General features: G+C 44.5%; 58 protein-coding genes and 1 riboswitch (2 of these 59 cut by a window edge). Of the genes, 20 read left to right on the top strand and 38 right to left on the bottom strand.

The genetic code is table 11. The features are described 5' to 3' along the window. From KS2013_RS00595 to uvrD, 3 genes are all read right to left on the bottom strand, one after another. Window positions 1-1168, bottom strand: the 5' portion of a protein-coding gene (locus tag KS2013_RS00595; protein WP_068988387.1) for a S8 family serine peptidase. The gene continues 644 nt to the left of window position 1, outside the view; only the first 1168 of its 1812 coding nucleotides appear in the window; the start codon lies at window positions 1166-1168; its stop codon lies beyond the left edge, outside the window. 363 nt (window positions 1169-1531) lie between these two features. After that, window positions 1532-3835 (bottom strand): S8 family serine peptidase, encoded by a 2304-nt coding sequence (locus KS2013_RS00590; protein WP_068988384.1) that lies wholly within the window; start codon window positions 3833-3835, stop codon window positions 1532-1534. A 217-nt stretch (window positions 3836-4052) separates the two neighbouring features. Next, the gene (gene uvrD / locus KS2013_RS00585) at window positions 4053-6227 is read right to left on the bottom strand and encodes a DNA helicase II (protein ID WP_068988382.1); all 2175 of its coding nucleotides are present in this window, start codon (window positions 6225-6227) and stop codon (window positions 4053-4055) included. 41 nt (window positions 6228-6268) lie between these two features. On the opposite strand from uvrD, the gene KS2013_RS00580 reads away from it, so the two are divergent. From KS2013_RS00580 to KS2013_RS00570, 3 genes are all read left to right on the top strand, one after another. Then, on the top strand, window positions 6269-7072 hold the full coding sequence (locus KS2013_RS00580; protein WP_068988381.1) for a 2-keto-4-pentenoate hydratase: 804 nt from the start codon (window positions 6269-6271) through the stop codon (window positions 7070-7072). A gap of 24 nt (window positions 7073-7096) precedes the next feature. Then, window positions 7097-8050: a D-2-hydroxyacid dehydrogenase gene (locus KS2013_RS00575; protein WP_068988379.1), complete on the top strand. Its 954-nt coding sequence runs from the start codon at window positions 7097-7099 to the stop codon at window positions 8048-8050. A 62-nt stretch (window positions 8051-8112) separates the two neighbouring features. Beyond that, window positions 8113-8646, top strand: coding sequence for a hypothetical protein (locus KS2013_RS00570; RefSeq protein ID WP_068988378.1), 534 nt, complete (start codon window positions 8113-8115; stop codon window positions 8644-8646). 8 nt (window positions 8647-8654) lie between these two features. Here the strand turns inward: KS2013_RS00570 and KS2013_RS00565 are convergent, their stop codons facing one another. Genes KS2013_RS00565 through lptM form a run of 6 tightly spaced genes read right to left on the bottom strand, consistent with a single transcriptional unit; the run spans window position 8655 to window position 12447 of the window. Then, a complete protein-coding gene (locus KS2013_RS00565; protein WP_156768941.1) occupies window positions 8655-9188 on the bottom strand; it encodes a hypothetical protein in 534 nt (177 codons plus the stop codon). Further along, on the bottom strand, window positions 9185-9847 hold the full coding sequence (locus KS2013_RS00560) for an HAD-IA family hydrolase (protein ID WP_228703686.1): 663 nt from the start codon (window positions 9845-9847) through the stop codon (window positions 9185-9187). The genes KS2013_RS00565 and KS2013_RS00560 overlap by 4 nt, the downstream gene beginning before the upstream one ends. Window positions 9848-9851: 4 nt before the next feature. Then, window positions 9852-10748, bottom strand: a complete 897-nt coding sequence (xerC, locus tag KS2013_RS00555) for a tyrosine recombinase XerC (RefSeq protein WP_068988372.1) — start codon at window positions 10746-10748, stop codon at window positions 9852-9854. Window positions 10749-10757: 9 nt separating this feature from the next. Further along, on the bottom strand, window positions 10758-11423 hold the full coding sequence (locus KS2013_RS00550) for a DUF484 family protein (protein WP_068988370.1): 666 nt from the start codon (window positions 11421-11423) through the stop codon (window positions 10758-10760). A gap of 38 nt (window positions 11424-11461) precedes the next feature. Then, window positions 11462-12292 (bottom strand): diaminopimelate epimerase, encoded by an 831-nt coding sequence (gene dapF / locus KS2013_RS00545; protein WP_068988368.1) that lies wholly within the window; start codon window positions 12290-12292, stop codon window positions 11462-11464. Then, window positions 12289-12447: an LPS translocon maturation chaperone LptM gene (lptM, locus tag KS2013_RS11895; protein ID WP_211267774.1), complete on the bottom strand. Its 159-nt coding sequence runs from the start codon at window positions 12445-12447 to the stop codon at window positions 12289-12291. The genes dapF and lptM overlap by 4 nt, the downstream gene beginning before the upstream one ends. Window positions 12448-12590: 143 nt before the next feature. Between lptM and cyaY the strand changes: the two genes are divergently transcribed. Then, window positions 12591-12917 (top strand): iron donor protein CyaY, encoded by a 327-nt coding sequence (gene cyaY, locus KS2013_RS00535; RefSeq protein ID WP_068994243.1) that lies wholly within the window; start codon window positions 12591-12593, stop codon window positions 12915-12917. A gap of 24 nt (window positions 12918-12941) precedes the next feature. Beyond that, window positions 12942-13619, top strand: coding sequence for an alpha/beta hydrolase (locus KS2013_RS00530; RefSeq protein WP_068988363.1), 678 nt, complete (start codon window positions 12942-12944; stop codon window positions 13617-13619). A gap of 13 nt (window positions 13620-13632) precedes the next feature. Here KS2013_RS00530 and KS2013_RS00525 read toward each other — a convergent pair whose 3' ends face one another. Further along, window positions 13633-15297, bottom strand: a complete 1665-nt coding sequence (locus KS2013_RS00525; protein ID WP_068988360.1) for a putative bifunctional diguanylate cyclase/phosphodiesterase — start codon at window positions 15295-15297, stop codon at window positions 13633-13635. Between the two features lie 204 nt (window positions 15298-15501). On the opposite strand from KS2013_RS00525, the gene KS2013_RS00520 reads away from it, so the two are divergent. From KS2013_RS00520 to KS2013_RS00495, 6 genes are all read left to right on the top strand, one after another. Continuing rightward, complete coding sequence (locus KS2013_RS00520; RefSeq protein ID WP_068988358.1) at window positions 15502-16554, top strand: sensor histidine kinase; 1053 nt, start codon at window positions 15502-15504, stop codon at window positions 16552-16554. A gap of 19 nt (window positions 16555-16573) precedes the next feature. Beyond that, window positions 16574-17269, top strand: a complete 696-nt coding sequence (locus KS2013_RS00515; protein ID WP_068988357.1) for a LytR/AlgR family response regulator transcription factor — start codon at window positions 16574-16576, stop codon at window positions 17267-17269. 94 nt (window positions 17270-17363) lie between these two features. Next, window positions 17364-18296: a hydroxymethylbilane synthase gene (gene hemC / locus KS2013_RS00510; protein ID WP_068988355.1), complete on the top strand. Its 933-nt coding sequence runs from the start codon at window positions 17364-17366 to the stop codon at window positions 18294-18296. Window positions 18297-18299: 3 nt separating this feature from the next. Then, window positions 18300-19043, top strand: a complete 744-nt coding sequence (locus KS2013_RS00505; protein ID WP_068988353.1) for a uroporphyrinogen-III synthase — start codon at window positions 18300-18302, stop codon at window positions 19041-19043. A gap of 43 nt (window positions 19044-19086) precedes the next feature. Next, window positions 19087-20364 carry a uroporphyrinogen-III C-methyltransferase gene (locus KS2013_RS00500; protein ID WP_068988352.1) on the top strand — a complete coding sequence of 426 codons (1278 nt, stop codon included), beginning with the start codon at window positions 19087-19089 and terminating at the stop codon, window positions 20362-20364. Beyond that, window positions 20361-21590, top strand: a complete 1230-nt coding sequence (locus KS2013_RS00495; RefSeq protein ID WP_068988350.1) for a heme biosynthesis protein HemY — start codon at window positions 20361-20363, stop codon at window positions 21588-21590. Before KS2013_RS00500 ends, KS2013_RS00495 begins: the two co-directional genes overlap by 4 nt. Here the strand turns inward: KS2013_RS00495 and KS2013_RS00490 are convergent. Beyond that, window positions 21587-21805 carry a YheV family putative zinc ribbon protein gene (locus tag KS2013_RS00490; protein ID WP_068994240.1) on the bottom strand — a complete coding sequence of 73 codons (219 nt, stop codon included), beginning with the start codon at window positions 21803-21805 and terminating at the stop codon, window positions 21587-21589. The two genes, KS2013_RS00495 and KS2013_RS00490, sit on opposite strands and share 4 nt — an antisense overlap. Window positions 21806-21908: 103 nt before the next feature. Between KS2013_RS00490 and KS2013_RS00485 the strand changes: the two genes are divergently transcribed. Genes KS2013_RS00485 through KS2013_RS00475 form a run of 3 tightly spaced genes read left to right on the top strand, consistent with a single transcriptional unit; the run spans window position 21909 to window position 24504 of the window. Next, on the top strand, window positions 21909-23264 hold the full coding sequence (locus KS2013_RS00485) for a Na+/H+ antiporter NhaC family protein (RefSeq protein ID WP_068988349.1): 1356 nt from the start codon (window positions 21909-21911) through the stop codon (window positions 23262-23264). A gap of 17 nt (window positions 23265-23281) precedes the next feature. After that, window positions 23282-24076 (top strand): shikimate dehydrogenase, encoded by a 795-nt coding sequence (gene aroE / locus KS2013_RS00480; RefSeq protein ID WP_068988347.1) that lies wholly within the window; start codon window positions 23282-23284, stop codon window positions 24074-24076. An 8-nt stretch (window positions 24077-24084) separates the two neighbouring features. Continuing rightward, window positions 24085-24504 carry a DUF6869 domain-containing protein gene (locus KS2013_RS00475; protein ID WP_068988345.1) on the top strand — a complete coding sequence of 140 codons (420 nt, stop codon included), beginning with the start codon at window positions 24085-24087 and terminating at the stop codon, window positions 24502-24504. A gap of 292 nt (window positions 24505-24796) precedes the next feature. Here KS2013_RS00475 and KS2013_RS00470 read toward each other — a convergent pair whose 3' ends face one another. Next, a complete protein-coding gene (locus KS2013_RS00470) occupies window positions 24797-25210 on the bottom strand; it encodes a VOC family protein (protein WP_068988344.1) in 414 nt (137 codons plus the stop codon). Between the two features lie 12 nt (window positions 25211-25222). Beyond that, complete coding sequence (locus KS2013_RS00465; RefSeq protein WP_068988342.1) at window positions 25223-25621, bottom strand: OsmC family protein; 399 nt, start codon at window positions 25619-25621, stop codon at window positions 25223-25225. A 127-nt stretch (window positions 25622-25748) separates the two neighbouring features. Here KS2013_RS00465 and crp point away from each other — a divergent pair, with 127 nt between their 5' ends. Further along, a complete protein-coding gene (gene crp / locus KS2013_RS00460; RefSeq protein ID WP_068988340.1) occupies window positions 25749-26384 on the top strand; it encodes a cAMP-activated global transcriptional regulator CRP in 636 nt (211 codons plus the stop codon). A gap of 60 nt (window positions 26385-26444) precedes the next feature. Here the strand turns inward: crp and KS2013_RS00455 are convergent, their stop codons facing one another. The 4 genes from KS2013_RS00455 to KS2013_RS00440 all read right to left on the bottom strand — a co-directional run bounded on the left by KS2013_RS00455 (window position 26445) and on the right by KS2013_RS00440 (window position 29524). Beyond that, window positions 26445-27026, bottom strand: a complete 582-nt coding sequence (locus KS2013_RS00455; RefSeq protein ID WP_068994238.1) for an anthranilate synthase component II — start codon at window positions 27024-27026, stop codon at window positions 26445-26447. Between the two features lie 262 nt (window positions 27027-27288). Continuing rightward, window positions 27289-27978: a phosphoglycolate phosphatase gene (gene gph, locus KS2013_RS00450; RefSeq protein WP_068988339.1), complete on the bottom strand. Its 690-nt coding sequence runs from the start codon at window positions 27976-27978 to the stop codon at window positions 27289-27291. After that, window positions 27979-28656 (bottom strand): ribulose-phosphate 3-epimerase, encoded by a 678-nt coding sequence (rpe, locus tag KS2013_RS00445; RefSeq protein ID WP_068988337.1) that lies wholly within the window; start codon window positions 28654-28656, stop codon window positions 27979-27981. It lies immediately after the preceding gene. A gap of 127 nt (window positions 28657-28783) precedes the next feature. Further along, entirely contained in the window at window positions 28784-29524 is a 741-nt protein-coding gene (locus KS2013_RS00440; protein ID WP_068988335.1) for a DUF3050 domain-containing protein, read from the bottom strand. Window positions 29525-29877: 353 nt separating this feature from the next. On the opposite strand from KS2013_RS00440, the gene KS2013_RS00435 reads away from it, so the two are divergent. Next, entirely contained in the window at window positions 29878-30405 is a 528-nt protein-coding gene (locus tag KS2013_RS00435; RefSeq protein ID WP_068988334.1) for a hemerythrin domain-containing protein, read from the top strand. A 34-nt stretch (window positions 30406-30439) separates the two neighbouring features. On the opposite strand, the gene KS2013_RS00430 is transcribed toward KS2013_RS00435, so the two are convergent. Next, a complete protein-coding gene (locus tag KS2013_RS00430) occupies window positions 30440-31573 on the bottom strand; it encodes a VanZ family protein (RefSeq protein WP_068988332.1) in 1134 nt (377 codons plus the stop codon). A 127-nt stretch (window positions 31574-31700) separates the two neighbouring features. On the opposite strand from KS2013_RS00430, the gene KS2013_RS00425 reads away from it, so the two are divergent. The 3 genes from KS2013_RS00425 (at window position 31701) to plsB (ending at window position 37099) form a co-directional block, all read left to right on the top strand. Further along, window positions 31701-33281, top strand: a complete 1581-nt coding sequence (locus KS2013_RS00425; protein ID WP_068988330.1) for an acyl-CoA ligase (AMP-forming), exosortase A system-associated — start codon at window positions 31701-31703, stop codon at window positions 33279-33281. 64 nt (window positions 33282-33345) lie between these two features. Further along, window positions 33346-34548 carry a pyridoxal-dependent decarboxylase, exosortase A system-associated gene (locus tag KS2013_RS00420; protein ID WP_068988328.1) on the top strand — a complete coding sequence of 401 codons (1203 nt, stop codon included), beginning with the start codon at window positions 33346-33348 and terminating at the stop codon, window positions 34546-34548. 16 nt (window positions 34549-34564) lie between these two features. Next, entirely contained in the window at window positions 34565-37099 is a 2535-nt protein-coding gene (gene plsB / locus KS2013_RS00415) for a glycerol-3-phosphate 1-O-acyltransferase PlsB (RefSeq protein ID WP_068988325.1), read from the top strand. Here plsB and ubiA read toward each other — a convergent pair. Both ubiA and KS2013_RS00405 read right to left on the bottom strand, forming a co-directional pair. Next, on the bottom strand, window positions 37052-37927 hold the full coding sequence (gene ubiA, locus KS2013_RS00410) for a 4-hydroxybenzoate octaprenyltransferase (protein ID WP_407656665.1): 876 nt from the start codon (window positions 37925-37927) through the stop codon (window positions 37052-37054). The genes plsB and ubiA overlap by 48 nt on opposite strands. 16 nt (window positions 37928-37943) lie before the next feature. Continuing rightward, the gene (locus tag KS2013_RS00405) at window positions 37944-38504 is read right to left on the bottom strand and encodes a chorismate--pyruvate lyase family protein (protein WP_068988319.1); all 561 of its coding nucleotides are present in this window, start codon (window positions 38502-38504) and stop codon (window positions 37944-37946) included. Window positions 38505-38622: 118 nt separating this feature from the next. On the opposite strand from KS2013_RS00405, the gene KS2013_RS00400 reads away from it, so the two are divergent. After that, a complete protein-coding gene (locus tag KS2013_RS00400) occupies window positions 38623-38856 on the top strand; it encodes a putative signal transducing protein (RefSeq protein WP_068988317.1) in 234 nt (77 codons plus the stop codon). A gap of 16 nt (window positions 38857-38872) precedes the next feature. Here the strand turns inward: KS2013_RS00400 and glpE are convergent, their stop codons facing one another. From glpE to KS2013_RS00310, 18 genes are all read right to left on the bottom strand, one after another. Continuing rightward, window positions 38873-39187 (bottom strand): thiosulfate sulfurtransferase GlpE, encoded by a 315-nt coding sequence (glpE, locus tag KS2013_RS00395; RefSeq protein WP_211267772.1) that lies wholly within the window; start codon window positions 39185-39187, stop codon window positions 38873-38875. Window positions 39188-39197: 10 nt separating this feature from the next. Then, a complete protein-coding gene (locus KS2013_RS00390) occupies window positions 39198-39812 on the bottom strand; it encodes a rhomboid family intramembrane serine protease (protein ID WP_068988315.1) in 615 nt (204 codons plus the stop codon). 2 nt (window positions 39813-39814) lie between these two features. Then, window positions 39815-40267: a GNAT family N-acetyltransferase gene (locus tag KS2013_RS00385; protein WP_068988313.1), complete on the bottom strand. Its 453-nt coding sequence runs from the start codon at window positions 40265-40267 to the stop codon at window positions 39815-39817. Between the two features lie 3 nt (window positions 40268-40270). Next, window positions 40271-41296 carry an L-threonine 3-dehydrogenase gene (gene tdh / locus KS2013_RS00380; RefSeq protein WP_068988310.1) on the bottom strand — a complete coding sequence of 342 codons (1026 nt, stop codon included), beginning with the start codon at window positions 41294-41296 and terminating at the stop codon, window positions 40271-40273. A 14-nt stretch (window positions 41297-41310) separates the two neighbouring features. Next, entirely contained in the window at window positions 41311-42507 is a 1197-nt protein-coding gene (locus tag KS2013_RS00375) for a glycine C-acetyltransferase (RefSeq protein ID WP_068988308.1), read from the bottom strand. A 101-nt stretch (window positions 42508-42608) separates the two neighbouring features. Next, window positions 42609-44111, bottom strand: a complete 1503-nt coding sequence (locus KS2013_RS00370; RefSeq protein ID WP_068988306.1) for a PH domain-containing protein — start codon at window positions 44109-44111, stop codon at window positions 42609-42611. After that, the gene (locus KS2013_RS00365) at window positions 44101-44595 is read right to left on the bottom strand and encodes a PH domain-containing protein (RefSeq protein ID WP_068988304.1); all 495 of its coding nucleotides are present in this window, start codon (window positions 44593-44595) and stop codon (window positions 44101-44103) included. The genes KS2013_RS00370 and KS2013_RS00365 overlap by 11 nt, the downstream gene beginning before the upstream one ends. A gap of 80 nt (window positions 44596-44675) precedes the next feature. After that, entirely contained in the window at window positions 44676-45020 is a 345-nt protein-coding gene (locus tag KS2013_RS00360; protein ID WP_068988302.1) for a rhodanese-like domain-containing protein, read from the bottom strand. Next, a complete protein-coding gene (gene thiE, locus KS2013_RS00355) occupies window positions 45017-46513 on the bottom strand; it encodes a thiamine phosphate synthase (protein ID WP_068988301.1) in 1497 nt (498 codons plus the stop codon). Before thiE ends, KS2013_RS00360 begins: the two co-directional genes overlap by 4 nt. 2 nt (window positions 46514-46515) lie before the next feature. Beyond that, complete coding sequence (locus KS2013_RS00350; RefSeq protein ID WP_068988299.1) at window positions 46516-47295, bottom strand: thiazole synthase; 780 nt, start codon at window positions 47293-47295, stop codon at window positions 46516-46518. 107 nt (window positions 47296-47402) lie between these two features. After that, the gene (thiS, locus tag KS2013_RS00345; protein WP_068988297.1) at window positions 47403-47600 is read right to left on the bottom strand and encodes a sulfur carrier protein ThiS; all 198 of its coding nucleotides are present in this window, start codon (window positions 47598-47600) and stop codon (window positions 47403-47405) included. Beyond that, a complete protein-coding gene (thiO, locus tag KS2013_RS00340) occupies window positions 47584-48642 on the bottom strand; it encodes a glycine oxidase ThiO (protein WP_068988295.1) in 1059 nt (352 codons plus the stop codon). Before thiO ends, thiS begins: the two co-directional genes overlap by 17 nt. Before the next feature lie 9 nt (window positions 48643-48651). After that, a complete protein-coding gene (gene thiC / locus KS2013_RS00335) occupies window positions 48652-50502 on the bottom strand; it encodes a phosphomethylpyrimidine synthase ThiC (RefSeq protein ID WP_068988293.1) in 1851 nt (616 codons plus the stop codon). A gap of 76 nt (window positions 50503-50578) precedes the next feature. Then, a riboswitch (TPP riboswitch) is annotated at window positions 50579-50719 on the bottom strand. Window positions 50720-50748: 29 nt separating this feature from the next. After that, complete coding sequence (locus KS2013_RS00330) at window positions 50749-51345, bottom strand: hypothetical protein (protein WP_068988291.1); 597 nt, start codon at window positions 51343-51345, stop codon at window positions 50749-50751. A gap of 98 nt (window positions 51346-51443) precedes the next feature. Beyond that, the gene (locus tag KS2013_RS11890; protein ID WP_083217743.1) at window positions 51444-51944 is read right to left on the bottom strand and encodes a DUF4870 domain-containing protein; all 501 of its coding nucleotides are present in this window, start codon (window positions 51942-51944) and stop codon (window positions 51444-51446) included. Window positions 51945-52332: 388 nt separating this feature from the next. Then, a complete protein-coding gene (locus KS2013_RS00320) occupies window positions 52333-54363 on the bottom strand; it encodes a tetratricopeptide repeat-containing diguanylate cyclase (protein WP_068988290.1) in 2031 nt (676 codons plus the stop codon). A 118-nt stretch (window positions 54364-54481) separates the two neighbouring features. Continuing rightward, window positions 54482-55675, bottom strand: coding sequence for a hemolysin family protein (locus tag KS2013_RS00315; RefSeq protein ID WP_083217742.1), 1194 nt, complete (start codon window positions 55673-55675; stop codon window positions 54482-54484). Between the two features lie 113 nt (window positions 55676-55788). Then, window positions 55789-57671, bottom strand: partial view of a S9 family peptidase gene (locus tag KS2013_RS00310; RefSeq protein WP_083217741.1) — the 3' portion only. Its footprint extends 88 nt past the window's final position; only the last 1883 of its 1971 coding nucleotides appear in the window; its start codon lies off the right edge, out of view; the stop codon is at window positions 55789-55791.

Below are 57671 nucleotides of genomic sequence, written 5' to 3'. Positions count from 1 at the left end.
TAACGATGGCACCAATACCGCCTGAATCGCCACAGTTGTTTAGTTTGTCAGCGAAAGAGATGTTACCACGGTCGATAACACAAACTTTACCGTTTGCGCCAGCGTCTACAGCTTCACCTGTACCCATGAAGTAAGTATCGCCTGTAACATTACCAGTATTCGCAGTTTCAGCCGCAGCAATACCTGCACCATCAACTGTTAAGCTAGCGATTGTTGCCATACCTGCTGGGTAAGTAGATAGTGTATTAACACCACCAGCCGTTACCTCTACACCGTAACCGTCATCAGTTTCAGTAGTAGCATTTTTACCACGACCTGAAGTTTTGGTGTTTGATGGGAACTGCGAGAAGCTAGCGATATTGTTGTCGCCGTCGTTCGCACCGATCATCATTACAGATTTGTAGCCTGCTGGGTAAGAACGAACGTTGTTACCGTCGTTACCGGCTGCTGCCAGTACAAGACCACCGTTGTTAGTGAACGTGTTGAAAGCGTTCTCTTCTGTGCTGTTAGCACCACCGCCGCCTAGTGACATCGTGATGATGTTAGCACCAGCTTGTGTACATTTATCAGCAGCATATGCTAAGTCAGAAGAATAACCCCAGCCTGACTCATTGAATACTTTAATAATGTGCATTGGTACGCCAGGAGCCATACCAACAACACCGATACCGTTGTCAGCTGCACCAACTGTACCCGCTACGTGTGTACCGTGTGGGCCACCGTGCTCGAACCAGTTACCTGTACCTGAGTCGTTATCACCAGTGATGTTACCCCAGTTGAAGTCAGGGTTAGACTGATCAAGACCTGAATCGATAACACAAACCTTTTGACCAGGCTGAAGTGTTAGTTGATCTGCTTGAGATTGGTATACTGCGTAAGGCGTTAACTGCATAGCGTTAGGATCGCCAGCGTCATCGTTATAAATAGCCATTGGGAAACGCTTCACGTCTTTTTCCATCTTCTTGAAGCCTTTCATCCCACGGATCGAGCTTTTCCCCTTCTCATCAAGTTCTACTGCGAACCAGCCGTTGCCTTCAACTTTTACGTTGTGGCCTTTTTTTAGACCCTGACCATTTGAGTCATAAGTCACAATCATGCGCTCTGCGTGAGCTGCTGTACCTAGCGCTAGCAAGGTAGCAGCGCAAGCCATTTTCATTTTAAGTTTCATATTACCCCTCTTGATACTTATTTTTGCTATAAGCAATAAAAAAGCCCCACTGCTATGGTTTTTATCTCAATAACTATCCGTAGCATCTGAGGCAGAAATGCATTAAACCAGTTTATGTAAAGATATGTCAACTAGAAAATTTACTAATCCGATTAGATGCAAATGATTTTACATTTTAGAATTGTATATATATTGATACATTACAACCCCCTGAATTCCTTATCAGATTTCAAGAAATCGTAATCCATTACACGGAAATGCAAAATAAAACATACAAACCTTTATAACATTTTGTTCTAAAGGTTTATGGCTAAGGAGATCGGCTGGCGACCTCCTTAACTCAGCTCTATAACTAATAGAATATTAGTTAGAACTTCCTTCCAGGCTAACCCCGGAATAACTTGAATAACCACGAATCATGATGTGGTAAGTACCTTCCTGTGCGTTCAAGGTACAAGTTTCGTTATTACCATATTTATATGGACGGCAATCGTAGCTTGATGTTGTTGGCTGCGAACCAAACTTCACATAAAGGTCTGCGTCACCCGAACCGCCAGACATCACGATATCGACAGTTGAACGACCCGCTGGCACTTCTAGAGTGAAGAACTGAGTGCTGCTTTTAGCACCTGACAGGTTTGACTCGCTTAGCGTATCGTTGATTGGCGTTGAACCACCGTCAGTGTAATCTGCCACCAGGTCTAGACCTGAGTATGCTTGATAACCACGGATCATTACGTGCCATGTGCCCGCCTGTGGTGAAGCAAAATTACAGTTCTCTGTGTTACCACCAACATATGGTCGGCAGTCGTAACTAGAAGTTGTAGGCTGTGAACCATATTGAACATAAAGGTCTGCATCACCAGAACCACCTGAGATATCGAAGTTCAGGTCCGTTGCGCCTGCTGGTACTTCAAATGTATAGAACACCTCAGAACCTTGCGCACCGCTTAAGTTTGTTTCTGCAACACCTTTAGTCAGCTCATTGTCACCGCTTGGTGGAGGGTTTGAACCGCCCGCACAGCCGTTTGCGTCTAGCGAGTTGATTGCAGCCTGAGTCTTAACCAGACCAAAGCCTGTTCTGTCATCACGACCAGCAACATCAAGATCCTGCGCAGTATCTTTCAATACCTGACGGATTTCAGCTGCTGTACATGATGGGTGATAACTCCATACCAATGCTGCTACCGCACTGACGTGAGGTGTAGCCATCGATGTACCGTTATAGTATTCCCAATCTTGACCACCTTGCTTAGCCATAGTCACGCTTTGACCTGCTTTATTTGCAAGCTCAAGACCAGTCGCACGGTCCACCGAAACTACTGGTGTGCTACCAATTTTACTATCGAAGTCAATCAGGAATGGGTGCTGCAAGCCAGGACGAGCTGCGTTACTGTATACCACAACACCTTCAGCACCAGCGTCCATACATGCATTGACCGCTCGGTATTCAGGGTAATTGTTTTCCGTAGAACTCGTATCGTCTGCCTGGTTTTCGCCACGCTCAACCAAACAAACTTTACCCGTCATGCTTGGACAACTATAGGTTGTTCCGGAAGTCGTACATACGCCTAACGTACCGGAAGCACTACCTGTGTTGGCTGCATTATCGAAACTAAGGCTGCTATTGTAGAAATTCTGTGGCACAACACCGTTATCAAAGTAGTCTACACCGCCCACTTCAAGCTGACCCAAGTAACCGTCACCGATACCAACGCTCGAAAGGATTGCCTCACCCGGACCAACTAGCTCGACCTGATCCGTATACTGTGAAAAGTTTGCGTGCTGGTTGCCAGAGTCTACGGCACCAACTGAAACAACGTTATCGTACGATGCCGGGTATGAGTAAGAACTGTTACCATCATTACCTGATGCTGCAATGCTCAATACACCATTATCGTAGTGGTTAGAGAAGGCGTTACCTTCTGTTGTAGAAGAACCACTACCACCCAAACTCATGCTTACGACGTTTGCACCATTAGCAACACAGTCGTCAACCGCGTTAATCAAGTCTGAAGAGTAACCCCAGCCTGACTCGTTGAAGACTTTAATGATATGAAGGTTAATATTGCCGTTTGGCATAACACCTACTACACCTGAACCGTTGGTTACTGCTGCAACCGTACCAGCAACATGAGTACCATGCGAACCGCCTGGTTCATACCAGTTACCAGTACCCGAGTCGTTAGTACCCGTTACGTTGTTGCTTGCAAGGTCTGAGTTGTTGATATCGTAACCTGAGTCGATGATACATACAGTTCGGTTACCTGCGTTGGCGTCAGAAACAATATCTGCCTCTACGCGCGAGATACCCCATGGTTCAACTTCAGTTGTGTCTAGATTTGTAGAAAGCAGTTCACGCTTTAAATCAGGCTCTACGTAGAGAACGTTTGGATTGTTGCGCAGACCTTGAAGTGCATTTTCAGATACCTCAACAGCAAATGCGTTGTGCTGCTTCAAGTCTACCTTTAAAGTACCACCAGCTTTCATCGCCATAGACTTGGCTGACTTGCCATGACCCGGCTTAAATTTAACGATAACGCGTTGTTTGCCGTTATCTGCGGCTGGTGTTGTTATAGTTGTCTTTCCTAGCTCACCCGCTGCATGTGCAGAAACGCCCATGGCTAATAAAGTAGCGGTGCAAGCCATCTTCAGCTTAAATGACATTAACCTACCCCCTAGGTTTATTATTTTCAAAAAAAAACCCTAACCCGAAGAGTAACTCAAAGTTCCATCTTCTGAGGTTAGGGCAGAACAGATTAAAACAGTTAATGAAAGATCAGATCAAGGATTAATTAAGGTATTGTACAAAGTCACTACGAACCGATACAAAGCGTTACAAAGTAAATAAATTTGAGATTCCATCCCCCTTTTAATCAGCCAGTCATGATGCCGGCTCCAATTTAGCGTAGGCCAACATAAGCTTTTTTAACCCTTCTTTTTCAAAATTGACCTGTACCGAAGCCTGTGGACCGTCACCCTCATAGTTAATAATAATCCCTTTGCCAAACTTGGGATGGCTGACCAGCTGCCCCAGATGGAAACCATCAGGGCCTTTTTTTCTTATTGGTGACTCTTTCTGGAATACCGGACGCTGAACCTGTGTATTCAGGCGGACTTCGGTCATCAGTTCCGAAGGAATTTCGTTTATGAACCGTGACACGGTCGGATATGTCTCACGCCCCCACATACGGCGCTTCTCGGCGTAAGTGAGATACAACTGCTTCATGGCCCTTGTAATTCCGACATAGGCCAGGCGACGCTCTTCTTCAAGTCCACCCGGTTCGTCCAGCGACATCTGGTGCGGGAAAAGCTTCTCTTCCATACCAGCAATAAAGACCAGTGGGAACTCCAAACCCTTAGCCGAATGCAGCGTCATCATTTGTACCGCATCCTGATATTCCTCGGCCTGCGTGTCTCCTGCTTCCAGAGAGGCATGAGCAATGAATGCTGTTAATGGCGTCATATCGGGAGTCTCTTCCGGAATCACTTCATCCGGATCAAACTCACGGGTAGCATTAACCAGCTCCTGCAAGTTTTCTTTACGGGCCTGAGCTTTCTCCCCTTTCTCCTTACTTACTTTATCCATTAGGCCAGAGTGCTCGATCACAACCTCTGTCTGCTCCCACAAATCCAGCTCTGCTGTGCTTGAGTCCAACTCATTAATGAGATGTAAGAACGTTGCCATGGCAGTACGTGCCCTCGGCGGCAATAACTGCTCCACTACCATCTTATTGGCTGCCTTCCATAATGAAGTCTCATCGCTGCGAGCCTGTGCTCTAACCAGATCGACCGACTTTTCGCCTAAGCCACGGGCTGGTGTATTCACTACTCGTTCAAATGAAGCGTCATCGTCACGATTTGTCATTAGCCTTAAATAGGCCAGTGTATCCTTAATCTCGGCTCGCTCGAAGAATCGCAGTCCACCATAAATACGGTACGGAATGTTCCTGTTGAGCATGGCGTCCTCGAGAATCCGCGACTGAGCATTGCTACGATAAAGGACCGCAATTTCGCTGTGATTATTTCCCTGCTGTACCCAGTCCTCTATTCTAGCGGCAATAAAGCGCGCTTCTTCCTGCTCGTTGAAGGCAGCGTAGATTGTAATAGGCTCCCCTTCATTTCCATCCGTCCACAAGCTTTTGCCCATGCGCTCACTATTATATGCAATGACCGCATTGGCTGCTTTTAGAATGGTCGCTGTCGAGCGATAGTTTTGTTCCAGCCTGGATATTTTGCAATCGGGGAAGTCATTTTCAAATTGCTGTATATTTTCAATCTTGGCACCACGCCAGCCGTAAATCGACTGGTCGTCATCACCCACGATGGTGATCCGGTTCTTGTCGTTACATAATAATCTGATCCAGGCATATTGGATGGCGTTAGTATCCTGAAACTCATCCACCAGAATATGCTGAAATCTTTCCTGATAGTGTTTCAATATATGTGGATTCTTGGCCCAAAGCTCGTAAGCTCTGAGCAGCAGCTCATTAAAGTCTACAAGGCCGGCAGTTTTACAAGCTTCTTCGTAGGCATAGTAAACCTTTAACATGGTACTGACGAAGAAGTCACCATGATGATGAATGTCGCCGGGGCGAAGTCCATCGTCTTTTTTTGCATTGATAAACCACTGGGCCTGCTTTGGCGGCCACTCGTTATCATCTAGATTTAATTCTTTCATTACCCGCTTGATAACGCGTAGCTGGTCCTGCGCATCCAGAATCTGAAAACCTTCCGGTAAACCAGCGTCCCTGTAATGAGCACGAAGTAACCTGTGCGCGATACTATGGAAGGTACCTATCCACATTCCACGCGCGGGCATAGCCAGCATATCTTCTACCCGTCCCAGCATTTCTTTCGCCGCTTTATTAGTAAAAGTCACGGCTAAGATCGAGTGAGGTGAAACTTGCTCCACCTTTACTAACCAGGCGATGCGATGGACCAGTACTCGAGTCTTGCCCGAACCGGCACCGGCCAGCACTAGGAGCGCCTTATTTGGCGCAGTTACCGCTTCTTTCTGTGCATCGTTTAATGATTCGATTATGCTTGTGGCATCCATTAGGCTATGCTTAGTTGTAAATCTAATTGATGGGCTATTGTATGAAAAATACGAAGCTTTTATTACCCTTTTTATCGTTATTAATCACATTATCTGCCTGTAGCTATAACTCAGGCCAACCTACCGACAAAGAGAAAAGCTTCGCTGAGGCCTACGCACTCCAAAGAATCAGTGTGTTACAGCATTCGATGAAAGATCCAGTGGTTGGATTTAAAGCCGGTCTCACCAGTGAAAAATCCCAGGATGCCTTTAATACCGAGCAGCCTCTTGTGGGCGCTTTGTTTTACAGTGGTCTCAGCAGAGATCGTGCTGCTTATGCCCTGCATAATTACAAAGACTTACGACTAGAGGTCGAATTAGGATTTGTTTTACGCCACGCCATTACACAACCCATCACTACAGATCAGCTGCCGCAGTACATTAAAGCCATGCTGCCAGTCGTCGAATTACCTAATCTTCGGTTTACCAGCAAGGAAGATATGACGGCGCTGACACTAGTAACTAATAATGTAGCTTCTAACCAGTTCATTATTGGCCGGGCATTTCCCTTCGAGCCGGCCCGGATAAATTCTCTAGAGGCCAATCTTTTTCGCAACGGCGTAGAAGTTAATCACGGGCTAGCCACTGACGCTATGGACGATCAGCGGGAGGCTTTAGTATGGATGATAAATAAGCTTCTTGCTGTCGGTTATAAGTTGGAAGCGAATCACTTGCTGATTACGGGTGCGCTTGGCACAATGTTGCCTGCACAGCGAGGACAGTATGAAGCACGCTTTACTCTCGATGCTGAGAAACACAACAGCGAAAAAGAAGCTGATGCAGTCATCGCCTTTTCTATCCGTTAAACCATATTCCTGTAAGGAGTTATTGTGCACGCTGTTTTTTTAGATGCCGACACGCTGGGTAACTGGAAGGGTCAATCCGGCCAGCCTGCGGTCGACCTTTCACCACTGGCTAATTGTTTCACTGAGTTTGATGCCTACGGCCTAACAGATCCTGAGCAAGTGATCGAACGCAGTCAGAATGCTGATGTCATTATTACTAATAAAGTCGTTCTAAATCGTGAGGCTTTAGAGCAACTACCGAATTTGAAAGCGATTCAATTAGCCGCTACTGGCATGAACAATATCGATCTGGATGCGGCCAAAGAGCTAAACATCCAGTGCTTTAATGTTGCCGACTATTCTACTTTTGCTGTCGCTCAACTAACGATTCAGTTTATGTTGAACTTCGCCACCCGAGCCTGCGAACATTATCAGTTAACCGCTAAAGGCGCCTGGCAGAAGAGTCGCATGTTCACCCTGACAGACTTCCCTATTATGGAGCTCGAAGGTAAAACTCTGGTTTTGGTTGGTTATGGAAATATTGGCCAAAAAGTCGAGCAGCTCGCACAAGCTTTTGGCATGAAGGTACTGGTCGCTAATATCCCAGGCCGGCCCATGCGTGACAATCAGGTTGCTCTGGGTGAAGCACTCCCCGAAGCCGACTTTGTATCATTGCATTGCCCACTAACTGACGTTACGCAGGGACTGGTCGATGAAAGTTTCTTACAGCAGATGAAGTCCACAGCTTATATTATTAATACCGCCCGTGGGCCTGTCATTAACGAAGCGGATTTAGCTGATGGCCTTAAGAATAAAGTCATTGCCGGTGCCGGTTTAGATGTCTTATCGGTTGAGCCTCCAAGCCCCGATAACCCCTTATTGGCAAACGATATCCCTAACCTTGCCATTACGCCACATATAGCCTGGGCCAGCCATGAAGCAAAACAGCGACTGATTCAGGGCATGGCCGATAACATGAACAAACTAAATAACTCATAATTTACCTGGGCAGACATCGCATGTCAGGTGTCTGTCCAGTTTCTGCAAGGATGAATTTGAGCATGAGAACAATCGTAAAAAAATTACTGTTTATCTTTTTATGGTTTAGCGTATCTAGCACGAGTTCCGCCACAGAGTCATCAGCCTCGTCTGAACAGTCTCCCGAACAAGTCGCTGCTATTTTGTGGCAATCATTGTCTCGTGAACCTAACTCAAAACCTGACGTTACCACCCTAAGACAAATCTTACACCCAGAAGCTAAGATTTTTGGTAGTTTCTACAACGGAGACGAGCCGCAACTGCACATCATCACCACCGCTGCTTTTATCCAAAGCTTAAATAAAACATTTGATACAGGTTTTTACGAATGCGAAATTAAGCGACAGGTACAAAAGCATGATCGGTTTGCACAGGTTTACAGTGTGGTGGAATCACGTAGTCAAAAGGATTCCAAAAAGCCTGACTTTATTGGCATTAACAGCATCCAGCTGTATAAAAATGGAGAACAGTGGCAGATCGTCTCCCTGTATTACCACATTGATCAAGACAGTACAGAAACTTTGTACAATGAGGAAATATCAGGACATTGTTTATAGTTTAACTTTTACGGATTAGACTTTGGTACTGGTAGATATCTATACTCTATAAACCATTTATCAGTTAGTGGGATCAAGCAGCTGCCTTTTTCTTCACGCTGTTTGACACCATAATCTGGACATTCTTTCATATCACTGCCGACCTGAGGTGTGTAATAGTAGCTAAATACGTTGATGTAACCATCGGTACGGTTTTGATAACTGGATAATATGACCTTGTTATCCCAAATTATCGTATTATAGGTTTTGGTAACCGCGTGCAGATCGCAAATGGGCTTTATTTTTAAATATTCTTTATTATCTATATTTTCTAGAAGTCTTTCTTTAGTGTCAGTCTCTTGATAGGGGCACAATAGCTCCTCTTCCAAGCTTAGGCTGCCATTTTCTTTATAGAAGTTAACTATCTTTGAGAAATTAGTTTGGTTTCTTTCAAAGTTCTCTGATAAAACGCTTATAACTTCCTCGAATGAACTCTCCTTGTCTAACGTTGGCTCACAACCTATTAGCGTTAACAGACCTAGAAGTACCATTATTTTTTTCAAAGCAAACATCCTATTTCCGTATAATCTATGTGTAGGTGCTGACAGTCTGCGGCCAAACTGCTTTTAATATCAGTTTCATGACTGTCACCAACGTGTAGCAACTCTTGTGGTTCTATATTTTTCAAAGCGCACACTTTATGCAGCATATCAGCCGACGGTTTGGCACGACCATGAACCCCGGCGATAAAGTGCTTTTCAAAATACTGCATCAGTCCCAGCCAGTGTAGATTTGAGTTGCCATTACTGACCGCGAATAAAGTGTAGTTCTGCTGTAAATGCTTTAGAACCTGAAGAGACACTTGTGGAATCGAGACCTGATTTCGCCAATAATAAAACACGGCGAAGGCCTGATTGACTAAATTCAAATCCCCCGCTGTTTCAAGCAGCATGTGCTCAATCACAGCCTTGCGCAGTGTTGTCATGTTCTCATAATGAGGAATATCCTGCGCGATAAACTGCTCTGACACCCTGTGCATGGTTTCTCTGGAATAATGCTCGGCAAACGGTGGGTGCTTTTTACATAGAAAATTATATAACTCCTGCTCGCACTGTTCTATCACACCAGAGTTATCCCATAGCGTATCGTCCAGGTCAAAGCTAATGACCTTAACTTTAGTCCAGTCTATTGCCTTCAGTTTTTTCTCTATGGTTTGCGTCATTTTCCTAGTCTTTTTTCTTTCTGGCGCGAGGGTGTGCAGCATCATAGGTTTTGGCTAAGTGCTGGAAATCCAGATGCGTATAAATCTGAGTAGTGGCAATACTGGCATGACCTAATAATTCTTGCACAGCCCGCAAGTCACTGGAAGACTCGAGAACATGAGTCGCGCAGGAATGCCTCAATTTATGAGGGTGAAGAACATCCGTTAACCCCTGCTTTCTGCCCCAATAATTTAAACGTTGTTGAATCGCACGATTGCCCAGCCTCTGCCCGCGACTACTTAAAAATAGCGCTTGTTCAGAGTTATCCTTCACAAATACCACTCGATTTTTTAGCCACTTTTTTAATAGCTTATTCGCGGCCTGACCGAATGGCACTTCTCGTATTTTATTACCTTTACCCAAAACTCTTAAGGTTTGATCGCTGAAACTGACTGAGTTTATGTCCATTGAAGAAAGCTCTGACAATCGAATGCCCGCTGAATACAGCAGTTCAATCATCGCCTTATCACGAACTTCTATGGGTTCATCTTCGGGTAAGTTGTCGATAAAATTATTTAAGGTATCAACATCAATATTTTTCGGCAGCCGTTTGGCTTTCTTGGGCCCACGAAGCCCTGTCGCTGGATTGGTTTTAATCACTTTTTTCGCTACTAGATAATCTAAAAAGCCGCGTAGCGATGAAAGCTTTAGTCCTATTGTCGCAGCTGAAGCACCCTGCCGATGATGTCGCGCCATCCACAATCGAATATCCTGACTGGTGACTTGCTTCCACTGTTGATATTGATTATCTAAGAAGATCAGGAAGTCATCTATCTGTCGTCTATAATTATTTACCGTATGCTCGGAATACTGCTTCTCATGCAGCAGTCGGTCACAATACTGTTGGACGACTTTTTCCATGGGATTTAGTTATTTCTTAGCCAGGCAGGCTTCACAAATATCTCCGATGAAGCGCAAGAATAGAGTCCCCATATCGGCCGTGAATAATTCCACATTGGAACTACCCAAAGCTATCAAACCATCTTCTGCTCCATCCCCCAGTGGAATTAAAGCGTAAGACTGTAATTTTTTATCAGATTTGAATAACTGAGAAATACTTTCTGTGATGCGGCCACAAACTGGATCTTTGTGTATGAACTGCTGATCTGTCAGTTTATAAAGTGTGTCACTGTCCGAGTAATTGACTCTTTGTAAATCTTCATCATTATCACAAAGCCACAACTGACAGTCATCAATATCAAAATGTCGCCGCAATTCTTCCAGCACTGTATCGGCAACCTGCTGCCGACTTTCTGCCCTTATCACACCAACGGCTAACTGCGAACATTTCATCAGTAGATCGCTGTTAACCTGAGCGTTGTCGAGCATGTCAGTTAAACGCTCCTGAAGGTCGTGCGAGCGATTACGCAGGTTCAATATCTGTCTTTCAACCAGTGATACAGAGCCATAAATTTTATGATCGATTTTTAAGTTCTCGAGCAACTCAGGATGGCGCTCGAAAAACTCTGGGTTTTTCGCTAGATAAGAAGCGATCTTTCCCTCCATTCTTTCTAATTCTTCTGCTTTCTTACTCATTTCTTAATCTCAAGATTTGGTGATAGAAACACGATCCTTTAAATGTCTATCTGCCCTTCAAATACAACTTTTGCTGGCCCCGTCATATACACCTGATGGCCTTTTCCTTCCCATCGAATCCATAAGCTACCGCCCGGCAATCCAACCTTAACTTTTTCCTTAAGAAGGTTTTGTAAGCGCCCCACTACCACTGCTGCACAGGCACCTGTACCACAGGCCAGAGTCTCACCAACCCCACGCTCAAAAACCCTAAGTTTTATTTCTTCCGGATTTACTATCTGCATAAAACCAACGTTTGCCTGCGCCGGGAAGTAACTGTGCTGGCTCAGCTTTGGCCCCAGCTCCTGTACAGGTGCAGTTGCTATATTATCAACCGTCAATACACAGTGTGGGTTACCCATTGAAACAGCACCAACTTTATGACGAATACCATCCACCTCTATAGCGTACGCATCCGATGCTTCTGCGAACCGTAAAGGTATTTTTTCCGGTTCCAGTCGCGGCTTACCCATATTAATGGTAATCAACCCATTGTCTTCAAGTACCGTATTCATGGTCGCAGTATTGGTCGACAGTCGCAACTCACGCTTCCACGTAAGCCCCTTTTGTCTCACATATTTAGCAACGGCCCTGGCTCCGTTACCACAATGTCCTGCTTCACTACCATCTGCATTAAATATTCTAAAATGGAAGTCAGCCTCCGGATGCTGTGGCGCCTCTATCAATAACAGCTGATCAAATCCGATACCAAAGTTACGGTGTGCTAGCTGACTAATCTGGCCCTGATTCAAATATAGAGCCTGAGAAATTGCGTCGACCACCACAAAGTCATTCCCAATGCCCTGCATTTTGGTGAACGGAACAATCATGCCACTACCTCTATCGAGCAAAGAGGCTCATCAGGTAGCTGTAAAGCCTGTTGTTGTGGCTCTTCATCGGGCATATGTAAAGGGCCCTTTTGGCCACATGCGCTTAAAAACAACACAGCAAAGCCTGCCAATCCAAGCAGTCGTAAGCGTCTCATTGTCATCTTTTATCGTTTTTCATGGAAATAAGTCTTATCTTGCAATAGCTTGGTATGGACTGCAAGCAACATTGCAATCAACAGCACTTCTGGCACAATATTCACCCTATATTTGAGTAATTGGCGCAAAACTAATGAGCAAGCTGAACGAATCAGAATTTAATGAACTAATGGACGATACCATCATCGCCATTGAAGAGGCTCTGGATGAGCTGGACGAGCTCGACATGGACTATGAAACCAGTGGTGGCATCTTAACCATCACTCTGGAAAATGGCTCAAAAATTATCATTAATCGCCAAACCCCTCTGAAACAATTATGGCTGGCCGCAAAAGACGGTGGCTATCATCTGGACTGGAATGGCGATAGCTGGCTAACCGATAAAAATCAGGAGCCACTCGAGACATTGCTAAATCGCGTAATGAGCCAGCAGTCCGGTCAAACTATTTCTCTTAGTATCGAACTATAATCAATTCACCACCGGAAAATTTATATGACTGAAACCACTTCGGAATTACTCCCCTGCGTCACCGTAAACCCCATTTCGCAGCACAAAGCAACTGTCATCTGGCTGCACGGACTAGGCGCCGATGGACACGATTTTGAACCGATTGTTCCGGAACTCAAACTGCCGAGCGAACTTGGTGTAAAATTTATTTTCCCACATGCCCCCGTTATGCCAGTCACCATTAATGGTGGTTATGAAATGCGCGCATGGTACGATATACGCGATGCCGATCTGGCGAATCGAGAGGACAGGGATGGAGTTCGTCAGTCAGCAGCTCTTGTCGAGAAGCTGATCCGGGCCGAGATAAACTCTGGAATTCCCAGTGACAAGATCGTTTTAGCCGGCTTTTCTCAGGGTGGAGCCATAGCCCTTCATCTGGCGACGCGCATCCAACATAAACTGGCTGGCGTTGTTGCTTTATCTACTTATCTGACCATGCCTGAATCACTGGCCTCAGAAAAGTCCGCAACAAATATCGATACGCCTATCTTTATGGCCCACGGGTCTCAGGATCCAGTAGTTCCAATGCAGCGTGGCCAGTATAGCGCTGAGGTATTGGAAGAAAACGGATTCAAAGTATCATGGCAAGATTATCCTATGGCCCATGCCGTTTGCCTCGAAGAAATTCAGGCCTTAGGTCAGTTTTTTAATCAAATTTTATAAATTCCAGAGGTATTTATGCAGTCGATGCATAAATACCGTTCCTCTCTAAATACCAGCGACTGAACTCTTTATCGGTCATTGCACCTGCTATATAGTGTCCTTGTGCCATATCGCAATTCAAACGTTTCAGATAGTTGTAAACTTCCTTACTCTCTACCCCTTCTGCAATCGTTTTAATATCCATTTTCTTAGCTAACATCACTGCTGCATCAACAATATAAGCAGCACCTTTATCGTTCGGTAGCCGTTTTACAAATGACTGATCTATTTTAATTAGTGAGGCTGGAAGCCGGTGAAGATACTGCAAGGAAGAATAGCCCGTTCCAAAATCATCAATCGAAATTGAGAATTTTGCTCCTGCCAGACGGATCAACTCATCAATAGTGTGCTCCATATCTATCATTAAAGCGCCCTCCGTAACTTCTAACTCTATCCAGTCACCATCGATGTTATACTCATCAAGTAATTTTATGACATTATCGGTGAAGTCTGGGTGCAGCAGGTTACGTGTCGAGATATTTACAGCAATTGGAATTCTTATCCCTTGTTTGTCCCACTCCAGATGTTGCAATATTGCTTCTTTGAGCGCAAATTGTGTTACCGTCTGGATAAGAGTGCTTTGCTCAGCTCTTGGAATAAATGACGCGGGAGCAATCATGCCTCTCACTGGGTGGTTCCATCGCAGAAGAGCCTCCGCACTACATATTTTCCCCGTTTTAAAATCAATCTTTGGCTGGTAATGCAGTGATAATTGACCGGATTCAATTCCTGTTTGAAGTTCTCCCAGGATGGAAAGGTTTTCTTCTGTCTTGGTTACGATTTCCGGACTATAGGCCGTCATATCCTGAGCCCTTTCCTGAACCAGAGCCAGTGCCGCTTCAGCACGGTGCAAATAAACCTCAGGCTCTTTGTCAATTGCATCAAAAGCAACGTATCCCGTTCGGGCTTCAATATGAACAGAAATATCGTTATAAGACACAGGTTCCTGTAACAAAACGCCCAGCTTCTTTAGGAATCTGCCGTTTTCTTTATCTCCTTTGTTCAGTATCAAGGTCACCTGTGCCGAATCTGTATGGAAAATGTCATCTCCACCATTTAGCGCTAACCTTCTTGCCAACTGTTTGGTCACATGTTCAATTACTCCAAAACCAAACGCTGACTTTAATTCCAGAGTGTTATCGATAGCTATAACTGCTAAAACCGCAGAATCCTTAGGTTCACCTATCTGACTCATGTCGAGTAAGGTGTCTAATAAAGCTCTTCTATTTGGCAATCTTGTCGAGCGTCTATGCCTGGACAGCCATCTGAGATGCGACAAATAATTAGCAACAAGATCACAGACCGCTCCACTTATGGCGCCAATTGCAGTAAAAAAGAAAGCTCGGTACAACCAGTTTGCGGTTTCCTGCATTTCACCGGTTACTACATTCATGGGCATAAATGGTCCAAGTACGATACCGGCAATGAGTCCAATTGCTATGCCACCTTTAATACCAAAAACAAGACCTGCCAGAAGTATAGGGATGTACATTGAGTGAGAGTAGACATATTTTATCCCTCCGGTTACATACACCAGAAGATATACCATACCCACTAGAAATAGCAGGGTTGGGATCATATAACGCTGGATTGTCGCTTTGTGCCGCTCAATCCAACCGAATATCTTTGGGGCCTCCATGAAAACTCCTTGATTTATAAGCAGTTAACTCCAGCACGTGCCCACTGCTAGTTATATCATACTAGAGATAAAGGCGGAGCATAGCAAGCTAGCCCCTGCTGACAGCATGATGAAGATCAAAACTTTCCATTTATCAAAGGGTTATTTCTTTTAAATTACTCTTAGCTGTAGATTTTTGCGGATTTTTAAGCGACTATTAGCTTTATGCCTAAAGGGGATTCCACAATTTCAAGCAGCGAACAGTTACCAGACTTTTGTCAGGCGGCTACCTTGCACCTGACCGTCATTGCCAGTGTACTATTAGCGTTAATCCTTAGTTTTTTATCTCCACAGTGGCATATTAACTTTTGGCAACACCTCAGCCTGCACGCGCTATTTACGCTATGGACATCACTTACCAGCTTGGCCTTACTCTGTTTGTTGCGTCGATACGTCATTAAAAACTATATGCGTACAGTATCGCTTCAGCGATTTTCCGCAATGGCGATTGGCATCATTGTTCTGGTCACACTGTGCTACAGTCTTGTCATCAGCTTTTATCTTAGCGAGAAACCTTCGGTCTGGTTCCTTCTACGAAACCTTTTTATTGCATTTATCGTCAGCGGAGTGTTTTTTCGATACTACTACCTCAGAGCAGAAAGTTTACGCCGCATACGCTCAGAAGCTGAAGCGCGAGTACAAGCCCTGCAATCTAGAATTCGGCCGCACTTTCTTTTTAACAGCTTAAATACACTGGCCAATCTGGCCGTCGTTGATCCTGAAAAAACTGAACATATGATCCTCGATATGGCCGATATTTTCAGAGCCAGCATGAAACGCTCTGACGTTCTCATTCCTTTTAAAGAAGAACGGCAACTATGCCTGCAGTATCTTGGTCTCGAAAAACAACGACTTGGCGATCGGTTGCGAGTCGAATGGCAGGTAAACAATATCGCAGATAACCTGATGGTGCCTCCTCTAATTTTGCAACCATTGCTCGAAAATGCGGTATACCACGGTGTTCAAAAGCATCCAGATGGTGGCACTATATGTATTAAGGGTGTCAGTTATCGTGAACATATACAGCTGGAAATAACAAACCCTCTAGCGCCAGAGGACAGCGACCACCATAAAGGGAATTCAATGGCATTGAACAATATTCAACAGAGACTTGACGTACTTTATGGAAACAAAGGCCAGTTAACTTATCATCAATCTCAGGGACAATTTTATTGTGTCCTTAAAATTCCTAAGCAGGTGCATCAGCCCTCAAGTTAAAACTGTATGAAGAGAGAGTATGAAAACCATAATCGTCGATGATGAAAAGCCCGCCCGTGAGCGTATTCGTCGTCTACTGGCAGATTACCCCAATGTGGACGTTGTTGCAGAGGCCAGTAATGGAGAAGATGCGCTAAATAAGATACAGCAACAGCAGCCCCAGCTAGTCTTCCTTGATATCTCTATGCCGGTGATGAACGGTGTTGAGCTTGCTCGTATTCTGAGTCAGGACCATCCTACTTTGCATATTATTTTTACAACAGCTTACGACCAGTATGCACTGGATGCTTTTGATGTCAGTGCTACTGACTACCTGTTAAAGCCAATTCGCAAAGAACGACTCAGCAAAGCCCTGTCAAAGATTATGACCCTCCATCAGGACGAACCATTTATTACCGTACGTGAGCGAGATGGGGTCCGGAAGGTATTATTAAAAAATATTATTTACCTACACTCGGATCAAAAATACGTCGAAATTCATATAAAAGGACAAACTTTACTTAGCAGCGACAGTTTAAAGGATCTAGAGCAGCGATATCCCAATATTTTCCTGCGAGTACACCGTTCAACCTTGGTTAATCGCCTTCACTTTTATGGGATCGAGCAAGATGATGGTCAATGTGTGGCCCTGCTTAGAAACTGTGAAATAAAGCCCGTAATCAGTCGCCGCCATCAAGCGGAAGCCCGTCAGTTTTTACAGACAAGTGGCGACTAAAAGCGCAAAACCACAGCGTGATCCGGGTTAGTTATGGTAAACTTGCGACAAAATTTATTAGCCGAACGATGATTAACCACGACCGGTATACAATATGAACAGAACTACCCTGCGTATCGCCACGCGTCAAAGCCCTTTGGCTTTATGGCAAGCCGAATATATCCAGCAACGCCTTCAGCAATATCACTCCAATTTAACGGTTGAGCTGGTTCCTATGACTACTAAGGGAGACAAAATTCTTGGCACTCCCTTAAGTAAAATTGGCGGCAAAGGTTTGTTTGTAAAAGAACTCGAACAGGCAATGCTGGAGGACCGCGCTGATATTGCCGTCCACTCAATGAAAGATGTGCCTTATCGATTCCCAGAAGGTCTTGAACTCAAGGTTATCTGTGAGAGAGAGGATCCTAGCGACGCTTTTGTATCCAATGAGTACAAGACTCTCGACGATCTGCCTCACGGAGCTACCGTTGGTACCTCCAGTTTGCGACGTAAGGTACAGATAAAGTCACTACGACCTGATTTAAATATTACCGATTTACGGGGCAACGTTGGGACACGTCTTTCCAAACTTGATATGGGTCATTACGATGCCATTATCCTTGCTTCTGCTGGTCTAATTCGCCTTAAACTTGCTGACAGGATTGCCAGTCGTTTCGCTCCAGAGCAACTTTTGCCTGCTCCGGGCCAAGGCGCAGTTGGAATCGAAGCCCGCAGCAATGATCCAGAACTTGATGCCCTGTTAGCGCCGCTACAGGATGAGGAAACAACCTATCGTGTAAGGGCCGAACGAGTCATTACTCAAACTTTACAGGCCAGCTGTTCAGTCCCCATCGCTGCTTTCTCTACAGTTTCTAACGGTATTTTATCCCTTCGCGCCTTAGTCGGAGGAATCGATAATCAGATGATCGAAGCAGAAGCTGAAGGCCCGCTCTCTGAGGCCCAGGATATCGGTACAACAGTTGCCGAGTCTCTCCTCAGCCAAGGGGCCAAAGAAATGATCGCGGCTCTAGGTGAAAGTGGGGACTAGTTCGTGGATAGAGCTTGTCAGGTCATCGTGACACGACCTTCGCCTTTTGGGGAAGAGCTGTGCGAAGTGTTGGATAATTACCATTTTAAAGCGACACACTGTCCGCTGATTACATTTCAAGCTAATACGGACACTGACTATACAACCCGCATTAAACAACTTAACCAATGTACTAGTTGGATATTCGTTAGCCGTCAGGCAGTTAACTTCTGCCTGGAAGACCTTTCCGCTAATCAGCTTTCGACCCTTCAAGAGCTAAGCAAACAAAAAAGTATTATTGCAGTGGGGCCTTCGACGGCAGACTCTCTTGCCAGTTTCGGCTTTCATGCCATGACACCCGATACCCCTGATAGCGAAGGTATGATATCACTTCTAAAGAAACATCAACTCCATGATCAGCCCGCCTGTCTTATACGCGGTAATCAGGGGAGAGAATTACTGCAGCAGTTTTTTGCCGACGATCAACTTACTATTATGCCGGTCTACAAGCGCGTCCCAACCTCACATACATTCCCGTCCTTAATGGAAAATACCGCTGTCGTTGTAACCAGTGGTCAACTACTCGAATTGGCAGAACGCCTACTTCACAAACAATCATCCGCCCGACAGCCAGCGATTATCGCAGGTAGTGAACGTATTGCGGATAAAGCTCGACAACTGGGTTACACTAATTGTTATACTGCTAACAGTGCAGCAAATTCCGATTTAATAAAAGCCTGCATTTTGTGGAGAAATGACGTAACTTAACATCATAATACAGGCCAAAGTTAACAGATAAGAGACATCACTGATGAGCAAAAAGGATAAAGAAATCATAGATGCTGAAAACTCCAAAGATGAAACCTCGTCGGAGCCCCAGCAACCTGAAACTGATACAGAGAATAATCCTACTGTTGAAGAGACAGCGGCAGATTCGGCTTTTGAGGAAAACTCCGAAGATCCTGGCAGCATCGATGACGCCGAAAAAGACAAAGCTAAATCTAGTTCTGGTCTTAAGTTCGTTAAATTGTTTATTTTTCTCGTCGTACTTGCTGCGATAGCATACGCCGTCTATTTTGGCTGGGAAAAATGGCAGGATTATCAGACGCAGACTCACAAAGCCGATCAGGTCGACTTGATCCAGCAGCAATTAAAACAGCAACAGCAATCGTTTGAAAGTGCTTTACAGCAGCAAAAGAATCAAATGCAGGCATTACAAAGCAACCTATCTCAAAGCCAAGCCCGCATTAGTCAGCTACAGCAACAATTAAGCTCTACCCAGAGCAAAATTCAGGCATTAAGCTCTAATAAACAACAAGACTGGCTATTTAACGAAGCTCAATATCTGCTCAGAGAAGCCTCCAATAAACTCAGCTTCACTAATGATGCTGCTTCCATTATTTCTCTGCTACAGGCCGCTGATAGCGTTCTATCACAAATTAATGATGGCTCATTAACTGACTTACGTCAGGCCATCAGTCGCGATATCAATGCTGTCAGATCAAGCGGCAATCTAGACATTGAAGGGGTAGCTATTGCTATTGAAACTCTCAAGTCAGACCTTTTACAATTAGAATTAGCCAGCATTCAGTTACAATCTAATGAACCGCAGGCCGATACAGCTGTAGCTGAAACTGACATATCCAGCTGGCAACACTTCAAGAACTCTATTTCTAAGGCAGCCAGTAAATATTATACGGTTCACCATTTTGAAGAGTCAGTTCGCCCCTTCATAAGTCCTGAGCGTGATCGACTGTTGCGAGAGAATATTGCTCTTAACCTGCAAACTGCTCAGCTGGCTGCTTTACAAAATAACCAGTCTCTCTACTTAGCTAATCTGCAACAGGTAAACGTTTGGGTTGCAGAATACTTTAAACAAAAATCTTCTACTACCAGCGCTTTCATCCAACAGCTTGAAGAACTGCTGGAGCAATCCGTTGAACTTAATTTACCGTCGCAACTTCAGTCCTATAAGCTGATAAGTGAGTTATCAAAGCAGAAGGTAGACCAGTGGCTTGAAGAATCTGAAACAGCGAACGAGGAGTCAACCCAGGAGACCAGCACAACCGAAGAGGAGCCTTCAGCATGAAATTGAAATGGGTTATTCTCATCGCGTTGTTTGGTGGCCTCATCATTGGCCCACTGATCAGCAATGTTCCCGGTTCAACCTATATTGTATTCGACAAAACTGCCATAGAATTTCAGAATAACGCAGCAATTGGTTTATTGCTATTGGCCTTACTGGCACTGTGGATGCTGTGGTTACTGTTAAGATATATTCTTAGGACCAGCAATTGGACGGTAGGTTGGTTTGGCGATCGAAATTTGAGGAAAGCCCGCCAACAGACCATTGACGGCATGATCGCTCTGGCTGAAGGTCACTGGAAAACGGCAGAGTCACTCCTGATCAAGGGTGCAAAATTTCGTGATACCAAGCTAATTAACTACCTTGCAGCAGCTCGCGCAGCACAGGAACAAGAAGACGATAAAAACCGCGACACCTACCTTCAGGCAGCCGCTAAAGCAGAACCCAACGCGCACATTGCTATTGGTCTGACTCAGGCACAACTTCAGATCCAGCATCGCCAGTATGAACAGGCTCTGGCTACGTTGACGCACTTACGTGAAATGTCTCCGCACCACCCCTACGTACTGAAGCTTCTCAACCAGCTCTTTACTAGACTGGCTGACTGGGAGCAAGTTATTCAGTTAATTCCAAAACTGCGTAAATACCGCGTGTTTAATCCAAAACGAATTGACCATATCGAAACCAATGCATGGTCAGAATATCTTCGACTGCTGGCACACAAAGAAGGGCTCCCAGCGGTTAACGATACTTGGCTGAAGCTCTCCAAATCATTGCGCAGCCAGCCACCAATTCAGCTGGCTTATGCTGAAGTCTTAGCTGAACAGCAACAATATGATCAGCTTGAACTACATATCAAAGATGCTATAAAGCAAGAATGGCAAGAGCCACTGGCTCAGCTTTACGGTGATATTCAAAGCCAGCAACCGTCACGCACACTATCCACTGCTGAGTCATGGTTAAAGCATAAACCTAATAACACAACTCTGTTGACTACTCTTGGCAAGCTCTCACTGCAGGCAAAACTATGGGGTAAAGCGAAGAACTATCTTGAGAAAAGTATTGAGCTCCGCTCATCGGCTGAAGCACATTACTATCTAGGTCAGGCCTATGCAGCCCTTGGTCACCCAATTCAGGAACAAGAAGAATATCAGCGAGGACTTACTAGCTTGATAAAGCCTCAGAACCAACAATTCCTGCCTGAGGTAGAAACGAGCGATAACATCTAGAGTTCTTTAATCTTGATAATCTGAGCCGGAGAAATTTCTTTTTCCGGCTTATCGTCACCGCTCTCATCGTTACTGATTTTTTCCTTGAAGTCGCACTCGATGCATTCACGCACAAAGATCTCGTCTTCGTAATAACATACAGTTGTATCCATTTTGTTGCATTGTGGGCACTTAGCTCCCGCAACAAAACGTTTAGGTGTAGATTTCTGAGTCATTGAATTTACTGACCGATTGCTATAAGGTGCTTTTTCGACCGTACTTTTAACAGTAACTTCGACGATCGCTCTGGCGCTCAGTCTAACATAAATAAAACAATCTATGAGCTGGTTAAGTATTCTTCCCCCTGTCGTGGCGATCATTTTTGCCATCTGGAAACGCGAAGTCACCATCGCGTTACTGTTAGCTATTTTCACAGCATCTCTGATCCTAATGAATGGCAATCCGATATATGCCTTTACTGATACGGTTGATAGAATCATTGCTGTATTCTCCAGCGCCTACAATACCCGCATCTTATTGTTCAGTTTGCTTATTGGAGCATTAATCCAACTGATTAAAACCTCTGGGGGCGTTACTGCATTTGTGAACTGGCTGACCCACCGTAGTCTGGTCGACAACCAAAGAAAAGCGGGCATGCTGCCCACAATTCTTGGCAGTTCTATTTTTATTGATACCAACATGAGTGTGCTAACTGCTGGCTTATCGTCTCAGGCACTATTCGATAAATTTAAAATGAGTCGAGTAAGACTGGCTTATATCATTGACTCTACCTGTGCTCCGATTAGCGTCTTGATATTGCTTAATGGATGGGGCGCCGCCATATTAGGACACGTCGAGAAAACAGGTATTCAGGATCCAACATCCGTTATGATTGGCAGCATCGGCCTCAATTTCTATGCCATTGTGACGTTGCTTATCGTTTTCTACACCGTCTTCAGTACCAGAGTATACGGTCCGATGAAAAGCATGGAGCGTGATATAGAGCCTCAGGAAATAGAAAGCACGTTGCCTCAGGCAACCAAAAAACGGTACATGCTGGCACCGCTAATTTTCATGGTTGTCAGTATTTTAGTATTTATGTTTATTACTGGTGACGGTGACTTGCGACAGGGCTCTGGCTCAGAATCGGTTCTATGGTCGGTCATACTGTCCACCATATTGGCCTTTTTGCTACTTCGATACGACGGTAAACATTCCACCAAATCTTTGATGGCCGAATCCTTCAAAGGTCTGGGCAACTTATTACCCTTGGTTACTTTGGTACTATTAGCTTTTGCTTTATCCTCAGCTATGGGTGATTTGGAAACTGGCCCCTTTGTCGCACAGGCAGTTGGTGACTTTATTCCATTGTGGTTAATTCCCGCATTAATTTTTGTCTTAGCAGGCTTTATTTCTTTTACCACAGGAACCTCATGGGGCACCTTTGGAATTTTAATTCCGATCGCTGTACCACTGGCTCTGGCTCTTGGAATTTCTCCAAGTCTGGTGCTGGGTGCGGTACTCGGCGGTGCCGTTTTTGGTGACCATGCCTCACCGATTTCTGATACTACCGTGATTTCATCTCTGGCTGCGGGTTGTGACTTATTGGATCATGTCAAAACGCAGCTTCCCTACGCTTTAACTGCTGGTGGTATTAGTATCGTGTTATATATTATTTTCGGATTAATACAGTAAGACGTTAAACTATCAATATGAGTAAACCCTTTCGCTACGGGGTAGTTGGAAACCCTATCTCACACAGCATGTCACCGCGGCTACATCAGCAATTCGCGCGGCAGTTCGGTATTGATATTGTCTACTCAAAATATTGTCCGAGTACAAAAGGCTTCAGCCGTGTTCTTAATGACTTCTTTCAATCTGGAGGCAAGGGCCTCAACGTCACCGCACCTTTTAAACGTGACGCTTTAGAGTACGCCGATCTGATAACCGATCGCGCCAAAGACTCCAATAGTGTGAATACTTTAGTTTTTACACCTGAAGGTATTCTCGGTGATAGTACCGATGGCATGGGCTTTTTGCGTGACCTGTACCACAAGCAAAAGAATTTCAGCATCGACTTTGCTCACAAACGTGCAGTCCTTCTAGGCGCTGGTGGCGTTGCTCGCTGTATTGCCCAGGCGTTATTACTCGACGGTTTCGAGGTGTATCTCATTAACCGTACACAATCAAAAGCTGAACAGCTGGCCAAAGACTTATCTCATCTCGGCACGATTCAGCTGTATGATAAATCCATAGCCATGGATCTTATTGTCAATTCCGTCAGCTTTAACGCCGACAAGTTTCTTCAACAAATAACCTTTGCCCCAGATGCCGTTGCTTACGACCTGAACTACGGAGATAAAGCAGGACAGTTCCTAACTGCAGCCAAAGGGTTCACCTCCCACCAGTTCGATGGTCTGGGCATGTTAATTGAACAAGGAGCCGAATCATTTGGCTTATGGACAGGGAAGTATCCGGACACGTCAACTATAAACCTAAAAAAATAATTTCCTTAATGACAAAAATTGAACTAGAGACTATCGCCAATGATTTTATACAGTGTCATCTACAAGCATTTGATGGAGACATTGACGAACTTTCTCGAGTTATAGAAACTTCACCATTTGCTTGGGCAGATGATTTAATCTTATCAATCACAATTAGTGAGCCGGAAAAACTATGGGATATCATTCTAGCTATTCTTGCTAAGGACCCACCAATGACAGTACTTTCAGTTTTGGCTGCTGGTCCCCTTGAAGATTACTTAGCAACCAATATTGAGGCTTTTATTTCTAAGGTTGAAACTCAAGCTAAGAAAGATCCTAAATTTGCTTTTTTACTTGGCGGGGTCTGGAAGAATGCTATGACTGATGAAACTTTGGCCCGTGTTCAAAAAGTTTGGAGTCGTTCAGGTTGGGATGGTACTCATGAATAGTAATCAAATTAATGAACGCAATGTAAAACAATATCTCTTCAGGCACTACCAAGTTTCCCCCTAAAGTTAGCCGAGTAAAAGCAAGTTATAGCGTAAATTGGGCAGGATAGCCCAATTTAGTCAAAACGAGATAGGACGTCGAGTTTGACGACGCGTAAGTAACTTACTTGAACGAGGGAAGCCCAGAGGGCCTAACGTCTGGGGGTGTCTTTTCTTTTCACCCTTTTCTTTGGACAAGCAAAGAAAAGGGTATAACTTTCTACTTGTGGTTAAAACAATGAATTGCCGACGATCAGGAGCTAGTAAGGCTCGAAACAATTGGCGGATGATGAATCATCTGCACCCGATTCCCATCCGGATCGAGACAGTAGAAGCTGGTCGCGCCATCGCGGTGACGGCGGGGCTCCGTTAGCATCTTTACACCATGGTGCTTCAAAAACTCATACCATTCATCCACTTCTTCAGCCGTATTCATGATAAAACCAAGGTGATCAAGCTTCTGCCCCCCTGACGTATCCAGCTCTGGCTGCTTACGATGGAGCGCCAGATTATCATGACCCTTAGAAGTTAAATAGACGTTATCTTCATCAGGTCGCCACTCGACGTCCATCCCAAGCAAATCGACGTAAAAGTGCTCAACAGCCTCTAAGTTGTCGACAAAAAGCGCCAAATGGCGCATACCCAGGTGTTGCGATGGCCTTCTCATGAAACTTTCTCCTTATACGGGAACTATATCGAAACTGGTCTTAACCGGCATACTGGGATCCAGCGAGTGCATGACCGAACAATATTTTTCTACTGACAGGTCTACCGCTTTTTTCACCTGCTTGGTTGATAATTCTTTGCCTCGCACTACAAAATGTAGCTTTAATGCTGTAAAGCGTCTTGGTGGCTCGTCCGCACGCTCAGATTCCACTTCACAGTGACAGCCTGTAATATTTTGTCTGGCTTTTTGTAGAATCATAACTACGTCTACCGAAGAGCAGGCACCGATAGACATCAATAAATTCTCCATTGGAGAGACATAGTCGCCCTCCCCGCCGAACATAACATTTTGTCTTTTGCTATTTTTACCAATAAAATTAAGGTCATTGACCCAGTCGACAGTTACTTTCATAATGATTTGTGACTCAGTTAAAGCTTTTAGAGGCTATATAGTGCCACAACAAATTTGATTTTAAAGAGGCACGGCACTAAGATTTCATGCTATATTTTGAATGATTACAAGAAAATAGGAAATACGTATGGCGTTACCTTATCATCTGGCACAAGACGAGACCATTCAGTGGTTCCTGAACCATTGTCAAAGGCGCCGTTTTCCAACCAAAAGTACATTAATTTACGCAGGCGATTCATCCAACACTTTATATTTCTTGCTGGAGGGTTCTGTAACCGTCCTTATTGAAGACGATGAAGGCCGCGAACTGGTACTTGCTTATCTTAATCCTGGCGACTTCTTTGGTGAGATGGGTTTATTTACCGATGAACACGATCGTACGGCATGGGTACGTACTAAAACCGAGTGTGAAGTAGCGGAAATAAGCTATGACAAATTCCGTCAGCTAACCAAAGAAAATCCGGATGTTTTATTTAAGCTAGCAACTCAGTTAGCAACTCGCTTGCAAAAAACCAGCCGTAAAGTTGGCGATCTGGCCTTCCTCGACGTCACAGGCCGTGTAGCTCACGCGCTTTTAGAGCTGGCGAAGGAGCCTGACGCGATGACACACCCAGACGGGATGCAGATTAAAGTGACTCGTCAGGAACTAAGCCGTATTGTTGGTTGCTCTCGTGAAATGGTTGGCCGTGTATTAAAGGCCCTTGAAGAACAGGACCATATTCACGTGAAGGGTAAAACTATGGTTATCTACGGTGCTAGATAACTGTCGACTAGATTAATCGTTGCAACTAAATCTTAGGCCCTGCAAACGCAGGGCTTTTTTTTATTGCGGTTTATTTTCTTCGATGAAGTTTTTCAGCAGCTGATGGCCTTTTTCACTCAAGATTGACTCAGGATGAAACTGCACTCCTTCAAGCTTTAGGGTTTTATGTTTAATACCCATGACATACTCAAGTTCACCTTCTTCATCCTCAGTCCATGCTGTGACTTCAAACTCTTCAGGTAAGGTGGGCGTATCGACCACCAGCGAATGATATCGAGTCGCCTCCAGAGGATTTGGAAGACCTTTGAACACTCCTTTGTTCTCATGGTAAATCGGCGACGTCTTACCATGCATCACCTGTTTGGCCTGAATTATCTTTCCGCCAAAAACCTGCGCCATGGCCTGATGCCCAAGACACACTCCCAAAATCGGATAGTCCGAAGCTAGCTCTTCGATGATTTTAAGCGATATACCCGACTCATTGGGTGTGCAGGGTCCGGGTGAAATAACGATATAATGAGGCTTCAGCTCTTTTACTTCCTCAATGCTTAACTCATCATTACGTTTTACCATCACGTCCAGTCCAAGCTGACCAAAGTACTGTACCAGGTTGTAAGTGAATGAATCGTAATTATCCACCATCAATAATTTTTTTCTCTGTTGCGGTGGTGTTATCCAGATACTGGCAATACCAAACACCACACTCAGTAGTAGCATCACCACTAAACCGGTGTGGTTACTGATAAAGCCAGTTTCACCTTCATAAATATCTTTTTTTGAACAGAAGTCATCATCGTAATGATAGCTTCCACCTGCTTGCAGACATTGCTCTATCGCGGTTTGGTCATTAATGTAATGAATAAATGTTGTTAGAACCATTAAGACGGCGAATATCCACCATACTTTACGCATAGACTTCTTGCTCCGCATTTATCAATGGAATGAGTTGCGACAGGTTATCAACAACCTTATGAGGCACTTGCTGAGGACGGATATCGATATCAGTCATGGCATAACCGTAACTGACTCCAATAAACGGCATCTTCGCTCTTTCTGCTGCATCGGCATCTTTACTCGAGTCACCGACCATCCAGCACTCTGCCGGGTCTACCTGGTGATGACGACAAACGTGCAGAAGCGGCTCTGGCTCCGGTTTCTTCAAGGTTAAACTATCCCCACCAAGTACTCGATCAAAATAGTGTTCAATTTGCAGATGCTGCAGAATTGGAGGGATCAGTTCATGAGGTTTGTTACTGACGACGGCCATTGCTATCTGCTGTTGGTAGAGGTGTTCTAAGAAACTCTCCACTCCGTCAAATATATTACTGCTATCGGCAGGTACAGCTCGGTAGTGCTCCATGAATAGCTCGTAGGCTGGGGCAAAGCGTTCCGACTGATTGAAAAAGCTAAGCGCTTTTTCAACAAAGATTTGGGCCCCTCCGCCAATCCATTGCTTTATCTGTGGTAGCGATTGCTCGGGTAACTCCAGGCCAGCGAAGGTACGGTTAGCCGCCAAAGCAATATCAGCGGCACTGTCAACCAGTGTGCCATCCAGATCGAAGATGACTAGTTTTGGTTTGGGCAATCCGCTCATTTATTGAGCATACCCTTTCTCAGCGTTGGCTTTCATTTCAGTGATGGTTTTCTGATAATCTTCAGCATTAAAAATAGCTGATCCAGCAACAAAGGTATCTACACCGCAAGCTGCAATTTCTTTGATATTATCAACCTTTACACCACCATCAATTTCCAGACGAATGTCACGGCCTGTTTGATCGATAAGCTCTCTTACCTGCTGGCATTTTAATAAAGTCGACGGAATAAAGCTTTGTCCACCGAAGCCTGGATTCACCGACATCAATAAGACTAAATCCACTTTATCAATAATATACTCAAGAACGCTCACGGGAGTAGCTGGGTTTAAAACAACACCGGCTTTACAGCCATGTTCTTTAATAAGGGCTATCGTCCTATCAACATGCTTAGAGGCTTCTGGATGAAAACTAATATAGGTTGCACCAGCCTTAGCAAAATCTGGGATTATGCGATCGACAGGCTCAACCATTAAATGGACATCGATAGGAGCCTCGATACCGTAATCACGAAGAGCTTTACATACCATAGGACCAATGGTCAGGTTTGGAACATAGTGATTATCCATCACATCGAAGTGAATCCAGTCAGCTCCAGACTTTAGGATATTAGCGACTTCCTCACCCAAACGTGCAAAGTCAGCGGATAGGATGGACGGTGCGATTACTGTTTTCTGCATAATTCATTGAAAGTGGTTTTTTCAGCTATTTTACAGAAACTTTACCGCGACTTCTATGTAAGCGGCATAGCCATGGCCTTCCATGGCCGACTTGCCGCTTATCTATAGACTAAGACTACTGAGGATTTTATGCAGCTTTTTCCTGTTCTTGATTAATGGCCACCAGAACAGCATCCCACAAACTCGAACGCAGCTTTAAGCTTTCCTCTGCGACAGAAGCCGCTTTCTGCCACTTTTGCTGATCATCACCGCATAATGCCTGTAAACATTTTTCAGCCAAAGGACCATGCTCATCACCATCCAGTTCAATGTGACGTTCTAAATAATAAATTAGCGTTGGACAGTCTACCTGCTCTGTAGACATGACATCTTTAATCGCAGTAAACATTTCCGGAATAAGCTTTTCACGACCATATAAAAAAGCCGAAGCGACTTCCTCGTCTGTACCATCTCTGGCAATGCGTAGGTTATAGTCGACAAATTCTCTTGCACCCTCAGGAATCAAACTCAGATCCTGTGTTTCGATGAATCGTTCAACCTGGCTGGTATCCGCACCAACTTCTTTCATCGCTTTAATGTACAAAGAGTAGTGACTGATGGCATTACCTTCCGGATCCAAGTCGCTCTCTTCCCCAATAACGATTTCATTTATAAAACGAACAACTTCCGCATCCTGTTTCGACTCAACCCATGGAATATCAACACAAGTTAGGCGTTGCTGCAGTGATTTCAATAGTGTCATGAAGTCCCAAACCGCATAAATATGGTACTCCATAAATGTTTTCACACTTTTTGCACTATTTAATGCCTGATACGTTTCATGGTGGGACAGCTTATAGTTCAAATCAGCTAATTTTTCTTTCAACATGGTGGCTCCTCACAAAATTATTTTTATGCATCTTCTTAAAGTCTTGATGCGTATTTGACTTAATATTATTCCTTGAACAATTTTTAAAATGTTCTCTTTCTACTAATCACAGCACCTGCTAAAAATCCACAATATCCAGAGTCTTTTTTATTTTTTTTATGACCTAGTTATCATTAAAATTTGATATTCATTTAATTCTGCAAATATGAATTGATGTCAATGCAATGCTGCATAATGCAAAAACGCATTATTTTCTTATTTTTTAATAAGTTATAATCATTGAAAAGAATAAGATTTTCGTGTCTACTTAGGGTGGACTAAGACTGAAATAACATTTGCTGAGGAAAACTACGATGGGGTTTATTAAAGATTTTTTTACCAAAAGACCCAAGGTCGAGGAGCAACCAATTACGCCTCCAAGACCAACGCCAAGTGTCGCACCAAAAAACAAAAAAGGAATTCAATTTGATCCTGGATTAGTTGATAACCTGAAAAATGATCACAGCCACCTGGTAACACTTTTTGGGCAGATTTGGGAACATGGCTTTGAGGCTAATAACCCAAAAAAACTGTCTTCTTTAATCATGCAGTTTAAGCGTGATTTTCAAGCGCATTTATTAAAAGAAAACGTAAAATTTTACGTATATCTGGAGCAGAACTTATCGAATGATAGTACATCAATGCAATTGGTTCGTGACTTCAGAACTGAAATGAATGATATCGCTAATGCGGTAGTTAAGTTCTGTAAGAAGTATTCTGAGCCGCTGCCAATGGCACAGCTTAATACTCATTTTCCAGACGACTATCAGACAGTTGGTGAAGTTTTAACTCACCGCGTCTCGTTGGAAGAAAACGAACTCTATACTTTGTATCAACCATAGTTTGTTTGACTGTACTGTTTCACTGAGAGGGATTTCAGTGTGCAGTTTGAATTGACTTCAACCGCTCCAATAAAATCCCAATCACCAATGCCATCACGCTCAGAGTGATGTCTGGTTGCTTGCCAACCAGGAACAGCTGTACAAGCGTAATACCGATGGCTAAGCACAGCAGGAATAGTCCAGAACTACGATAATTCCGCCACCATTTTGCTGTAAAGTAACCTATGGAAGATAATATTAAAGACTCTTCTATTAACTCGCTCAGGTTATACCAGGTTGATCCTTTCAGGAAATCATCAAAAGGTAGCCACTGGAAATTATTCATATGTTGCTGGAACGACAGTGGATAAATTGTGTTCCATAATAAGAGCAGCGTGCTGCTAATGGCCAACATTGGAATCATCCATCGCTGAGCCAGCAAATGATGCAATATTACCGCCAGCGGAATTGCAGTCACTTCACTCCAGCCCATTTGCGAGCGATACATCGCTAACTTTATGATGATTAAAAATATTGAGATTAAGACAATGAATCCAATGCGGAAGTCTTTACCCATCATCTCCTTGAGCAAATGGTAAAATACAAGCCACATCAATACGTATTGAAACCAGGCAAACAATGACCAAGTACTCTTCACGATAGTATCGAGACTCTGACCAAACTGCTGACTTTCAAAAACTGGCATATAGGGGAAAAACTGCCATCCAATCCATAAGAACAACACTAGGAATGCTGGTGATATAGCTAATCTTAAACCTGCTGGAATCATCCTCTTCATACGTTGACTATTGGTATAAGCTGCTAAGGCAATACCAATAAGAATTCCTACAGCATTTAGCAAAGCATCAGCAGCATGAGAGACTCTTGATGGTAAATAAAATTGAATAAACTGCAAACAGAAAGCAAAGATGATCCCCACTATCAGCATCACCGCAATTGAAAATAGCAGATGGCGCCTACGCTGCTGCTGAATGGAAAGAGCACCTAAAAAGCCATATGGGATAAACAGTAGTATATTAGCTATGACATCCGAGCGTATGGTTCGCTGCTCCCAGTTCATTAACCACTCGCCCAGATCGGCTGGTATTGGCCGAGAGAAGTCAAAATTAAACGGGTACAGGGAGCCGTATGCAATAAAGAATATAACGATGTACCACAATAATCTCATCAATGAGTCCCTTAGTCTCCATAGCCCGCCTTCGACAGGCCACAATTTTCTCTCGTTTAGCTGACGTTATAGGCGGAAACCGCTAAAATGTCAGCAATTATTATTTATTAACAATAACGGACAGCGAATGCTTTGTCAGTTTGACGATATTGTCTCAATCAGCAGCCAAGCCTTTATTGATAAGCTTGCCGTAGACGACAACAAACAACAACTGAATTATCAACAGCTAGAGCGCAGCATCTCTATTTTGGCTGACCGGCTTATAGCCCTTGGTCTAGCGCCTAATTCCCGAATTGGTATTTATTTACCCAAGCAAGTTGAGTCTGTTATTGCTTTATTTGCCGCTAGTCGCGCTGGGCTTGTTTTTGTTCCGATTAACCCGTTACTGAAAGCCCCTCAGGTCAGTTATATCGCTCAAGATTGTAATATTGAGCTCATAGTGACAAGTAGCCAACGTGCCAAGATCCTACAAAGCATTTATTCAGAATGCGAGGATTTACGTCACCTTTTACTGGTCGATGATTCGACAGAATTTGAACTCGCCCACCAACAGGCCCACTCATGGCAAGAGCTGATGACAGAAGCCGATATGGGTCACCAATCCCGGCGTCGGATTCTGACTGATCTGGCTGCTATATTGTATACGTCTGGCTCTACCGGGCAACCCAAGGGAGTCTGTCTTTCTCACCAGAACCTAATAGCTGGCGCTCAAAGTGTCAGCCAGTATCTTGAGAATACATCAGAAGATACCCTCCTTGCGGTTTTGCCACTTAGCTTCGACTACGGCCTAAGTCAAATCACTACGGCATTACTGGTTGGTGCCAAAGTGGTGTTGATGGAGTATCTGCTGCCCAGGGACGTTATTCGACAAGTTGAGAAACATTCGATTACCGGGCTTGCTGCAGTCCCACCTTTGTGGGTTCAGCTTTCCACTCTCGAATGGCCTCAGGCAGCTAAAGATAGCCTACGCTATATCACAAATAGTGGTGGTGCTATGCCAGAATCCACATTGCGTCAGTTACAGCAGGCACTACCTAATACCAAACCTTTTTTAATGTATGGACTTACTGAAGCTTTCCGTTCGACCTATCTAGATCCCGCCGAACTTGAAAGACGCCCCACCTCAATAGGTAAGGCCATTCCAAACGCAGATATACTTGTATTAAGGAAGGATGGCACCGAGTGTGGTATCGACGAGCCAGGCGAACTGGTTCATCGTGGCGTCCATGTTAGTCTAGGGTACTGGAATGCACCTGAAAAAACAGCCAAACGATTTAAGCCACTGTCCATAGGGAAGTATAGAGACGAAACCGCGGTTTGGTCTGGAGATACTGTAAAACGTGATAAAGATGGCTTTTTATACTTTATTGGTCGCCAGGACGATATGATAAAATGTTCTGGTTATAGAATAAGCCCGGCAGAGATCGAAGACGCACTATATGGTTTTGACGGCCTCCAGGAGGTTGCTGCTGTTGGGGTTAAAGATAAGCAACTCGGACAAGCAATACTGCTTGTAGTAAAAACAGCTTCCGACAATAAAGAAGAAACCGTTAAAGCAATTAAACGTTATTGTCAGCAGCAGTTGCCAAATTTTATGCAACCTAAATACATCGAGTTCGTGGATCATTTGCCTCGTAACCCTAATGGTAAGATTGATCGCCCGGCTCTACATAGACAATACCAATTTCTGGACAATGAGCAGCTCTAAGTCTGCCTGTCAGTAATATAATTGATTCAAGGTGGCCAAATTGACATCAAAACAACACGCAACAATGGATCAGTTTTCGAACAGAGGCGATGAGCTCCTGATTGCCGGTAAAACTGTCAATCAAGTGGTAACCTTAGCCGGTCAGACCCCCTGTTATGTCTATGATAAAGCTGTGATTCGCTCTAATGTGGAGCGTTTGCGTCATTTTTTCCCAAATATCAGCTTACACTATGCTATCAAGGCCAACCCATATCCACCTCTGGTCAGCTTTATGGCTGGAATGGTGGATGGTCTTGACGTTGCTTCCGGTAAAGAATTACAACTCGCTATCGCCACCGATATGCCCGTTCAAAAAATGAGCTTTGCTGGACCCGGCAAATCAGAAAGCGAAATTGCCATGGCCATAGTCAGTGGGATTACGCTTAATATCGAATCTAAAACAGAATTACATCGAATTACTGCCCTGGCTGAACGGCTGGGTATGAAAGCTCCCGTAGCTCTACGTCTCAATCCTGATTTTGAGTTGAAATCGTCAGGTATGAAAATGGGCGGTGGTGCTCAACAGTTTGGAATTGATGTCGAGCAACTTCCTGAAGTCATGACATTGTTGCAGAGCCCTCTCACTGAGCTGCAGGGACTGCACGTTTTCACCGGCTCACAAAATCTTCGGCCAGAGTCTATAATCAGCGCCCATGATAATATTTTTGCACTGGTATCTCGGCTGGTGGAAGAGTATCAGCTCGATCTACAACACCTTAACATTGGCGGTGGTTTTGGCATCCCATATTTCCCGGGTGACACACCGCTGGAACTCGATTCGATTTCCAGCAACTTAAAGGTTTTAAGACAAAAACACAGCGGCTGGCTCAAGGACTGTGAAATTATCCTTGAACTAGGTCGTTATCTGGTTGGTAATGCAGGTCTCTATCTATGTCAGGTTACTGATACCAAGGATTCACGGGGCAAGCGATTCCTGATTACCAATGGCGGTATGCATCATCATCTCGCAGCTTCAGGAAATTTCGGCCAAATTATTCGAAAAAATTACCCTCTTGCTGTCGCTACTAAAATGGAGCATACAGAGCAGGAGATCGTGGATGTGGTGGGTCCGCTATGCACTCCCCTGGATATCTTAGGTGCCAACATCACCCTGCCAAAAGCTGAAATTGGTGATATTATTGCCGTGTATCAGTCAGGTGCATATGGCTACAGCGCCAGTCCCCGAGATTTTTTGAGTCACCCTGAACCCGTTCAATTATTACTTTAATAGGTTGCGTTCACTTATGTCCTTATCTTCAGGTTTAAAGCATTTTTCCCTAGCCTTACTACGTTTACCGTTAAAGTTACTGGTGCGTGAGAAGCGTGCGCCTACCGATCCACAGGCCGAGTTTCATTTGTCATCTGATGATCATATTGTCTATGTGCTAAGAACACAGTCCATGACCTCAATAGAACTGCTACGCAGACAAGGCGTACAACTCGAGCTTCCTGTAGGTAAAGCAACTGATCAGAATCTATCCATACCAGCCAAAGGCAGTTGTTTATTTCTCAATAATCGCCCAAGTATTTTTCGCCGTCATAAAGAGAATGATGCTCACAAATCGAGCATAGTTAAATTACTCAAGGCACAGAAGGCTAACCCTGAAATAAATTACAAGCTTGTTCCAGTATCCGTTTATTGGGGTAGAAACCCGGGAAAAGAGAAATCTTTTCTGCGCTATTTTATTTCCAGTATTGAAGAGTCAGGCTATTTCGGCAAGTTCCTGATCTTGCTATTTTCAGGCCGTCAATGCCTCCTTCAGTACGGCCAACCAATTCAACTCAATTCACCTGATATTAATCTTGATCTTGAGCCTTTTAAAAATGCCCATAAAATCAGTCGTATCTTAAGAGTACATTTCAATCGTGCCTGGGTAGCTACGGTTGGCCCACGAACCGAAAATCGACGGGAACTAATCGATGGGATTGTTGCGGCTGATTCAGTACAGCAGGTCATTCAAAGAGAACAGTCTAAAGGCAAAAACAAACGCTCAGCTGCTGAGATGGAGAAAGAAGCCGGGAAATACGTTAAAGAAATCGCTGCTAACTTTAGTCCTCGCATGATTCGCTTTTTATCAGGATTGCTTACTCGAGTCTGGTATAAGATTTACGCGGGCATAGAAGTGAATAATCTGCGTCAGGTTCGTCAGATGGCCAAAGACCATGAAATTATTTATGTTCCCTGTCACCGAAGCCATGCCGACTATCTGTTACTGTCTTATCAGCTTTATCATGAAGGTTTAGCTCCACCCCATATTGCTGCCGGCATCAACCTTAACTTTTGGCCTGTCGGTTCCATTTTGCGTCGTGGAGGGGCCTTTTTTCTTCGCCGTAGCTTCCGTGGCAACCGATTATATACGGCAGTATTCAATGAATATCTCTATCGATTATTCAACAAAGGTATACCCGTAGAGTATTTTCAGGAAGGTGGCCGTAGCCGAACCGGTCGACTACTTTCACCCAAAACCGGTATGCTGGCAATGACTGTCCAAAGCTTGTTACGCGGTCTCAAAAAGCCAATTCTGTTTGTTCCGGTCTATATCGGTTATGAACGTATGTTTGAGGGAAAAAGTTACGTTGGAGAGCTGCGTGGTAAACGTAAGCAGAAAGAATCATTTGGTCAATTATTAGGTGTCCGTAAAGCTCTCAAACGCTTTTATGGCAAGGTCTATTTAAATTTTGGTGAACCCCTTAATCTTCAAGAGTTTCTGCAGCAACGCAATATTGACTGGCGCGATGCCTCTAATAATCAGGAAGAACGTCCCGAATGGATGTCGAACACGGTCGCCGAGCTCGGTGATGAGATCAATCGCCGTATCAACTCTGCTTCTAGCGTCAACAGTATCTGCCTGGTGAGTTTAAGCCTGTTGGCAACTCCAAGGCAGGCGATGGATAAAAACGAACTCATTTCTCACCTCGACATGCTGATCACTCTGGCCAAATCTGCGCCCTACAGTGATTACACTAACTTGCCGCAAAACAGTGGTCAGGAATTACTACAGACTGCACTCAAACTTGGTATGGTCCAGGAGTTTACTGATCCTGCTGGGGATGTTGTTTTCATTGAGGGTGATGAAGCGATTTTATCAACTTACTACAGTAATAACATTTTGCATATCTATGCACTACCGTCTTTAATCGCCGCCGTTTTCCAACGTCACGATCACGTCACTCGTGATGAAATTAAGGGATATGTCAAATTGATTTATCCATTCCTATACCAAGAACTTTACATTCGCTGGCACCGGGATGACGTCAGCCAACAGGTTGATAAAATTATTGAGAGCCTTATCTCTTTGGGATTGCTACAGGAAAAAGGTACCAAAATTCACTCTGCGACAGATGAAGACCCTAACTGGTCTCGCTTAATGACTTTGGCTCAGGCAATCCAGCCCGCATTACAGCGCTATGCCATAAGTTTAACCATGCTGCACAGCCTTCAGGATCACGAAACGTTGCGTCGAGCGGAGCTTGAGCAGGAAAGCCAGAAACTTGCCCAGCGAATAGCAGCACTCCATAGTATTAACGCACCTGAGTTTTTTGATAAAAACCTGTTCAAAAATCTGGCAAAAGTGCTCAAAGACGAGGGCTGGGTTCATCATAAAGAAGGATCAGGTATGAGGCCCACCCAGCAATGTGAAACGCTTTATTCAGCAGTGCTCAACTTGCTTAGTGTTCCTCTACAACAGGGGTTGCAAAAGGCCTCGCGCAGTTTACGTCAAAGTAAAATGTTAAGCCCTGAGCCAGTAGTGGAGGACAAGGCCGAGGAAAAAAGCTAAGCCAACATAATTATTATTCAAAAAGGCGTTGAAGCACTCCTGTTTATCCCGGTTGCGACAACGCCATATCTGTCTGGTAATGAGTAACACCGATGCCAACCACCCCAGGTAATAATAAAACGACAGCTCCAGCTGCTGACCTAGAAGTAACATTCCCAATATGAAAATGGACTGAATAAAGGTGATCAACATCAAATCCATGTCACCAAACAGTATTGCAGTAGATTTCAGCCCTAATTTCAGATCATCCTCTCTATCTACCATGCCATACAGCGTGTCATAGGCTAATACCCACAATAAAGTCGCGACATATATCAGCCAACTGATAATGGGTACGCTTCCCTGAATAGCGGCAAAGGCCATCGGGATACCCCAAGCGAAAGCCGCTCCCAAAACCACCTGAGGATAGTAGGTATAGCGCTTCATAAAAGGATAACTGGCAGCCAGTAATACCGCCACAACACTCAGGCTTATGGTTAGTAAGTTTAATGTAAGAACTAAAACTAAAGCTACCAGTACCAGCGCTCCGAACAAAGTTAACGCTTCATTTGGTGTTACTTGCTTTAGCGCCAAGGGTCTGGCCTGAGTACGCTCAACGTGTGCGTCAAAATTTCTGTCCGCATAATCGTTAATAATACAGCCGGCTGATCGCATCAGAAATACGCCCAGAACGAAAACCGTTAAGACCCACCAATTTGGCACACCTTCCGCTGCTATCCACAATGCCCATAACGTGGGCCAGAGTAGTAGCCAGGTCCCTATTGGTTTATCGAAACGCATTAGTTTCAGATAATACTTCCAGTTTTCTTTTTTTAATTCTATTTTCATGATTAGCTTCATGCTTTTATTTATCATATAGCGGTGAGTCTGGCAGGAAAACTTCAACTAATAACAGCTTGTTACTCTTCTTGTCATCATCCGTCTCACCACTCCCCCAAACAGAGCGTCTGGCCCACAGGTATTCTGACTTTTCATTTCCAGTTACCTGCAGTAACGCTTCTTCAAATAATTCATCACCTTGTTGTAACTGTCTTACTTCAAGCGACTGTCTGCGCAGTTCACTCGACGTGAAGAGAATACTACCCAGCGGCTTTTCGCCTAACTCCGTTAACAGCTCCTTGTTTGCAACTGGGACCACTGTGCGTGCATAAATCCAAGGCTGCGAGGGCCCGTATAGCGTCACTTCCCTGATTTGGCTTTGTGATCGCTTGGTTAAACCCAGCAGTTGCTGCTCGTTTTCAGTTGCGATATCCGTTGCTTCTTTTAACAATTCTAAGCGAACGGGATCAGCGTAGTGAGATAATTTTTGAGTTAATGAGCCAAACTCAGCAACCCACTCTGCGATATGATACGGTAATTGTTGTATAACAGAGTCATCGGCGCTACGCCAATAAGTAAAGTCCATAGCAAGACTCACGGTGAATGTTAAACTTATTGTACTGGATTCTATTTACAAACCCTAGTCGCGCATGACTTAATAGAGATATGGTTATTATTCATTCTGCACATACAAGGAGATAGTGATGGCTTTAACCGTTGTTGAAACCTACGCTGACACGATGCAGGCACATATCGCGAAAGGCCTGCTGGAAAGCCATGGTATTGAAGCGACTATTTTTCATGAAGGCTTCCACAACACCTATGGCGCTGCAGTAGGCGAGGTTCCGTTGATGGTCGATGAGGAAAATCTTATCAGAGCCAAAGAGATCCTCGGCAGTGAGCTGGATAATGATTCGATGGAGACTTTTTCAGCCTGAGTACGAGGCTTTGTTATTACCCGGACTCTACAGGATTGTTGAGCTTCCAAACTTCAAAACCACCATCCATGCTATACACTTCTTCAAAACCCTGAGCAGCGAAATATTGCGCCGCCGGCTGACTGCTGTGGCCATGATAGCAAACCACTATCAGCGGCTTTGTTTTATCAGTTTTCTCAATATAGTCCCCGGCATTCTGGTTATTAATATTTATAGCCTGAGGCATATGCCCTGCGGCAAAAGCCTGAGGATCACGAATATCAATCACGTTTATCGGCTTTTGTTGACTTAGCTTGTTTACTTCATCAATACTGATACGTTTATACATCATAAAGTCTGGCTCAAAATGCTTTTATTTTTGCGGTTAGTACGCCCAGTGCCCCACCTGCTACCAGGCCAATTAAATGCGCGGCATTAGCAATGCCTATCATGCCTGTGGAATTCAGTACAAACCCCAGTACCAGCCAGATCATCATAAACTGCATGATACCCGGGTGAAGTTCAACACGGAAGAAAGGATCAAACTTCCGGCGCATAAAGATAAAACCTAATAGACCGAATACCACACCTGACATTCCACCAAATATGTATCGGGGACTGACGTAGCCTTCCATCCATAGTTCGCCAAAATACTGGGCCATATTAGAGGCAATACCAATAACCATCACTAACCCCAGCAGATACCAGGGTCCTCGCTCTTTTTCAATGGAGCCACCCAGATCCCATAGCCACATCATATTAAACAACAGGTGGATTGGCAGAGAACCAATCATGAAGTGCAAAAAGATAGGTGTAATAAGACGATGTATCTGACCTTCTAGTATCAACTGCCAGTCAAACGTCAGGTAGCCTGTCAGCTGATTTGTCCCGGATAGAGTCAAGACTGAAACTACCACACTGATCCCAACTAAAACTTTAGTCATCCAACCTGCACGAGCTAAAAAGTCTTTCAACATAATTACTGCTTATCTCTTATCATCCGTATGTGTGGGATACCATCTTCCAGATAAGGTTCCGACACGCTATTAAAACCCAGCTGCTGATAAAAATTTTCCAGATAGGCCTGAGCACTAACCGTTATTGCTTGCTTGTGATGACGCTCAATATATTCCAGCGCTACTTCCATCATACGCCGAGCGATACTTTCACCACGCTCTGACTCTCTGACACAAACACGACCTATGGCCTGAACAGCTTCTTTCTCAATCGATGAGCTATATATTCGGGCGTAGCCCAATAGCGCCTTATTTGGCTCAGTAACCAGAAGATGCATGGCCTCTTCATCCTGCCCGTCCAAATCCTGGTAGGCACACTCCTGCTCTACTACAAATACTTCGGAGCGCAGTTGTAAAAGCTGGTAGAGCTCCTGTTTAGTTAACTCGTTCCAGCTTTTTATGATGAAAGATAACAAGGATTAGTCCCAGCTCAGTACCACTTTGCCCGACTGGCCACTGGCCATAGTCTCAAAGCCTTCTTCGAAGTCACTAACATCAAAGCGATGAGTAACGATCGGGCTCAAATCCAATCCTGACTGAAGCATGGCAATCATTTTGTACCAGGTTTCATACATCTCACGACCATAAATCCCTTTGATGACCAAACCCTTAAAGATTACCTGATTCCAGTCAATCGCCATATCGCTTGATGGAATTCCCAGCATCGCAATCTTACCGCCATGATTGATGGTATCCAGCATGGATTTAAAAGCAGGTGGAGCACCCGACATCTCAAGACCGACGTCGAATCCTTCCGTCATACCCAACTCATCCATTACATCCTGCAATTTTTCTTTGGTCACATTAACGGTACGCGTGGCGCCCATTTTCTTAGCCAGATCAAGACGGTAATCGTTCATGTCCGTGATCACCACATGACGCGCACCAACATGTTTCGCGATAGCCGCAGCCATGATACCGATAGGTCCAGCGCCGGTAATCAATACATCTTCACCAACCAGATCAAAAGACAGGGCTGTATGGGCAGCATTACCAAATGGGTCGAGAATCGAAGCGATATCGTCAGAAATGTCATCTGGAATCTTGTAGGCATTTTCAGCCGGTATCACCAGATACTCGCCAAAGGCACCCGGTCGATTAACGCCGACACCTACGGTATTGCGACAGAGGTGACGACGACCGGCACGACAGTTCCTACAATAGCCACAGGTAATATGACCTTCGCCTGACACGCGATCACCAACCTGAAAGCCTTTTACTTCCTGACCAACTTCTTCAATCACACCAACATACTCATGACCCACAGTCATCGGCACTGGAATAGTCTCCTGTGCCCATTCATCCCAGTGGTAAATGTGCATGTCTGTACCGCAGATAGCTGTCTTTTTTATCTTAATCAACACATCATTGTGCCCAAGCTCCGGCTTAGGATGATCGACCATCCAAATCCCTTTTTCCGCTTTAGCTTTACTCAATGTTTTCATAACTGTCTCTACTGTTATTGAATCACGCCAAGCTCTTTGCCCACTTTCTCAAAGGCGGCAATGGCGCGATCGATATGTTCAATGTCATGTGCTGCTGACATTTGCGTGCGAATTCTCGCCTTGCCTTTTGGTACTACAGGGAATGAGAAACCGATAACGTAAATACCTTCCTGTAGCATCATGTCAGCAAACTTACTGGCCAGACTGGCATCACCCAGCATCACCGGAATGATCGGATGTTCCCCTGGTACCAACTCGAAGCCTAATGCCGTCATTTTTTTGCGGAAGTACTCGCTGTTATGTCTAAGCTTTTGACGCAACTCACCACCGTTTTCCAACATATCAAGTACACGCAAACTGGCTGAAGCAATCACGGGTGCTAATGTATTGGAGAACAGATAGGGACGCGAACGTTGACGCAAAATCTCGACGATTTCTTTTCGCGCAGAAGTGTAGCCTCCTGATGCGCCACCCAGAGCCTTACCCAAAGTTCCTGTAATAATATCAACGCGGTTCATGACATCACAGTGTTCATGGGTGCCACGGCCTTTATCGCCAATAAAACCTACAGCATGGGAATCATCAACCATCACTAGTGCGTTATATTTATCGGCTAAATCACACACGCTTTTCAGATCGGCGATAATCCCATCCATTGAAAAGACACCATCGGTAACGATCAACTTATAACGCGCACCGTCGGCATCCGCCTGCTTCAATTTCTCTTCTAAATCCGCCATATCGTTGTTGTTATAGCGGTAGCGCATAGCTTTACATAGACGTACTCCATCAATAATCGACGCATGGTTAAGCGCGTCCGAAATGATCGCATCTTCTTTGGATAGAATTGTTTCGAACAAACCCGTATTAGCATCGAAGCATGAGGAGTAAAGGATGGTATCTTCCATGCCTAAAAAGTCGCTGATACGACCTTCCAGTTCCTTATGCACGTCCTGAGTACCACAGATAAAACGTACCGAAGCCATACCATAGCCTTGCTTATCCAATGCAGCTTTGCCCGCTTCGATCAACTCTGGGCTATTGGCTAAGCCTAAGTAGTTATTTGCACAGAAGTTAAGAACGTGTTCACCGGTTGTCACGTGGATATCCGCAGCCTGCTGCGAATCAATGACACGCTCACTCTTGTATAAACCCTCGGCTTTAATCTCTTCAACTTCACTTTGAAGGTGATTCAGGAAATCTTTATTCATGGAAAAACCCTTGTTTCATCATTACCAGCAGCGTTCTGCTATAAATTGCCGCTATTCTAACATTGATCGCAACACATTTGATACGTTCGACAGTTGCGCTCTTACCAGACAAACTGCTTATTACTGACTCGCTGGACTAGCTTGTTCTGAATCCGTAACGCCTCATCCAGCTTAATATAGGGAATCTCAACATGATGTGCCCCTACTATAGCCCCAGCGGTATCCACTTCCAGCTTTGCCATTCCGTACCGTCGGTCAAACAGGCTTTCTTTGACTTTTACCGTTTGGATCTTGCTTAACCGTACATAGGTTTCTTTCTTGAAAATAACGCCACTTTTAAATCCAACCATATCCTGATCAAGGCAGTAGGCGGTATTCTTAACATAGGCTTTGGCATAAAGAAAACTTAATACAATCAGTATAACAAAGGCTGTTGCGGCATAGGCCCAATGGCTTAGATAGAGCGGGACACTTAACAACAGGCTAAGTGCTCCCAGTCTTCTCAATATACGCTTCATGGCTGCTCTTTCGATGGGCATCCAGTCTACCGAATTCCACGATAATTCTGGCTGTAAATTTTCAAGAATGCTGTTTCGTTCGGATGCTCGAATCAATGGAGCAACTTCTTTCAGGGTAAGTCCCTGCTTTTCATTATTAACTCCGCCCGCCGTTTCAACGCTAACAGTTAGCCGCTTAAACCAACGATGCAGTAACGAGTTCCGAACCGTCAGCGTCTGGATGCGTGACATGGGTATTGTCGCCTGCATCCGCGTCATCAGGCCCATTGTTGCCTGGAGCTTGTGGTTGCGCTTAATCAGTTCGAAGTCATGTAACTTAAATAGGGCGAAGGTGATGGATAACAGCCACAAACCTAATAACCCCAGTATTCCTATTACCAGCCCATAAACTACGATGGTCAATGCGCCCAGATCACCAACGACACTATCAAAGCTAGCACTTAGCCAATCTGCCAATGAAATGATCTTAGTCTCAATGTAGTCCTTGATGAAACCGTCGCTTAATTGCGACATAAAACCGAACACTACCGCCAGAATCACCAGCCCTTTATTCGTAATCATTCCATAGCGAACAATTTCACCGAAAGGGAGTCTCAATAGTGCAGGCTTTTGCTGAGTCTGCTCCTGGGTTCCATCCTGATTCGATTTAATATCATCACTTTCACCATGTACCATGGCTTTCAGCTCTCGTACTGCGGCCATATCAACCACGTTGATCACAGCTTCTGGCTTGCCCCCGGAGGCTGACTCAAGCTGCACAGTGACGACCCCCAGAATTCGGTGCAATGGGTTCTGTGACAAATTCAGATTTTGAATTCGTTTATAAGGAACCTGGCGTTCATTACGAAATATAACTCCTTCCTTGACTCGAATTTGGTTAGGTTCAAGCCAATAGCGATAAAATCGATACTGTACAATTGACACCAGACTCACCACCAGAGCAATCGCCAGAGCAACATATTCCCAGTAGGATCCACCTGGACCTAGTAGTGCGATTAATATGGGAAAAAGAATCTTTTTGACGTTGTCCAGTAGGATAAATATTGGGGAAGACTTATGCAGTCTGCGCTCTTCCTTAGACTGCATCGCTATCACCTTCCTGTCTCAGTTCCTGACGAAGGTCGTTGGCTGTTTCAATTAGTAATCCATCAATGGGAACCGAGGCGTCTCGTGTGCCTGCAGTATAGACAATAAATTTACTCAATTTATAACGACGCTGTAAAGGTCCCTGTGAAACATCCGTATGCTGAATCCGATTGCGCGGCACTAACGTTTTATTTCTCCATATAACGCCATGCTGAATATGCAGTCCCTCATCCGTTAGCCAATACCAGGTGTATTGGTAGGACTTTTTTGCCCAGATAAAACCCATTAAAAAGATAAGAACAACTGCTCCTGCTGCAATGGAACCGATTAGCCAGTTTTCGGCAATAAACGACACCACAATGGCACCCAGCAGCAGGATACTGCAAAATATTGCATGTGCAATTCTCGACGCTTTAATCGAATCCGAGTGGAGTCTTTTTGCTTCTGATGGACGTTGCTCGGTAAGTGAGGTTATTTCTGGCATTCTTATCTCCTTTTTGTTGATTATTATAGTGTCTTCCTTTTATGTCGCCAGTTAGAAATTGTGACATTTTATGAGCTAAACTAATGATCAGTATTGCGCTTCCATGCCTCAAACCCACCTTGTAAACTATAAACGCAGCTAAAATCAGACTCTATCAGTCGATGTGCCGCATTGAAGCTTTTCTGTCCAAGCTGACAAACCACGACCACCGGCTGATCGGGATCCCAGTCGTTAATATGGCTCGCAAACTCTGTAATGGGTATTGATACCGTTCCACCACCCTCCTTTATCATGCTCTGAAAACCTTTTTCCTCACCACTAACATCAATCACTACCGGGCTATCTTCCTGGCTCATCCATTGTGCCAGTTCCGATGCTTCAATGAACTGAACCTGCTCGCCTTCTTGAGGTACAAATCGGCTCATGCTGTCATCATCTCCATCATTGATTTGGCTACGGCTTCTGGATCCTCGGCCTGAGTTATGGCTGAGATCATGGCAATCCCCGAGACTTCTGTATTTGCTACTTCTCTAAATCTCTCAAGATTAATCCCACCAATGGCAACCCACGGATAACCCTCAAGCAACTGCATCCATTTCTTTAAGTTGTCTATGCCATGGGGAATCCAGGGCATGTCTTTACTGTCCGTATGATACACAGGTCCGCATGCCAGATAGCTTGGCTTAATGGCATGGGCTCTCGCTACTTCATAATAGCAGTGGGTACTTAAACCAAGTCGCAAACCGGCCTGACGTATGGCTTCGACATCGGCATCTACCAGGTCTTCCTGTCCGAGATGCACCCCGTATACACCATGTTTTATCGCCAACTCCCAGTAATCATTAATGAACAGTCTGGCATTGTATTCTCGGGCTACTCGCTGAGCCTCTATAATTTCCTGCTCCAACTCCTCTCCTGACATGTCTTTTATCCTTAGCTGGATAGTCGACACGCCCAGCGGTAATAACCTTTCAAGCCATTTGGCTCTATCAACCACTGGATATAGTCCTATTTCTTTTTTTTCAGTACAGGGGAGGAAGCTTCCTTCCTCAGGTTCTCGCATGGAATAGTTAATCAGCGGCAAATCCCTGGCTTCATCTGGCCAGCATAAGGGTTTTAAAGGTCCTCTTTGACGCCCAATCTTTGTCGTTAAATCATAGCCATGACGTAGCCCCTGATTGAGTAACATCTTGCCGATAACAACCGAATCTTCCAGAGAATAGGACTGAGCCAATGCGGCACTTATTGCAGAGGATAGGATACAACCTGTACCACGGCTATTGTTTGTTTCCTGTTTCAGGCTGTGTAACCAGAATTCCTGTTGTTCGCTGATGAAGTAATCGTGCAGGTAGTTCCCACCGTCTGATTTTAGCTTCTCAATATGGCCTCCTTTGACCAGGACAGCACTAATACCCTGCTCTTGAAGATGCTTTGCAGCATCTTTAATCGACTGCTCATCACTCACCGTCATTCCTGTAAGTAATTCCAGTTCTGGCAGGTTTGGTGTTATCAGAGTCGTTCGGCTGAATAGGTTTCGGTATAACGATAGTGTCTCTTCAGTAACCAAAGTATTCCCCGACGTACTCATCATCACAGGATCAAGAATTAATGATCCGTCATAACTCTCTAGGAAATCGTTTAATACCTGAATTGAATCTTTGGTTGGAAGCAAGCCCACCTTTATCACGCGAGCGGGGAAGGCATCTTTTATAGCGTCGAACTGAGATTTAACTTGTTCAGCAGTTAGTGCGTTTACCGCTAGCACCTGTTGATTATTCTGCGCTGTCACGGCCGTGGTTATCGTGCATGGGTGAGCACCTAAGGCCTCAATCGCACGAATATCGGCTACCTGACCTGCCAGCCCGGAGCAGTCAGAGCCAGCAACCGACCAGACAATCGGTTTATTTGCTGATGACATGTTTATTGCCCCTTGTCTTGTTGCCAGAACGGAGTTCCCAGCACCGGTGTACTCGGCTTAGCAATATCCCTGACCGGCATGGCTCCTGCTCGATAGGCGTCATGACCAGCTTCTACTGCCTGCTTGAAGGCCTTCGCCATTCTGACTGGATCTTCCGCCTGGGCCACTGCCGTATTTAATAGCACTGCATCAAACCCCATTTCCATAGCCTGCGCTGCATGAGAAGGTAAACCAATCCCCGCATCAATCACCATCGGAACATTCGGTAAGCGCTGGCGCAATGTTTGCAACGCGTAAGGATCGCTCAATCCTCGACCTGTGCCTATTGGAGCCCCCCAAGGCATCAGTATCTGACAACCAGCATCCAGTAATCGCTGGCACAATACTAGATCGTCGGTGCAGTAGGGGAATACTTCGAACCCGCGCTTAATCAGTTCTTTACTGGCTTCAATCAGTTTAAATGGATCCGGTTGTAGATTATATTCGTCACCGATGACTTCAAGCTTGACCCAGTCAGTCTGAAAAATTTCACGCGCCATCTCAGCTGTGGTTACGGCCTCTTTTACGGTGTGACAACCGGCAGTATTAGGAAGCCACTGGCAGTCCAATTGATTAATCTGTTTCCAGAAGTTCTCACCGCCCTGTCCTTCCCGCCGCACTGATACAGTCACAATATCTGCTTCAGATGCACGGATAGCGTCCAGCATTATTTGTGGCGAGGGATATAAAGCCGTGCCTAGAAACAATCGACTGTTAACTTCTTTCCCACCGATTTCTAACATTTATCTACCTTTAACTTTATCCAAGCTATTGCTTTAACAAACAGATATATTGTCTGTCTAAGACAACGGTCCAAACCACGTAACAACCACGATTGGGTCGTTCTAATTTAACCACCCTGCATCGGCTGAACGATCTCTACCCGGTCATTCTCATTCAACACTGTTTCCTCATATAGAGAACGAGGCACAAACTCCATGTTAACAGCAATGGCAAAATTGCCGCTTTGCTCGAACCATTCAATAAACTGAGCCACTGTCATTTTTTGCTCAATCTCTAACGTTTCATCATTAACTATAATTTGCATGAGTTACCTTTGGGATGTTTTGCGCAAAGTCTTCCAGAGCCTGTTCGACCACCGCTGGCGCCATTAAAATACCGTGTCGATACAAGCCATTGATTCGGGTCAGGCCCTGATCCGTTTCAATCGTCGGGAGATTGTCGGGCAAGGCAGGTCGACAGTTGACCACACTCTTTATAATTCGCGCCTCACCAAAACCACGATGAACACTGTATGCCGCAGACAATAGTTCCAGACTGGAGCGCACCGATACGGAGCTATAATCTTCACTTTCTATTTCAGTAGCTCCGATTAAATATATATTGTCCGGTCTGGGTACCACATAAATTCGATAACGCGGATGAATTAATCGAGTCAGATGTTCTAAGGAAACATCGGGCGCCTGTAACCATAACAGCTCACCCCGCACCGCTCGTAATGGCAGATCATCCTTCGCTCCCAGTCCACGGCAGTCAAACGTCCAGTCAAAGTTGATGGTATTTCCGGCCACAGTAACTGCTCCACCCATAACCTCTTCGACCATTGTGTTGTGATGCCAGTTAACAGCCTCACTTTGTTCTAACTCAGACGCCAGCGCAGCCATCAATCCAATGGGATCTATCTGGCCTTCGCTGGGCAAGTATAATCCTTCACCTAAGTGCTCCAGGTCCGGTTCTATGCTTGATACCTGCACTTTTTCCACTGGATTTTGTTGCAAATCATCCTGATCAACTTTTCGCTGAATCAGGCGATAAAAATGATCCAGCTCAATCTTGTCACTGCCATGCGCTGTGACCAGAGAACCAATTTGTCTAAAAAATACCGGTTGTGTAAGCTCTGGCAGCCATTCCTGATAAAGAGACATCGAACGCAGGCCATATCGGAATATATCCGCTTCGGCCATCTCCAGCTCTGCCAACGGCGATAAGATACCCGCGGCAGCAAAAGAGCAGGCGGATTCCTCGTCCTTTTCTGCTTTATCGAATAACTCAACGCTGTAGCCAGACTTTACTAATCGCCAGGCTACAAACCGTCCTGCAATACCGGCTCCAACAACCGCTACCTTCATCACAATGTCTTACTCAGTTAGTTCCACGTAAATCTCGCCACCCTGCTTTTTAAATTCTTCTGATTTCTCTTTCATGCCGGCTTCGATCTTTTCCTTCTCAGCTGCATAGTCACGTACGTCCTGACTGATGCGCATTGAACAGAATTTTGGGCCACACATGGAGCAGAAGTGAGCGACTTTGGCTGAATCCTTTGGCAGAGTTTCATCGTGATACTCACGAGCAGTATCCGGATCCAGTCCCAGATTAAACTGGTCTTCCCAACGGAAATCAAAGCGCGCTTTGGATAGTTCATCATCTCGGTATCGTGCTCCCGGGTGACCTTTGGCTACGTCCGCAGCATGAGCTGCCAATTTGTAGGTAATAATGCCTTCTTTTACATCATCACGATTAGGCAAGCCGAGATGCTCTTTCGGAGTGACATAGCACAGCATGGCACAGCCATACCAGCCAATCATTGCAGCACCGATACCTGAAGTAATATGGTCGTATCCCGGCGCGATATCTGTAGTCAATGGTCCTAGCGTATAGAAAGGTGCTTCATCACAGGCCTCTAATTGCTTTTCCATGTTGTCTTTGATCATATGCATCGGCACGTGACCCGGGCCCTCGATCATAACCTGTACATCATGCTTCCAGGCAATTTTAGTCAGTTCGCCAAGCGTCTCTAACTCACCAAACTGCGCTTCATCATTGGCATCCGCCAATGAGCCAGGGCGCAAGCCATCACCTAAAGAGAAACTTACATCATAGGCTTTCATAATTTCGCAGATTTCTTCGAAATGTGTATATAGGAAGTTTTCTTTATGATGCGCGATACACCATTTAGCCATGATAGATCCGCCTCGTGACACGATGCCAGTAACACGATTTGCTGTCAGAGGAACATAGCGTAATAGTACCCCTGCATGGATGGTAAAGTAGTCCACACCCTGCTCTGCCTGCTCGATCAGGGTATCGCGGAACACTTCCCACGTCAGATCTTCCGCCACTCCATTTACTTTTTCCAGAGCCTGATAGATAGGCACCGTACCTATTGGTACTGGAGAGTTACGTAAAATGTAATCTCGAGTCGCATGGATATTTTTACCGGTTGACAGATCCATCACCGTGTCACCACCCCAGCGAATACCCCAGACCAGCTTTTCTACTTCTTCTTCAATACTGGAAGTCACAGCTGAGTTACCAATATTAGCGTTGATTTTCACCAGGAAGTTACGACCAATAATCATCGGCTCCAGCTCCGTGTGATTAATATTGGCGGGGATAATGGCGCGCCCTTCTGCAATTTCTTTCCGCACAAATTCCGGCGTAATCTCATCCGGAGTATTGGCACCGAAGGAATTTCCCTTTAGTCGGGCTTCACGCTCTTCTGAACTCAGGGTTTCCTGCCATTCCTGGCGACGCTGATTTTCACGGATTGCGATATATTCCATCTCAGGAGTAATGATGCCCTGACGTGCATAATGTAACTGTGTGACATTTTGACCCGCTTTTGCACGTAATGGTTTACGTTGCAAATCAGGATTGTGAGTAGCGAATGCCTTATCGTCATCAGTATAGCCGTTATCAATAGCTTTAATTTCACGGCCTTCATACTCCTCAACATCGCCACGGGCAAGTACCCAGTCACGACGAGTTTCAGCCAGACCTTTGCGAACGTTAATTTCCGCAGTGGGATCGGTATAAGGTCCCGAGGTGTCATAAACCGTAACTTTATCACCATTGGTTAAAGCAATCTCACGCATAGGTACGCGAATATCCTTGTGGATGTCACCTTCAATATAGATCTTTTTTGAGGCCGGAAGTGGATCGCGGGTTATGGTGTGTTTATTGAGTTCGATAGGATCATTTTTCGCCATGTCAGTCTCCAGAGATTGTGACCGGCGCAAAAAAGATAATAGGACAAGGGACTCACTGCACTATAGATAGTATCTTGCCCTTGAGACTACTCTTCCCTACGCCGATGCTAATCGGATCAGGTAATACGGGTTCTTAGTCAAAAATCAACTAAGTCTCAGCCTAACGCGCAATGGCTAAAATTAAGCCTTAATCGCTACGGCACCCCGAGAGATGTGCTCTATTATAGGGACTATGCGCTGATAATTCTATCCGTCCCGTATGATTTTTATACTTTCTACAAATACCAGTTCACAGGCGCCACCGCCAGTATCCTGTCGTGTCAGCGAACTTGTCCAGGTCCAGCCCTGCTCATTCGTCGCTTCAACCAACTTACCCTTAATTTCGATGATTTGGCCAGCCTTTACCTGCTCTAAGTCACTTTCTATCCAAGGCTCTGCAGGAATCATATGCATATTGGCGCTATGTGTCGCAATTTCGCTCTGAGAAATTGGAGCAGACTGATACTGATATCGATACCACCGGCCTGACTGACTAAAGTCGATATGTTTCAACACGCCTTCATCAGACATATTTCCCCAACCCAGAGCCAGGTCCATAGGTGACAACTCCGCCTCCCTGTCATAACGATAGTCTTCTCTCAATATTACTTTCGCTGTAATACTAAAATCAGCCAGCGGCTTTATTTCAAAGCCTTTGTATAAGAATGGTGGCTCATCGATTGTTTCTTGCTGTGGCTCATCTGGTGCAAAAACTCCCTCACCAAGCTCAACCTTTGAAGGCTGCTTTAGCCAGACAACGACAGCAACGGCTATAACAATCGCCAACCCTGTTTTTATAGACATATCTTGCTTATTTTTTCAAAGTGTTCCCAGTATACCTCATAGCAATAAAAAAGGCGGCCGAAGCCGCCTTGTTTTATTCAGGGGAGAGAGTCCGCCAACTATCTCACCAGTTTTATTGAGAATGGGTATTCGTATACGCCACCTTCGCTTGCTTTTATCGCTGCCAGAATGGTCACGATGAAATGGAATATCACCAGACCGAACAACAGTGGTATACCAATTAAGATAAAGCAAAGAATAAACGCCACACAGTATGCAATAAACATCGTGATATTAAAGTTTAATGCAGCCAATCCATTTTGAGCCACCAGCGGCATCTCTTCTTTTTTAAACAACCACACAAACAAAGGCCCTAATACCATACCAATCAGTGGTATCAGAGGAATCAGAGCGGCAAAACAGGCAATATGGCTCATCATTGCCCAGTTCTTTTCTTCAGCACTGGCTTTTTCGCTACTGATTACCTCGGCTTCGCCATCCACCACATTATCATCCTGATTCTGCGCTGATTCCTTATTTACTTTTTCAGCTTCATGGTCCGATTCGCGTTTATCGTCTTCGGGGTTGTGACCCTTACGGTCATCATGTTCATTTGTCATTTTGTGTCTCCTCAATCAATCACTCGACACATTTAGATTATCAAGAATTAATATTTCAAAGTGTTACTAAGCGTCATGCTTTACGACGATAATTTTCTGCTCCCATTTTCAGCATTACCAGCGAAGAGAGAACACCGTAACCCATTGATATTACTCGTAATTTATTACGAGCCTTGACGATTTAGAATATTTTGCGGAGAAAGTCTTTCTTCTAAAAAACCATTTAACTCATTGATTTATAAAGAAAGTAATTTAATTAGGCTAAATCACAAAACTATAAATATGAGATAAACTATTGAAATATAAGATTTTTATTTTTTGGTGATTTTTAGATAAATCACAATACACTATAATAACAGTCTAAAACTGTCCTCAGGAATACCGGATTCTAAGTGTCGACCTTGTCCTTGTTTTCCCTGGTCGATTTAGCTTCAAGTGCCATGTTTCTACCCTGAGATTTAGCTCTATAAAGCGCTTCGTCAGCTCGATCAATCAGCTGATCCATCGTTTCATTCTTATCATATTCAGCAACACCCAGGCTGACAGTAATATTAAACGGCTGATCGTTACTGCCAAAGGAAATTTGTTGTAAACCGAGACGAAGGCGTTCTGCTACCTGATAAGCGTTCTCAAGATTTGCCTGTGGCAATACGACTAAAAACTCTTCCCCACCGTATCGTCCAAGCTTATCCAATTGACGTAACATTGTTTGGCAAAATTCGCTTAACTTCTTCAGCACTTCATCTCCAACCACATGACCATGCTTATCATTAATTTGTTTAAAATTATCAATATCAAAAACAATGATACTGGCGTCAGCTGAATGTTGCTTGGCCTGTTCCAGAACAGTCTTACAATAACTTTCAATATGACGACGGTTAGCTACACCCGTTAAACTATCAGTCAGCGCCTGCTGTTTTAACCGCTTCGATAAGCCAAATTGGCGAACAATAAGTATCACCAATACGAGAGACAATAAACCGCCTAATACTATCGCCACCAGCTGCCAGCGCTGAGTCTTCTTTAATGCTTCTACTTCCGTTTCTTTTAATTTCTTTTCCGCTACCAGCTTCTTATTTTCTAAATCACTACGCTCACTATCAAATTGATAACGCAACACCAGTATCTGCTGTTGCTCCCTGTCTTTTTCCAGGATCCTGGATAACTCCAGATGTTTCTGCATCATCTGCAGTGCTTCTTTTTCCTGACCCAGCATTTCATAATTTTTTGAACGCGCTTCGTACAGCATTGACAGGTAACGACGGTTTCCTCCCCGTTTCATCAGATCCTCGGCCCTATCATAATACTCCACGGCTAACTCCGGCTGCTCCAGACCATCTAACGCCATCCCCATCTGCATTTCGATCATTTCATTACTGTTTGTAATTCCAAATTGATTGATTAGTTCTTGAGCCTGATCGAGCTGCTGCTTTGCTTCTGAGTATCGGTGCAATTTAATTAGTGTACCTGCCATTGCCACTCTGGCACTGGCCGCCTGACCATTATAGTCCTCCTGCTCATCTGCCAACTCTAATGCTTTCTTCTGCAAGTCCAATGCTTCGGCATACATTTCTTTATTATAAAATATGAAGCTCTTTTGGATAATTGTCTGTATCTGCCCCAGCAATAATCCCTGATCTACTGCAAGCTCCTCCATTTCATTGAAGTATTCAAGGGCTTTGTCATTGAATCCAATACGTCGATATGCGATCCCAATATCAAACAAAAGCTCGTCACCCGTAGCTTCTTTATTAGCCTGACCATAGAGCTCACGTGCTTTTAAACAGTCCACCAAAGACTCTGCAAACTCTCCGACTAGCGATCGAATGGAACATCTGAATGCCAGACCCCAGGCCCAGTATTCTTTATGACCAATTGACTTTGATGCTTCTATTGATGCATTGATAGATTCAATAGAGTTTTTCCACAAGGAGGTAGAGGCCTGAAATTCAGCAAGGCAATAGTAAAAGCGCGCGATAGCTTCCTGATCTTCTGCCTGTTTTGCTTCCGCAATATATTGCTCTGCAACTTCAATCCCTTTACTGAACTCAAAGCCATAACCGGTCATGCAGACATAGAATTCATATCGACGTCGCCGGATGTCATCACCCTCGGGGATAGCAGCTTCAAGCGACGCCATATATTCATCCCTATCCTCAAGAGTGACAATCTCTACTTCACCAGTATCAATACTCTCGTAGAGCTTATCGAAGGCAACTTGTTGCTCATTCAGAGAATCTTCAGCATTACTTGCATCTGTTGCATATGAAACTGAAACGGAGGTTAGGAGAAAAAAAAGTAGAGCAATTACCCTGAGGTTGCTGTTCGAGAATGCTATCCGGGACTGGCTCGACCGCCCCCGATTAACATCGTAGCTTTTATTGAAGCAAAGGAATTGTTGAGTGAAAGTTTGTAGCACCGATAAATCCACCTAATATGAACAGCACTTATAACCTAGCACAACTCAGGTCAAACACAAAGCTCACATTTTGGATAAATTTTACAAGTGGTTATACCAGTATCACAATTTAAACGGCCTAAGGATTATCCGTCTCATTCTGATCAATTTCCTCATCAATCAATCCCCTGGCCTGTGCCCTATGCAGCCACTGCTCTCTGGCAAGCTTTTGCATATCCCTGACCTCATCTACCTCGTCCATAATCTCCATACCAAGCAGTGTCTCGACCAAATCTTCAAGCGTCACTAAACCTCTGGTATCACCATACTCATCTACCACGAGAGCAATGTGCTGCTTCTGGTTAAGAAGAGTTTCCAGTAAATTAGGCAGGGACATTTCATCCAGCACACATACCATTTCACGCTGAATTTGCTTTAGCTCACAGTCATCTTTTCCCTGAGCCTGTGCCATCAATATGTCATCTTTTAGGACAAAAGCCGTTATGTCATCAATGTCCTCGCTGTAAATAGGGATCCTTGAAAACTTAGACTCTACTACATGATTAAAGACTTCCGCGATCTGATCATTTTCCTGCAGATAATGAATAACACGCCTTGGCGTCATGATATCCTTCGCTTTTAAAGAGCCTAGCCGGAAAAGGTTATTGATGATCCTCGACTCATGCTCATCAATATCTCCCGTTTTCTTACCCAACCCCGCCATTGCCAGGAACTCTTCCCGGCTGAAAATATGCTGCTGTTTTCCTTTAGAAATTAACTTCGTCAATCCTTCGGAGATCCATATTAATGGGTATAATGCTTTGGTTAACCAGCGGACGAATACTGCTATTACTGGAGCAAGTCTTTCCCAGTACACAGCGCCAATGGTTTTCGGCACAATCTCCGAGAAAAATAGAATCGCCAACGTCATCAGGGCAGAAAATAAACCAATCCAGGCATTACCAAAGACCACTGTTGCTTTTGCCCCGGCCACGATTGCTCCCACGGTATGAGCGATGGTATTCAGCGTTAAAATAGCCGCCAACGACCGATCCACATTATCCAGACGCAAACGTCGTAATAGTATCGCTCTCTTTGGTCTCTCCTGCTGAAGGTGCTCTATATAGGAAGGAGTTATACTTAACAGTACAGCTTCTGCAATTGAACATACAAATGAAAAAAATAATGCAATAAAAATGTAAACCGAAAGCAGAATAATATCCCACCGATCGACGGTGACCGCACCCTCCGCGGCCTCGACTCCGCTACTAAACAACAATAACAATGAAGTAACGATAATAGATACAGGTTTTATCTTCCCAAGAAGAATCATGCATAGCCTTGTTAAAAAAGGAGATAGGATGATTTTAGGGTAGTTTTAATGTGGATAGCAAATAAACAGCATTAGAAAAGCCCTGCGAGCAGGGCTTTAATTGCAAGGAAATATTATGGTAACAGGTGTTTTTTGAAGAACATCACCACCGCTTGTTGATAAACATCACGGTTTTCTTTCTTACGATAACCATGACCTTCGTTCAGGGCATTCATGTACCATACCTTATCTCCAGCTTCTCTCAGTGCAGCAACCATCTGCGTTGCTTCTGTTACGGGCACACGAGGATCATTCTCACCTTGAACAATAAACATCGGCACCTTAATTTTATCAACATGGTTATTTGGACTGATTTCTTCAAGGTGCTTTCTCATTGCCGGATCACGCTCATCGCCATATTCTACCCGACGTAAATCACGACGATAGTCCTGGGTATTTTTTAGGAAAGTTACAAAGTTTGATATACCCACAATATCGACAGCTCCTTTCAGTCTGTCGCTATAGTGGACAGCGCTGGCAAGAACCATATAGCCGCCATAACTACCGCCAATAACAACTACCCGATCTTCATCAAGATCCGGCTGGGTTTTAATCCAATCCAGCAATGCGCCGATATCTTTAACCGAATCCTCACGCTTAAAACCGTTATCAAGTGCGACATACTCTTTACCATATCCCGCTGAACCGCGGACATTTGGTGCTATGACTGCAGCCCCTACTTCCTCTATCCAAAGCTGCACCGTGCTGCTGAAGTTTGGTCGATATTGACTCTCTGGACCACCGTGAATTGAGATAATTACTGGGTGTGGACCGTCAGCTTTGGGTTTATATACAAAAGCAGGGATTTTTCTTGGTTCACCATTCACCTGATCAAAGGTAGGGTAATGCACTAGTTCTGGCTCAACAAATTTATCTGTGTTTAACCCACCTACTTCACTAAATGTCCAGCGCTCTAGTTTCCCGGACTTTAAATCCGACTGAATATCTAGGACAAAAACATCGGTTGGTGTTTTTGCAGTATTTAACTGAAGCGCCAACTTATCTCCATTCTTATTGAAAGCCAAGGAACCTGCGACACCTACTGGAAAATCATCAACTGCTACATAGTCAAGCGAGTCTGTATCAAGCAGATACAATTTGCTCATTCCGTCTTCATTGGTAGTGAATGCTGCCATCGACTTAGCATCGTTGAGAATGAAGTTATTAACATCCCACAGAATGTCTTTCGTAATAACTGTTTCATTACCGCTGGCCAGTTCTTTAACTACTAATTGATTAAAGTCGCTATAGCGATCCGTTAGTATGAATATACTTTCTCCATCAGCGGTAAAATCTAAGGCGAAGTTTCTCGACTTTTTTTCACTATTACCCGCAACTCGCGACAAACTATCTGAGGACAATTCCTTAACATGAACCATTGACTGATTTGCAGAAACATATTGCTGTACCAGTAACTTGTCACCACCTTCACTGAAAGCAGATGGTCCCCACCAGCTCCCATCCTCGGCCTGCACCACCATTTTATGCCTAACTTTTTCGTCTGAATCAACATCCGCTATCCAGATATCATTTGAACGGCCGTTGCGTTGTGTGCTTTGATAGGCCAGTTTACTACCATCATCATTCCACCTTAGCGCACCATTTCGAGATTCGCCGTCGGTAATCATTCTGTATTTACCGCTATCCAGATCCATCAGGAAAACCTGTGAGAACTCACTGCCTCCGGCATCCATAGTAAATGCCAGGGACTGGCTATCCGGGCGTATCGCTACTTGACCCACGGGTTCCTGAAAGAAAGTTAACTGGTGTCTGGCACCACCGGGTTTCAACACTCGATGTAGCTGGCTAACATCACCAAAACGAGTTTTGATATATAAACCGTTACCTGTCTCGGACCAGCCATTAAACGATGCTGAACGAACATTCTGGTATCTATTTAAATCGTCGACCAGTTGCTGCGGTATTTCAGGAATATCTTCCAGAATCAGGTTGCCAT

Source organism: Kangiella sediminilitoris (assembly GCF_001708405.1).
Taxonomy (GTDB): domain Bacteria; phylum Pseudomonadota; class Gammaproteobacteria; order Enterobacterales; family Kangiellaceae; genus Kangiella; species Kangiella sediminilitoris.
This window is presented reverse-complemented; position numbering and strand designations above follow the sequence as displayed.

Excerpts from the sequence above, each read along its gene's own strand:
- KS2013_RS00590 (WP_068988384.1), bottom strand. The coding sequence starts at position 3,835 with ATGTCATTTAAGCTGAAGATGGCTTGCACCGCTACTTTATTAGCCATG.
- uvrD (WP_068988382.1), bottom strand. The coding sequence starts at position 6,227 with ATGGATGCCACAAGCATAATCGAATCATTAAACGATGCACAGAAAGAA.
- KS2013_RS00580 (WP_068988381.1), top strand. The coding sequence starts at position 6,269 with ATGAAAAATACGAAGCTTTTATTACCCTTTTTATCGTTATTAATCACA.
- KS2013_RS00570 (WP_068988378.1), top strand. The coding sequence starts at position 8,113 with ATGAGAACAATCGTAAAAAAATTACTGTTTATCTTTTTATGGTTTAGC.
- KS2013_RS00560 (WP_228703686.1), bottom strand. The coding sequence starts at position 9,847 with ATGACGCAAACCATAGAGAAAAAACTGAAGGCAATAGACTGGACTAAA.
- xerC (WP_068988372.1), bottom strand. The coding sequence starts at position 10,748 with ATGGAAAAAGTCGTCCAACAGTATTGTGACCGACTGCTGCATGAGAAG.
- KS2013_RS00550 (WP_068988370.1), bottom strand. The coding sequence starts at position 11,423 with ATGAGTAAGAAAGCAGAAGAATTAGAAAGAATGGAGGGAAAGATCGCT.
- dapF (WP_068988368.1), bottom strand. The coding sequence starts at position 12,292 with ATGATTGTTCCGTTCACCAAAATGCAGGGCATTGGGAATGACTTTGTG.
- lptM (WP_211267774.1), bottom strand. The coding sequence starts at position 12,447 with ATGAGACGCTTACGACTGCTTGGATTGGCAGGCTTTGCTGTGTTGTTT.
- KS2013_RS00530 (WP_068988363.1), top strand. The coding sequence starts at position 12,942 with ATGACTGAAACCACTTCGGAATTACTCCCCTGCGTCACCGTAAACCCC.
- KS2013_RS00525 (WP_068988360.1), bottom strand. The coding sequence starts at position 15,297 with ATGGAGGCCCCAAAGATATTCGGTTGGATTGAGCGGCACAAAGCGACA.
- KS2013_RS00520 (WP_068988358.1), top strand. The coding sequence starts at position 15,502 with ATGCCTAAAGGGGATTCCACAATTTCAAGCAGCGAACAGTTACCAGAC.
- KS2013_RS00515 (WP_068988357.1), top strand. The coding sequence starts at position 16,574 with ATGAAAACCATAATCGTCGATGATGAAAAGCCCGCCCGTGAGCGTATT.
- hemC (WP_068988355.1), top strand. The coding sequence starts at position 17,364 with ATGAACAGAACTACCCTGCGTATCGCCACGCGTCAAAGCCCTTTGGCT.
- KS2013_RS00500 (WP_068988352.1), top strand. The coding sequence starts at position 19,087 with ATGAGCAAAAAGGATAAAGAAATCATAGATGCTGAAAACTCCAAAGAT.
- KS2013_RS00495 (WP_068988350.1), top strand. The coding sequence starts at position 20,361 with ATGAAATTGAAATGGGTTATTCTCATCGCGTTGTTTGGTGGCCTCATC.
- KS2013_RS00490 (WP_068994240.1), bottom strand. The coding sequence starts at position 21,805 with ATGACTCAGAAATCTACACCTAAACGTTTTGTTGCGGGAGCTAAGTGC.
- KS2013_RS00485 (WP_068988349.1), top strand. The coding sequence starts at position 21,909 with ATGAGCTGGTTAAGTATTCTTCCCCCTGTCGTGGCGATCATTTTTGCC.
- aroE (WP_068988347.1), top strand. The coding sequence starts at position 23,282 with ATGAGTAAACCCTTTCGCTACGGGGTAGTTGGAAACCCTATCTCACAC.
- KS2013_RS00475 (WP_068988345.1), top strand. The coding sequence starts at position 24,085 with ATGACAAAAATTGAACTAGAGACTATCGCCAATGATTTTATACAGTGT.
- KS2013_RS00470 (WP_068988344.1), bottom strand. The coding sequence starts at position 25,210 with ATGAGAAGGCCATCGCAACACCTGGGTATGCGCCATTTGGCGCTTTTT.
- KS2013_RS00465 (WP_068988342.1), bottom strand. The coding sequence starts at position 25,621 with ATGAAAGTAACTGTCGACTGGGTCAATGACCTTAATTTTATTGGTAAA.
- crp (WP_068988340.1), top strand. The coding sequence starts at position 25,749 with ATGGCGTTACCTTATCATCTGGCACAAGACGAGACCATTCAGTGGTTC.
- KS2013_RS00455 (WP_068994238.1), bottom strand. The coding sequence starts at position 27,026 with ATGGTGGATAATTACGATTCATTCACTTACAACCTGGTACAGTACTTT.
- gph (WP_068988339.1), bottom strand. The coding sequence starts at position 27,978 with ATGAGCGGATTGCCCAAACCAAAACTAGTCATCTTCGATCTGGATGGC.
- rpe (WP_068988337.1), bottom strand. The coding sequence starts at position 28,656 with ATGCAGAAAACAGTAATCGCACCGTCCATCCTATCCGCTGACTTTGCA.
- KS2013_RS00440 (WP_068988335.1), bottom strand. The coding sequence starts at position 29,524 with ATGTTGAAAGAAAAATTAGCTGATTTGAACTATAAGCTGTCCCACCAT.
- KS2013_RS00435 (WP_068988334.1), top strand. The coding sequence starts at position 29,878 with ATGGGGTTTATTAAAGATTTTTTTACCAAAAGACCCAAGGTCGAGGAG.
- KS2013_RS00430 (WP_068988332.1), bottom strand. The coding sequence starts at position 31,573 with ATGAGATTATTGTGGTACATCGTTATATTCTTTATTGCATACGGCTCC.
- KS2013_RS00425 (WP_068988330.1), top strand. The coding sequence starts at position 31,701 with ATGCTTTGTCAGTTTGACGATATTGTCTCAATCAGCAGCCAAGCCTTT.
- KS2013_RS00420 (WP_068988328.1), top strand. The coding sequence starts at position 33,346 with ATGGATCAGTTTTCGAACAGAGGCGATGAGCTCCTGATTGCCGGTAAA.
- plsB (WP_068988325.1), top strand. The coding sequence starts at position 34,565 with ATGTCCTTATCTTCAGGTTTAAAGCATTTTTCCCTAGCCTTACTACGT.
- ubiA (WP_407656665.1), bottom strand. The coding sequence starts at position 37,927 with ATGAAAATAGAATTAAAAAAAGAAAACTGGAAGTATTATCTGAAACTA.
- KS2013_RS00405 (WP_068988319.1), bottom strand. The coding sequence starts at position 38,504 with ATGGACTTTACTTATTGGCGTAGCGCCGATGACTCTGTTATACAACAA.
- KS2013_RS00400 (WP_068988317.1), top strand. The coding sequence starts at position 38,623 with ATGGCTTTAACCGTTGTTGAAACCTACGCTGACACGATGCAGGCACAT.
- glpE (WP_211267772.1), bottom strand. The coding sequence starts at position 39,187 with ATGATGTATAAACGTATCAGTATTGATGAAGTAAACAAGCTAAGTCAA.
- KS2013_RS00390 (WP_068988315.1), bottom strand. The coding sequence starts at position 39,812 with ATGTTGAAAGACTTTTTAGCTCGTGCAGGTTGGATGACTAAAGTTTTA.
- tdh (WP_068988310.1), bottom strand. The coding sequence starts at position 41,296 with ATGAAAACATTGAGTAAAGCTAAAGCGGAAAAAGGGATTTGGATGGTC.
- KS2013_RS00375 (WP_068988308.1), bottom strand. The coding sequence starts at position 42,507 with ATGAATAAAGATTTCCTGAATCACCTTCAAAGTGAAGTTGAAGAGATT.
- KS2013_RS00370 (WP_068988306.1), bottom strand. The coding sequence starts at position 44,111 with ATGCAGTCTAAGGAAGAGCGCAGACTGCATAAGTCTTCCCCAATATTT.
- KS2013_RS00365 (WP_068988304.1), bottom strand. The coding sequence starts at position 44,595 with ATGCCAGAAATAACCTCACTTACCGAGCAACGTCCATCAGAAGCAAAA.
- KS2013_RS00360 (WP_068988302.1), bottom strand. The coding sequence starts at position 45,020 with ATGAGCCGATTTGTACCTCAAGAAGGCGAGCAGGTTCAGTTCATTGAA.
- thiE (WP_068988301.1), bottom strand. The coding sequence starts at position 46,513 with ATGTCATCAGCAAATAAACCGATTGTCTGGTCGGTTGCTGGCTCTGAC.
- KS2013_RS00350 (WP_068988299.1), bottom strand. The coding sequence starts at position 47,295 with ATGTTAGAAATCGGTGGGAAAGAAGTTAACAGTCGATTGTTTCTAGGC.
- thiS (WP_068988297.1), bottom strand. The coding sequence starts at position 47,600 with ATGCAAATTATAGTTAATGATGAAACGTTAGAGATTGAGCAAAAAATG.
- thiO (WP_068988295.1), bottom strand. The coding sequence starts at position 48,642 with ATGAAGGTAGCGGTTGTTGGAGCCGGTATTGCAGGACGGTTTGTAGCC.
- thiC (WP_068988293.1), bottom strand. The coding sequence starts at position 50,502 with ATGGCGAAAAATGATCCTATCGAACTCAATAAACACACCATAACCCGC.
- KS2013_RS00330 (WP_068988291.1), bottom strand. The coding sequence starts at position 51,345 with ATGTCTATAAAAACAGGGTTGGCGATTGTTATAGCCGTTGCTGTCGTT.
- KS2013_RS11890 (WP_083217743.1), bottom strand. The coding sequence starts at position 51,944 with ATGACAAATGAACATGATGACCGTAAGGGTCACAACCCCGAAGACGAT.
- KS2013_RS00315 (WP_083217742.1), bottom strand. The coding sequence starts at position 55,675 with ATGATTCTTCTTGGGAAGATAAAACCTGTATCTATTATCGTTACTTCA.